The organism is Enterovirga sp. GCM10030262 (assembly GCF_042666435.1).
Lineage (GTDB): Bacteria > Pseudomonadota > Alphaproteobacteria > Sphingomonadales > Sphingomonadaceae > Allosphingosinicella.
On the sequence record NZ_JBHTDC010000001.1, the window covers coordinates 55,436 to 112,704 of the forward strand.

The 57,269-nt window shown below is 66.8% G+C and carries 51 protein-coding genes (2 of these 51 running past the window's edge); 30 read left to right on the forward strand and 21 right to left on the reverse strand.

All coding sequences use genetic code 11. The features are described from left to right. Together fabF and mltG are read left to right on the forward strand one after the other, a co-directional pair. Positions 1–604: the 3' end of a beta-ketoacyl-ACP synthase II gene (gene fabF, locus ACFQRC_RS00280; protein ID WP_379956562.1), read on the forward strand. Its footprint begins 656 nt before the window's first position; only the last 604 of its 1,260 coding nucleotides appear in the window; its start codon lies off the left edge, out of view; it ends in the stop codon at positions 602–604. An 11-nt stretch (positions 605–615) separates the two neighbouring features. Beyond that, complete coding sequence (gene mltG, locus ACFQRC_RS00285; RefSeq protein WP_379956564.1) at positions 616–1,581, forward strand: endolytic transglycosylase MltG; 966 nt, start codon at positions 616–618, stop codon at positions 1,579–1,581. A gap of 142 nt (positions 1,582–1,723) precedes the next feature. Here the strand turns inward: mltG and ACFQRC_RS00290 are convergent, their stop codons facing one another. The 7 genes from ACFQRC_RS00290 to surE form a co-directional block, all read right to left on the reverse strand. Then, positions 1,724–2,161: a hypothetical protein gene (locus ACFQRC_RS00290; protein ID WP_379956566.1), complete on the reverse strand. Its 438-nt coding sequence runs from the start codon at positions 2,159–2,161 to the stop codon at positions 1,724–1,726. 63 nt (positions 2,162–2,224) lie between these two features. Then, positions 2,225–3,019: a C40 family peptidase gene (locus tag ACFQRC_RS00295; protein WP_379956568.1), complete on the reverse strand. Its 795-nt coding sequence runs from the start codon at positions 3,017–3,019 to the stop codon at positions 2,225–2,227. 43 nt (positions 3,020–3,062) lie between these two features. Beyond that, positions 3,063–3,404 carry a MarR family winged helix-turn-helix transcriptional regulator gene (locus ACFQRC_RS00300; protein ID WP_379960361.1) on the reverse strand — a complete coding sequence of 114 codons (342 nt, stop codon included), beginning with the start codon at positions 3,402–3,404 and terminating at the stop codon, positions 3,063–3,065. A gap of 136 nt (positions 3,405–3,540) precedes the next feature. After that, the gene (locus tag ACFQRC_RS00305; protein WP_379956570.1) at positions 3,541–4,932 is read right to left on the reverse strand and encodes a leucyl aminopeptidase family protein; all 1,392 of its coding nucleotides are present in this window, start codon (positions 4,930–4,932) and stop codon (positions 3,541–3,543) included. Beyond that, positions 4,929–6,257 carry a 30S ribosomal protein S12 methylthiotransferase RimO gene (gene rimO, locus ACFQRC_RS00310; protein WP_379960363.1) on the reverse strand — a complete coding sequence of 443 codons (1,329 nt, stop codon included), beginning with the start codon at positions 6,255–6,257 and terminating at the stop codon, positions 4,929–4,931. The genes ACFQRC_RS00305 and rimO overlap by 4 nt, the downstream gene beginning before the upstream one ends. 103 nt (positions 6,258–6,360) lie before the next feature. Next, entirely contained in the window at positions 6,361–7,407 is a 1,047-nt protein-coding gene (locus ACFQRC_RS00315; RefSeq protein ID WP_379956572.1) for a potassium channel family protein, read from the reverse strand. Continuing rightward, a complete protein-coding gene (surE, locus tag ACFQRC_RS00320; RefSeq protein ID WP_379956574.1) occupies positions 7,407–8,171 on the reverse strand; it encodes a 5'/3'-nucleotidase SurE in 765 nt (254 codons plus the stop codon). Before surE ends, ACFQRC_RS00315 begins: the two co-directional genes overlap by 1 nt. 103 nt (positions 8,172–8,274) lie before the next feature. On the opposite strand from surE, the gene ACFQRC_RS00325 reads away from it, so the two are divergent. From ACFQRC_RS00325 to ACFQRC_RS00350, 6 genes are all read left to right on the forward strand, one after another. Beyond that, the gene (locus ACFQRC_RS00325; protein ID WP_379956576.1) at positions 8,275–8,715 is read left to right on the forward strand and encodes a host attachment family protein; all 441 of its coding nucleotides are present in this window, start codon (positions 8,275–8,277) and stop codon (positions 8,713–8,715) included. Positions 8,716–8,825: 110 nt separating this feature from the next. Beyond that, the gene (locus ACFQRC_RS00330; protein ID WP_379956578.1) at positions 8,826–9,404 is read left to right on the forward strand and encodes a hypothetical protein; all 579 of its coding nucleotides are present in this window, start codon (positions 8,826–8,828) and stop codon (positions 9,402–9,404) included. 144 nt (positions 9,405–9,548) lie between these two features. Further along, positions 9,549–9,926, forward strand: a complete 378-nt coding sequence (locus ACFQRC_RS00335) for a hypothetical protein (protein ID WP_379956580.1) — start codon at positions 9,549–9,551, stop codon at positions 9,924–9,926. Between the two features lie 111 nt (positions 9,927–10,037). Further along, entirely contained in the window at positions 10,038–10,307 is a 270-nt protein-coding gene (locus ACFQRC_RS00340) for a hypothetical protein (protein ID WP_379956582.1), read from the forward strand. Positions 10,308–10,732: 425 nt separating this feature from the next. Then, complete coding sequence (gene dksA, locus ACFQRC_RS00345) at positions 10,733–11,143, forward strand: RNA polymerase-binding protein DksA (protein ID WP_379960365.1); 411 nt, start codon at positions 10,733–10,735, stop codon at positions 11,141–11,143. An 87-nt stretch (positions 11,144–11,230) separates the two neighbouring features. After that, entirely contained in the window at positions 11,231–11,593 is a 363-nt protein-coding gene (locus ACFQRC_RS00350) for a hypothetical protein (protein ID WP_379956584.1), read from the forward strand. Positions 11,594–11,695: 102 nt separating this feature from the next. Here the strand turns inward: ACFQRC_RS00350 and ACFQRC_RS00355 are convergent, their stop codons facing one another. After that, positions 11,696–11,851: a YdcH family protein gene (locus tag ACFQRC_RS00355; RefSeq protein ID WP_379956586.1), complete on the reverse strand. Its 156-nt coding sequence runs from the start codon at positions 11,849–11,851 to the stop codon at positions 11,696–11,698. A 158-nt stretch (positions 11,852–12,009) separates the two neighbouring features. Between ACFQRC_RS00355 and ACFQRC_RS00360 the strand changes: the two genes are divergently transcribed. From ACFQRC_RS00360 to ACFQRC_RS00380, 5 genes are all read left to right on the forward strand, one after another. Further along, on the forward strand, positions 12,010–12,222 hold the full coding sequence (locus ACFQRC_RS00360) for a YdcH family protein (protein WP_379956588.1): 213 nt from the start codon (positions 12,010–12,012) through the stop codon (positions 12,220–12,222). Positions 12,223–12,334: 112 nt separating this feature from the next. Next, on the forward strand, positions 12,335–12,898 hold the full coding sequence (locus ACFQRC_RS00365; protein WP_379956590.1) for a tetratricopeptide repeat protein: 564 nt from the start codon (positions 12,335–12,337) through the stop codon (positions 12,896–12,898). 84 nt (positions 12,899–12,982) lie between these two features. After that, entirely contained in the window at positions 12,983–13,417 is a 435-nt protein-coding gene (locus tag ACFQRC_RS00370) for a DUF1465 family protein (protein WP_379956592.1), read from the forward strand. Between the two features lie 40 nt (positions 13,418–13,457). Continuing rightward, positions 13,458–14,603, forward strand: coding sequence for an iron-containing alcohol dehydrogenase (locus ACFQRC_RS00375; protein ID WP_379956594.1), 1,146 nt, complete (start codon positions 13,458–13,460; stop codon positions 14,601–14,603). Continuing rightward, positions 14,600–15,034, forward strand: a complete 435-nt coding sequence (locus tag ACFQRC_RS00380; RefSeq protein WP_379956596.1) for an acyl-CoA thioesterase — start codon at positions 14,600–14,602, stop codon at positions 15,032–15,034. The genes ACFQRC_RS00375 and ACFQRC_RS00380 overlap by 4 nt, the downstream gene beginning before the upstream one ends. On the opposite strand, the gene ACFQRC_RS00385 is transcribed toward ACFQRC_RS00380, so the two are convergent. After that, positions 15,031–15,987: an NAD(P)H-dependent flavin oxidoreductase gene (locus ACFQRC_RS00385; protein WP_379956598.1), complete on the reverse strand. Its 957-nt coding sequence runs from the start codon at positions 15,985–15,987 to the stop codon at positions 15,031–15,033. The two genes, ACFQRC_RS00380 and ACFQRC_RS00385, sit on opposite strands and share 4 nt — an antisense overlap. A 47-nt stretch (positions 15,988–16,034) precedes the next feature. Next, positions 16,035–17,693 (reverse strand): ShlB/FhaC/HecB family hemolysin secretion/activation protein, encoded by a 1,659-nt coding sequence (locus ACFQRC_RS00390; protein ID WP_379956600.1) that lies wholly within the window; start codon positions 17,691–17,693, stop codon positions 16,035–16,037. Between the two features lie 189 nt (positions 17,694–17,882). Between ACFQRC_RS00390 and ACFQRC_RS00395 the strand changes: the two genes are divergently transcribed. Together ACFQRC_RS00395 and ACFQRC_RS00400 are read left to right on the forward strand one after the other, a co-directional pair. Next, entirely contained in the window at positions 17,883–19,250 is a 1,368-nt protein-coding gene (locus ACFQRC_RS00395; RefSeq protein ID WP_379956602.1) for a FecR domain-containing protein, read from the forward strand. A gap of 51 nt (positions 19,251–19,301) precedes the next feature. Beyond that, positions 19,302–21,626, forward strand: a complete 2,325-nt coding sequence (locus ACFQRC_RS00400; protein ID WP_379956604.1) for an EAL domain-containing protein — start codon at positions 19,302–19,304, stop codon at positions 21,624–21,626. A 10-nt stretch (positions 21,627–21,636) separates the two neighbouring features. On the opposite strand, the gene pgmG is transcribed toward ACFQRC_RS00400, so the two are convergent. From pgmG to ACFQRC_RS00415, 3 genes are read right to left on the reverse strand one after another with little or no spacing between them, the layout of a single operon-like run. Further along, on the reverse strand, positions 21,637–23,019 hold the full coding sequence (gene pgmG / locus ACFQRC_RS00405) for a phosphoglucomutase/phosphomannomutase PgmG (protein WP_379956606.1): 1,383 nt from the start codon (positions 23,017–23,019) through the stop codon (positions 21,637–21,639). A 24-nt stretch (positions 23,020–23,043) separates the two neighbouring features. Beyond that, a complete protein-coding gene (locus tag ACFQRC_RS00410) occupies positions 23,044–23,460 on the reverse strand; it encodes a J domain-containing protein (RefSeq protein ID WP_379956608.1) in 417 nt (138 codons plus the stop codon). A 2-nt stretch (positions 23,461–23,462) separates the two neighbouring features. Next, a complete protein-coding gene (locus tag ACFQRC_RS00415; protein WP_379956611.1) occupies positions 23,463–24,272 on the reverse strand; it encodes a division plane positioning ATPase MipZ in 810 nt (269 codons plus the stop codon). Between the two features lie 77 nt (positions 24,273–24,349). Here ACFQRC_RS00415 and panC point away from each other — a divergent pair, with 77 nt between their 5' ends. Further along, the gene (panC, locus tag ACFQRC_RS00420; protein WP_379960367.1) at positions 24,350–25,216 is read left to right on the forward strand and encodes a pantoate--beta-alanine ligase; all 867 of its coding nucleotides are present in this window, start codon (positions 24,350–24,352) and stop codon (positions 25,214–25,216) included. A gap of 81 nt (positions 25,217–25,297) precedes the next feature. After that, positions 25,298–25,594: a hypothetical protein gene (locus tag ACFQRC_RS00425; RefSeq protein ID WP_379956613.1), complete on the forward strand. Its 297-nt coding sequence runs from the start codon at positions 25,298–25,300 to the stop codon at positions 25,592–25,594. Position 25,595: 1 nt separating this feature from the next. Here ACFQRC_RS00425 and ACFQRC_RS00430 read toward each other — a convergent pair whose 3' ends face one another. From ACFQRC_RS00430 to ACFQRC_RS00455, 6 genes are all read right to left on the reverse strand, one after another. Further along, positions 25,596–27,668, reverse strand: coding sequence for a S9 family peptidase (locus ACFQRC_RS00430; protein WP_379956615.1), 2,073 nt, complete (start codon positions 27,666–27,668; stop codon positions 25,596–25,598). A 62-nt stretch (positions 27,669–27,730) separates the two neighbouring features. Beyond that, a complete protein-coding gene (locus ACFQRC_RS00435) occupies positions 27,731–28,867 on the reverse strand; it encodes a GNAT family N-acetyltransferase (protein WP_379956617.1) in 1,137 nt (378 codons plus the stop codon). Beyond that, positions 28,864–29,607 carry a glycerophosphodiester phosphodiesterase family protein gene (locus ACFQRC_RS00440; protein ID WP_379956619.1) on the reverse strand — a complete coding sequence of 248 codons (744 nt, stop codon included), beginning with the start codon at positions 29,605–29,607 and terminating at the stop codon, positions 28,864–28,866. Before ACFQRC_RS00440 ends, ACFQRC_RS00435 begins: the two co-directional genes overlap by 4 nt. Next, positions 29,579–30,046 carry a RidA family protein gene (locus tag ACFQRC_RS00445; protein WP_379956621.1) on the reverse strand — a complete coding sequence of 156 codons (468 nt, stop codon included), beginning with the start codon at positions 30,044–30,046 and terminating at the stop codon, positions 29,579–29,581. The genes ACFQRC_RS00440 and ACFQRC_RS00445 overlap by 29 nt, the downstream gene beginning before the upstream one ends. A gap of 32 nt (positions 30,047–30,078) precedes the next feature. Further along, positions 30,079–30,705, reverse strand: coding sequence for a hypothetical protein (locus tag ACFQRC_RS00450; protein ID WP_379956623.1), 627 nt, complete (start codon positions 30,703–30,705; stop codon positions 30,079–30,081). Beyond that, entirely contained in the window at positions 30,702–30,953 is a 252-nt protein-coding gene (locus tag ACFQRC_RS00455) for a DUF3572 family protein (protein ID WP_379956625.1), read from the reverse strand. The genes ACFQRC_RS00450 and ACFQRC_RS00455 overlap by 4 nt, the downstream gene beginning before the upstream one ends. Positions 30,954–31,013: 60 nt before the next feature. On the opposite strand from ACFQRC_RS00455, the gene ACFQRC_RS00460 reads away from it, so the two are divergent. Next, positions 31,014–31,556, forward strand: a complete 543-nt coding sequence (locus ACFQRC_RS00460; RefSeq protein ID WP_379956627.1) for a response regulator — start codon at positions 31,014–31,016, stop codon at positions 31,554–31,556. A 24-nt stretch (positions 31,557–31,580) separates the two neighbouring features. On the opposite strand, the gene rpmG is transcribed toward ACFQRC_RS00460, so the two are convergent. Then, positions 31,581–31,748 (reverse strand): 50S ribosomal protein L33, encoded by a 168-nt coding sequence (gene rpmG / locus ACFQRC_RS00465; RefSeq protein ID WP_322830194.1) that lies wholly within the window; start codon positions 31,746–31,748, stop codon positions 31,581–31,583. Positions 31,749–31,924: 176 nt separating this feature from the next. Between rpmG and ACFQRC_RS00470 the strand changes: the two genes are divergently transcribed. The 3 genes from ACFQRC_RS00470 to ACFQRC_RS00480 all read left to right on the forward strand — a co-directional run bounded on the left by ACFQRC_RS00470 (position 31,925) and on the right by ACFQRC_RS00480 (position 34,696). Next, entirely contained in the window at positions 31,925–32,251 is a 327-nt protein-coding gene (locus ACFQRC_RS00470) for a hypothetical protein (RefSeq protein ID WP_379956629.1), read from the forward strand. A gap of 7 nt (positions 32,252–32,258) precedes the next feature. Continuing rightward, positions 32,259–32,825: a TMEM165/GDT1 family protein gene (locus ACFQRC_RS00475; protein WP_379956631.1), complete on the forward strand. Its 567-nt coding sequence runs from the start codon at positions 32,259–32,261 to the stop codon at positions 32,823–32,825. Positions 32,826–33,088: 263 nt separating this feature from the next. Further along, positions 33,089–34,696: a cisplatin damage response ATP-dependent DNA ligase gene (locus ACFQRC_RS00480; RefSeq protein WP_379956633.1), complete on the forward strand. Its 1,608-nt coding sequence runs from the start codon at positions 33,089–33,091 to the stop codon at positions 34,694–34,696. A 104-nt stretch (positions 34,697–34,800) separates the two neighbouring features. On the opposite strand, the gene ACFQRC_RS00485 is transcribed toward ACFQRC_RS00480, so the two are convergent. Beyond that, positions 34,801–43,152 (reverse strand): Ig-like domain-containing protein, encoded by an 8,352-nt coding sequence (locus ACFQRC_RS00485; RefSeq protein WP_379956635.1) that lies wholly within the window; start codon positions 43,150–43,152, stop codon positions 34,801–34,803. A 446-nt stretch (positions 43,153–43,598) separates the two neighbouring features. Here ACFQRC_RS00485 and ACFQRC_RS00490 point away from each other — a divergent pair, with 446 nt between their 5' ends. From ACFQRC_RS00490 to ACFQRC_RS00530, 9 genes are all read left to right on the forward strand, one after another. Then, complete coding sequence (locus ACFQRC_RS00490) at positions 43,599–44,126, forward strand: phage tail protein (protein WP_379956637.1); 528 nt, start codon at positions 43,599–43,601, stop codon at positions 44,124–44,126. A 39-nt stretch (positions 44,127–44,165) separates the two neighbouring features. Further along, entirely contained in the window at positions 44,166–44,705 is a 540-nt protein-coding gene (locus ACFQRC_RS00495; RefSeq protein WP_379956639.1) for a phage tail protein, read from the forward strand. 42 nt (positions 44,706–44,747) lie between these two features. After that, positions 44,748–45,284 carry a phage tail protein gene (locus ACFQRC_RS00500; protein ID WP_379956641.1) on the forward strand — a complete coding sequence of 179 codons (537 nt, stop codon included), beginning with the start codon at positions 44,748–44,750 and terminating at the stop codon, positions 45,282–45,284. A gap of 127 nt (positions 45,285–45,411) precedes the next feature. Further along, entirely contained in the window at positions 45,412–47,169 is a 1,758-nt protein-coding gene (locus tag ACFQRC_RS00505) for an HAD-IA family hydrolase (RefSeq protein ID WP_379956643.1), read from the forward strand. Continuing rightward, positions 47,169–47,681: a gluconate 2-dehydrogenase subunit 3 family protein gene (locus ACFQRC_RS00510; protein ID WP_379956645.1), complete on the forward strand. Its 513-nt coding sequence runs from the start codon at positions 47,169–47,171 to the stop codon at positions 47,679–47,681. The genes ACFQRC_RS00505 and ACFQRC_RS00510 overlap by 1 nt, the downstream gene beginning before the upstream one ends. A gap of 12 nt (positions 47,682–47,693) precedes the next feature. After that, positions 47,694–49,472, forward strand: a complete 1,779-nt coding sequence (locus ACFQRC_RS00515) for a GMC oxidoreductase (protein WP_379956647.1) — start codon at positions 47,694–47,696, stop codon at positions 49,470–49,472. Beyond that, entirely contained in the window at positions 49,469–50,953 is a 1,485-nt protein-coding gene (locus ACFQRC_RS00520) for a Dabb family protein (protein ID WP_379956649.1), read from the forward strand. The genes ACFQRC_RS00515 and ACFQRC_RS00520 overlap by 4 nt, the downstream gene beginning before the upstream one ends. A 1-nt stretch (position 50,954) precedes the next feature. Next, the gene (locus tag ACFQRC_RS00525) at positions 50,955–51,902 is read left to right on the forward strand and encodes a hypothetical protein (RefSeq protein WP_379956651.1); all 948 of its coding nucleotides are present in this window, start codon (positions 50,955–50,957) and stop codon (positions 51,900–51,902) included. A gap of 558 nt (positions 51,903–52,460) precedes the next feature. After that, positions 52,461–57,269, forward strand: the 5' portion of a protein-coding gene (locus ACFQRC_RS00530; protein WP_379956653.1) for a putative Ig domain-containing protein. Its footprint extends 189 nt past the window's final position; only the first 4,809 of its 4,998 coding nucleotides appear in the window; it begins with the start codon at positions 52,461–52,463; its stop codon lies off the right edge, out of view.

A 57,269-nucleotide genomic window follows, 5' to 3' on the forward strand; every position in this document is an offset into this window, starting at 1 on the left:
CGACCAGCCCGAAAAGGCGTCGCGCCCCTATGACAAGGGCCGTGACGGCTTCGTCATGGGCGAGGGCGCCGGCGTCGTCGTGCTCGAGGAATATGAGCGGGCGAAGGCGCGCGGCGCGACCATCTATGCCGAGCTGGTCGGCTACGGCATGTCGGGCGACGCCTATCACGTCACCGCGCCCCATCCGGAAGGCGCCGGCGGCTTCCGCGCGATGGAAGTGGCGATGAAGCGCTCCGGCCTCGATCTCGCCGATATCGATTATATCAACGCCCACGGCACCTCGACCCCGCTTGGGGACGAGCTCGAGCTCGGCGCGGTCCGCCGCCTGTTCGGCAATCATGTCGGCGACCTGTCGATGAGTTCGACCAAGTCGGCGATCGGCCATTTGCTCGGCGGCGCCGGCGCGGTGGAGGCGATCTTCTGCATATTGGCCCTGAGGGACCAGATCGTGCCGCCGACGCTCAACCTCGACGATCCAAGCGAGGGCACGGCCGGCGTCGACCTCGTTCCGCACGTCGCCAAGGAGCGTAGGGTCAAGGCGGTGCTCAACAACAGCTTCGGCTTTGGCGGCACCAACGCCAGCCTCGTCATGCGATCGGTCTGAAGCTCCGTGCGATGAAGCGATGGCTGCTGATCCTGGTCGGAGCGGCCGCCTTGCTCGCCCTCGGCAGCTATTGGGCGCTCTGGGCCAGCGCCGGCCCGGCGGAAGGCCCGCACACCGTGATCGTCGAGGAGGGTGCCAGCCTCGCCGACGTGGCCGATGAGCTCGATACGATGGGCGTGATACCGGGCAACGCCAGGACGTTCCTGGGCATGGCGCGGCTGTTCGCGTCGGACGATCCGATCCAGGCCGGCGAGTTCCTGATCCCCGAGGGGACGAGCGCCGCCGCCGTGCTCGACCTCCTTCAGCATGGCCGGCCCGTGCAGCGGCTGGTGACGATACCGGAAGGTATGCCGTCGATCCTCGTCCATGAACGGCTGATGGCGGTGCCGCTGCTGACCGGGACGATATCCGTTCCGGAAGAAGGCTCCATCCTTCCCGACAGCTACAGCTATCGGCGGGGCGAGAGCCGCGCCGCGGTGGTGAAGCGCATGCAGCAAGCGATGACGAGGGAGCTGGACGCCCTGTGGGCGAAGCGGCAGCCGCATTCTGCCGTTTCCAGCAAGCGCGACGCGATCATCCTCGCCTCGATCGTCGAGAAGGAGACCGGCAAGCCTTCCGAGCGCCGCATGGTCGCCGGCGTCTATTCCAACCGGCTGAGGCAGGGCATGAAGCTCGATGCCGATCCCACCGTCATCTATCCGATCACCCGGGGCAAGCCGCTCGGCCGCCGCATCCTGCGATCGGAGCTGCAAGCCGACAATGGCTACAACACTTATGCGCGGGCGGGCCTTCCCGACGGACCGATCGCCAATCCAGGACGACAATCGATCGCCGCCGTGCTGAACCCGGAGCGGACGGATGCGCTCTACTTCGTGGCCGACGGCACCGGCGGGCATATCTTCGCGACCACGCTGGCCGAACACAATGCCAACGTCCGCAAATGGTATTCCATCCGCCGCGCCCGCGGCGAGATGTAGGGCCTAGTGCGGGATGCGGTTACATGGAATCGTCACCCTGAACTTGTTTCAGGGTCCACCTACCGACCCGTCATGTGCCTCGGATATGGATGCTGAAACAAGTTCAGCATGACGAGATGGTGCAATCCAAACTCATCATGCCCTAGCCGAGCCAGCCGCGCCTGACGCCGATATTGGCGAGCCAGACGAGCGCGGCCCCGACGAGGATGACGATGATCGGCATGATCGCGGCCGAACCGCCGATCGCGTCCATCGCTCCGCTGAGCAGCAGCCACCAGGTGAATTGAACGACGATTCCGATCAGCGAGAGGATTAGCAGCGGCCGGGCCCAGGCCTTGCCCAGCAGCAGGCCCAGCGCGCCGACGGCCCCGGCGAAAACCGCGACCGCGTAGGCCGCCGTCGCCCAGATCGGCATGCTGCCCGAGAGACTGCGCTCGACTTCGCTCATCCCGCCAGGGTCGCTTGGCAGGATGCCGACATGCATCAGATAGGTGGAAACTCCGAACAGCTCCCAGAGCAAAGCGAGGATGGCCAGGATACGGAACCAGACCGGCGGCCGTGCGATTGCAGCTTCGTTCATGTTCGATCTCCCCACGTCAACCTCGGGAGGATGCTCGTTTCGGAGCCGATATGCAATCCGTGCTCAGCGCAGGCGCCGTCGCTCCGCTACGGGGCTGCGGATCGCGACCGCGGAGAGTGGCTCCACCGTTACATTGCCGGAAAAAGCGGTGGCGTGGATCAGGTCGGCCTCGTTGGCCATCATCCCGACATGGCCCTCGAAGAAGATGAGGTCGCCGCGCACGAGGCCGGCCTGGTCGGGGAGCCTTTCGCCGAGCGCGCGCTGCTGGTCGCTGTCGCGCGGCGCATGGACACCGCACAGGCCGAGCGAGAGCTGGACGAGGCCGGAGCAATCGATGCCGTGAACGCTGCGGCCGCCGAGGAGATAGGGTGCGCCGAGGAGCCGCTCGGCGACATGGACCGGATCATGCTCCCAGGCATCGAGCTCGCGGACCTGGGTGTAGGGGAGGAAGCCGCTGTCGGTGGCGACGAAGCCGTGGTTTTCGTGACCGGAAAGACGGGAGCCCATCGGCAGATGGGCGATAGCCGGCGCGTGGATGTCGGCTTCGGGCAGGATCGGCGCGGTGGCCGCGGCGACGATATGGGTGGGCGCCAGCGGTTCGACGAGGGCGATCGCCTCGACATAGCCGACATAATGATCGGCGCGGCAATAGCCCCAGGCCCAGTGGCCCGAGATTTCGAGGACGGCGAAGCCTTCGCCGGGCAGAAGCTCGGATGAGGGCTGTCCGTCCGCGGAGGGAACCGGATAGACAAAGGCAGCGCGCGACCCGCAGCAGCGCAAGAACGGCCGTGCATAATGGGGAGCGAAAAGCTGGCCGGCCAAAGCGATGTCGGCGATGTCGCGGCGATAGGCATGCACCCGCTCGTCGAGGATGATCGAGGGGCCGCTTAAGGTGAAGCGCTCAGCTGTGCTGGAGGATGAAGCCTCGTTCCTTGCCGGAACGGCGGGACCCGCCGTCCTGCTCGATATTTCGTTCGAACCCGTCAAGGAAATCCTGTCCTGTGCTGGTCTTGGCGACGAAGACGTTCCGTCGATCCGCCTCGTCGCGGACCCGCCGCAGATAGCCGAGCGAGCCCAAAGTATTCAAGGCGCGCGTGATGACCGGTTTCGAGACGCCCAATATGTGCGCCAGGCCACGGACAGTATGCGGCCCGGGAGTGAGATAAACCAGCAACATCAGCGCCATCTGGCGGTTGGTCAGGTCGGGCTGTCCTGACCGCACATAGGCGATCAATGTCTGCATCCAGTTCTTGAGCGCGCGTTCTGACACGATGTTTCTCCGATTTCGCGCGGGTCACGTTACGGAGCTATAACCAGTCAGACGGCAAATCGTTTCGTTAACCACCCGGAATTTCGACGCAAAGACAGGTGAACCCGTCTCAGCGCCGATAGCGTTCGCCGAGCATATGCCAGGCCGCTCGCAGACCCAAAGCGTCGCCGCCCTTGGGCCGGCCGGGCTTGGCGGCGGGCCGCCAGGCGAAGGTGTCGAAATGCGCCCAGGCGATATTTTCGGGCACGAACTTCTGGAGGAACAGGGCCGCCGTCACCGCCCCTGCCATCGGGCTGTCGGCGGCATTGCCAAGATCGGCGACGTCGGACGAGAACATCTCCTCATAATGCTTCCACAGCGGCATCCGCCAGACCGGGTCGGAGACCGTTGTCCCGGCATCCAGAAGCGCGTCGGCCAGTTCGTCGCGGTTGGCGAACAAGGCAGGGAGATCCGGGCCGAGCGCTACCCGCGCGGCGCCGGTCAGGGTCGCGAAGTCCAGGATCAGCTCGGGCGTCGCTTCCGCCGCCTTGGTAAGGGCATCGCCGAGGATGAGCCGGCCTTCGGCGTCGGTATTGCCGATCTCCACGCTGAGGCCCTTGCGGCTCTTCAATATGTCGCCGGGGCGGAAGGCCGCGCCGGAGATGGCGTTCTCGACGGCGGGGATGAGGAGATGCAGCCGGACAGGGAGGCGGCTCCTCATGACCAGCCGCGCGAGCGCGAGCGCGTGGGCCGCGCCGCCCATATCCTTCTTCATCAGGCGCATGCCGGCGGCGGGTTTGATGTCGAGGCCGCCCGAATCGAACACCACACCCTTCCCGACGATGGCGAGGCGCGGGTTCTTGGGGTCTCCCCATTCGAGCTCGATCAGCCGCGGCGCGCGGTCGGCGGTCGCGGCGGCGCCGACGGCGTGGATCATCGGATATCCCGACGAAAGCGCGGCGCCCGATGTGACCGTGACGGTCGCGCCGCATTCGGATGCGACATCTTCCGCCGCCTTCTGGAGCTCGGCGGGGCCGAGATCGCCCGCGGGCAGGTTGACGAGGTCGCGAACCAGGTACGTCGCTTCCGCCAGCAGCACCGCCTCCTCGATCCGCGCCGGATCGTCGGTGAGGAGGGTTCGTGGTCCCTTCCTCGACGGCTCCCTTTTGTACCGGTCGAACCGGTACTGGCCGAGCAGCCAGCCCAGCACGGCCGGACCGGGGCCGCCGCCGGCGACGCGGTAGGTGCCCTCCGGCAACAGGTCGGCGGCCTTGGAGAGACACCAGACGCTGGGATCGGCGACATTGGCGACGCCGAGCACGGCGGACCATTCGCCCGGCTTCTCGCCGGGAAGCGTGGCGAATTGATAACCGTCCGCCTTGAACCCCTGCGCGCCGACAGCCTGGCGGGCCCGCTCCGGCTGGCCATTCAGCCATTCGTCGAAGATGGTCTTGTCGACGAGGTGGAGAGGAGTGGCGGGCTGGCCCTGGTCGGGTTTCAGGAGCGCGTTCAGGTCGGTCATGCGGCGATGGGGACTCCGAAGAGGTCGTGTTCGTCCGCATCTTCGACGAGGACGGAGACGATGTCACCCTGCTTGAGGTGCGTCGCATCGCGAAGGTGGACTTCGCCGTCGATCTCGGGTGCGTCGGCCTTGGAGCGGCCCGTCGCGCCGCCTTCGCCGTCGGCGAGGTCGATGATGACGTCCAAAGTCCGGCCGATCTTGGCCCGCAGCTTGGCGGCGGAGATGGCGGCCGTCCTTTCCATCAGACGCGCATAGCGCTCTTCCTTGACTTCCTCCGGCACCGCCCCGGGAAGATCGTTGGCGGCGGCTCCCTCGACCGGCTCAAAGCGGAACGCCCCGACGCGATCGAGTTGGGCCTCGTCGAGCCAGTCGAGCAGATACTGGAAGTCCGCCTCGGTCTCGCCCGGGAAGCCGACTACGAAGGAGGAGCGGATGGTGATGTCGGGCGCGATCTGGCGCCAGCCTTTGATGCGCTCCAGCACCTTGGCTTCGTTCGCGGGCCGCTTCATCGCCTTCAGCACCGACGGCGCCGCGTGCTGAAAGGGAATGTCGAGATAGGGGAGGACCAAGCCCTCCGCCATCAGCGGGATCACCTTGTCGACGTGCGGATAGGGATAGACGTAATGGAGGCGCACCCAGGCGCCCAATTTGCCCAACTCGCGGGCGAGGTCGGTCATGTGGGCGCGAACTTCTCCGCCCTTCCAGGGCCAGCTCGCATGGCGGAGGTCGACGCCGTAGGCCGACGTGTCCTGGCTGATGACCAGCAATTCCTGCGTCCCCGCCGCGACCAATTTCTCGGCCTCGCGCAGGATCGCGTCCGGGCGACGGCTGACGAGGTCGCCGCGCAGGCTGGGGATGATGCAGAAGGCGCAGCGATGGTTGCAGCCCTCGGAGATCTTCAGATAGGAATAATGGCGCGGCGTGAGCTTCAGGCCACCTTCCGGCACCAGGTTGAGGAAAGCGTTGGGCGGCATCGGCGCGGCGTCGTGGACGGCGCCGACGACGCTTTCATATTGATGCGGCCCGGTCACGGCGAGCACCTCCGGGAAGCGGGCGCGGATCACCTCCGCTTCCTTGCCCATGCAGCCGGTGACGATGACGCGCCCGTTCTCGGCGATTGCCTCGCCGATCGCGGCCAGGCTCTCCTCCTTGGCCGAATCGAGGAAGCCGCAGGTATTGACCAGCACCACGTCGGCCTGATCGTAATCGGGCGACAGCGCATAGCCGTCGCTCCTCAGCTTGGTGAGAATGCGTTCGGAATCGACCAGCGCCTTGGGGCAGCCGAGCGAAACCATGCCGACCTTGGGCGGGGAGGGGAGCTGAATGGCCATGAGTGGCGCACAGATAGGGGCAAGAGCGGCTTTTTCCTAGAGCACCCGTCAATTTCACCAGGCGGATTGGCAGGTTGTCTGAGCTTCGGCGCGGCGCTCAGCCGGCCTGGCGTTCCACCGCCGATGTCGGCAATATCTCGACGATGACGTCGCCGGGGATGAGCAAGTCCACTTCGGGCTCCCAGAAGCCGTAGGGCTTGCCGGCGCGGTAGACGCGGACGCCTATGCCCTCCGACACCTCCTTCAGCGACTTGCCGTGCTGATCGGGCCCGACCATCCGCTCGGCCAGCTTGACCCGGCCGTGGGTGGTCGCGAGGTCGGCGAGATAGTCGGCGATGTGCGCGCCGTGGGTGGAGCCGGCGAGCAGCAGGCCGGCGAAGCTCACCGGGTTGATGACCGTCGTCGCCCCCGCCTGCCGCGCCAGCAGCTCGTTGTCGGCGTTGCGCACCGCGACACTGATCGGGATCGATGGAGCGAGGTGCCGCGCGGTGAGCGTCACCAGGATCGAGGTATCGTCGCTTCCGGCCGAGACGATCATCGCGCGTGCGCTTTCGATGCGCACCGCCTGGAGCGTCTTGTCCCGGGTGGCGTCTGCCTCCATCACCGCGCAGCCCAGCGACTCGGCCCGTTCGAGCGCTTCGGAGTCCCCGTCTATGACGACGAGGTCCGACGGCGGGGTGCCGCGGGCGATGATCTCGTCGACGGCTTCCGAGCCGCTGGTGCCGAAGCCGGCGACGACGATGTGATCGCTGAGCTTTCCCTGAATGCGTGCCATGATCCATTTGTCCCATGTTCGGCGGAAGATGAACTGATAAGCGGTGCCGATGAAGATCAGCACGAAGAAGACGCGGATCGGCGTGACGATCAGCGCGTCGAACATGCGCGTGCGGTCGGTGACCGGCGCGATGTCGCCATAGCCGGTCGTGGTGATGCTGATCATCGTGAAATAAACGACGTCGCTGAAGCTCACATGGCCGTCGAAATTGTCCCTGAGGCCGGCGCGATCGAACCAGTGGACCGCGATGGCGAAGGCGATCAGACCGAGGATGAGGAGCACCCGCCAGCCGATCTGCGCCCAGACCGGAATACGACTCCTGCGCCGCAGGGAAACCCGGTCGGGGCCTCTGGGCCGCCGCCGCCGCATCAGGGATAGAGTTCCGCCAGCCGGCCCAGCGATGGACCATGAGTGAGATCCAGATGCAACGGCGTCACCGCCACATAGCCGTCGGCTATGGCCTCCAGATCCGTGGAATGGCTGGGCGTCGAGATCATCGGGCCGAGGCCGAACCAGAAATAATCATAGCCGCGCGTGTCGGTCCGCTGGACGAGCTTCAGCCGGCCATAGTCGCGCAGCCCCTGCTGGACGACCCGAACGCCTTTCACGTCGCCCGGGGGCAAAGCGGGGAAGTTGACGTTGACCAGGGTGCGCGGCGCCATCGGCGTCGAAATCAGCGGGCGCAGCACCTGTTCGGCCCACGCCTCGGCGGCGGCGAACGGCACGGTGTCGCCCATGCCCTCCCTGGCATAGCTCTGGCTGAGCGCGATCGAAGGGATGCCGGCAAGAGCGCCCTCCATCGCCGCCGACACGGTGCCCGAATAGGTGACGTCCTCGCCCAGATTGGCGCCGCGGTTGACGCCGGAGAGGACCAGATCGGGCGGATCGTCCTTCATGATGTGGGCGATCGCCATCATCACCGAATCCGTCGGCGTGCCGGTGACGCAGAAGCGGCGCTCGCCGAGACGGCGAAGCCGCACCGGCAGGGTAAGGGTCAGCGAATGGCCGGCGCCCGATTGCTCCTCGGTCGGCGCGACGATCCAGATATCGTCGGAAAAGGTCCGCGCGATCTTCTCCAGCACCTTGAGGCCGGTCGCGTTCACGCCGTCATCGTTGGTGAGCAGGATCCGCATCGGCCCAAGGCTATGGCCCTCGCCTTGGCCTGAAGCAAGCCTTTGGCCGGGCAACTATCGGCGCGTTTCCGGCGTTGTCCGGCAAAGTCAGAAGGAGATTGAAATGCAGGTTCCGCACAACAGCTTCGTGGTCGTCGCCGATGGCGAGAAGATGCTTTTCTTCCGCAACGAGGGAGACACGGACTATCCGAAGCTGGAGGTGGAGAGGAAGCGCGAGCAGGATAATCCCCCCGACCGCGACCAGAAGAGCGACGGCCCGGGCCGGGCCTTTTCGAGCGTCGGAAGCGCCAGAAGCGCCTTCGAGGAAGCCGATTTCCACCAGCTCGAGGAGAACCGCTTCGCCGCCGAGACCGCGGAGATGCTCAAGCAGCGCGCGCTGCGCAACGATTTCGATTCGCTGATCGTGGTGGCGCCGCCGCGCACATTGGGCGAGCTTCGCAAACATTATCACAAGGAGGTCGAGAAAAGGCTCGCCGGCGAGATCGCCAAGGATCTGACCGGCCATCCGGTCGAGGAGATTGAAAAAATCATCCGGGCGGAATAGCCTGCGGGCGTGGCCGGCTGAAGGCGGCGACGCTCCCCACCATAAAGCGAGACAGTTTCTGTTCAGTCTCACTGCTTTATAGTGGGTCAGGCAACCATTCAGGAGAGATCATGACCATCCGCAATATTTTTCTCGTTTCCGCGGCCATGCTGGCTTCGGCCGCGCTGGCGCAGCCGGCTTTGGCCCAGACGGCTCCCGCGGCCGCCCAGGCGGCGATGACCGTCGGCGCCAAAGTGGCCGACACCGCCGGCGGCGAAGTCGGCACGATCACCTCGGTCGACGGCGAGTTCGTCATCCTCAAGACCGACCGCCACGAGGTTCGCCTGCCGGTCGCTTCCTTCACCGCCGTCGAGGACGGCTACATCATGGCGATGACTCGCGCCGAGGTGAATGCCGCCGTCGAGCAGACATTGGCCTCCGCCGACAATCTGCTGACGGTCGGCGCGATGGTCCACGACACGAGTGGGGGTGTCGTCGGCTCGGTCGAGAAGGTCGACGCCCAGTTCGCCACGGTGAAGCTCGCCAGCAGCACCCTCGTGCAGCTGCCGGTCTCGGCGTTCGGCCCGGGCCAGAGCGGCCCGGTGATCGCGATGACGGCCGCCGAGCTCGAGGCCCAGGCCGGGGCCGCCACTCCGGCCGATGTCACGGCCGACACCGCCGCCGGCGCCGCCACTGAGGCCGCCGAATAAGCGACGTCCTGCCGGAAACAAGCGAAGGCCGCGCCTGAAGGGTCGGGCGCGGCCTTCTTCCTGTCCGGACTTCCGGGTGCTTATCCCGCCGAGCGGGCCAGCCTCCTCCGCGCGACCAGGGCAGCCGCGGCGGCGCCGAACAGGATGATGATGGGCGGTGCCGGCACCGGCACGCCGCCGGTCGAGGTGGTGGTCGAACCACCGCTCGAAGTCGAAGAGCTGGTGCTGCTCGACGTGGAGGAGCTCGTGCTGCTCGAAGTCGACGAACTGGTGCTGGTGCTCGTCCCGCCGCCGAAGCTGCTCGAGCTCGTGCTTGTCGAACTGCCGCCGGTGGATGTGCTCGTCGACGCCGTGAAGATGACGTTGCCGCTGCTGCTGCCTCCGAAGAAGCCGCCGCTGAAGAAGCCGCTGCCGAAGCCGCCGCTCGGACCGCCGCCGGTTACCACCGCCGCGCCACCGCCGCCGCCACCGCCCGGCATCACGACCGGCGGGAGCATTGGAAGCTGGGGCGCGGGCGCGTAGCTCACCGTGCGGGTGGTGACGGTGCTGCCGGGCGTCACCCTGCATTCGGTCTTCGCGACCTTCGCGATCTTCCGCGGGATCCGCTTGGTGTTGTAGGAACGCTTGACCGTCTTGGCGTTCGCCTTCTTGACGAGCGCGGGACGGGTCGGCGGATTGTCGACCGCGTGGACGGCGCCGCCGCCGATGATTGCCCCGCCGCAAGCGCAGGCCGCCAATTTCGCCAAGGCCATCTTTACCGACATGACATCTACCCTGTTCCGCGCTCCTGCCGCCGCCGGTAAGTTGACCCTGATCAACCGGAAGCCGCGTCGAGCTATGGAAACAGAGATGCCAAAGAAGCGCGGAAGAGCAAGCGCGTTAACCACGATGTACCGCCGATGACGGGACAAAACGGGCTTTCGGGCTTGTTCCGTCCCAACTGGGGACAGACTGTCATCAGGGGTGAACGCGCTTTTGTCCCAAGCTCTTTCATCGTCGTGGTTAATCGGCCGATTTCGACTCGGGGAGGGATGCGAGTCGCGGATGTTTCGTTCGGCGCGGATGGACCCCAATCGCCACGCGGGCGACAAAAATGTCACGCTTCCCTGGCAAATCCCATGCCTTTTTCAACCGCATTATGAGTGACTTGTGCTTCCCCTGTCGCGAAGCTATAGGCGCGCTGGGGCAGGTGCCGACGAAGTCGCAACATAGCGAACGGGGCATCGGGTTTGCGGGCGGCGCAAAGGCCGCGCGCCGAACGAGTGGAGGGGTTTATGGCTACGGCTCTCAGCGAAGTTTACGATCCGCGACGCAATCCGGCTCTGGCGATGGAGCCCGACGCAGGCTACCGGCCGAACGCCGGCGAAACGTTCATGAATTCCGTGCAGCTCGCTTATTTCCGCAGGAAGCTGCTCGACTGGAAAGAGGCGATCGTGCGGGAATCCCGCGATACGATGGCCCAGCTGAAAAGCGGTCCGATCCGCGAGGCGGACGTCACCGACCGCGCCTCCAGCGAGACCGACTGGGGCATCGAGCTGCGCACCCGCGACCGCCAGCGCAAGCTCATCGCCAAGATCGACGCGGCGCTGCGCCGGATCGAGCAGGGCGAATATGGCTATTGCGAAGTGACCGGCGAGCCGATCTCGCTGGCCCGGCTGGAAGCGCGGCCGATCGCGACGATGACGGTCGAGGCTCAGGAGCGGCACGAGCGACAGGAGCGCGTTTCGCGCGACGACTGACGTCGCGCGCCGACGTTAACGCGATCGCGACCTTTGATCGCTAAGGCGGGCTTTGGCCGCGCGCAGGCGGCCATGAAGGTGCCTGTCATGATCGAGACCAAGATTAGCAGGGGTAAGAGCGCGGACGCGGCCAGCCGCCGCGCATCCAGCCGCGACAGCCTGTTCCTTTCCGCCACCATCCGCCGCGTCCAGGATCCGGCGGTCGATCTGACGCCGGTGCGGGTCCGCAATCTGTCGGCGATCGGCCTGATGGCGGATTATCTGGACGTTGCCATCGCCGGCGACCCGGTCGTCGTCACGTTACGGGGCATCGGCGCGGTGTCCGGCAAGGTGGCCTGGGTCAAATCCGGGCGCATCGGCATCAACTTCGATGTCGAAGTCGATCCGCTCAAGGCCCGCAAGCCGGTGGTCCGGCCGGCGGCGCCGCCGATCAGGCGGCGCCCCCTCTAAGGCCAGTTCGACAAGGGTCGAATCGCTCTGGGTATTCCAGCTGCGATTTCCGAGCGGCTGGCTGATCCAGCCGGCTCGAAAACGCTCCAGGCGGCTCGGGCGCTAAAGGCCTTGGAGCGCCTCTTTCACTCTCAGCTTCTCTTTCTTCAATCGGGAGATCGTGGCCATGTCCGGATGGGGTCGCTGATTCTCTTCGGTGATGCGCGCGTCGAGACCAGCATGCTTGGTTTCCAGTGCGGACATATGCGCGTTCTGCATTCCCATCTCCTCTGCATGGCTGTCGGTATGAACGATTAGAACGTCGATTCCGGCGTTTGTCTCCTCCGATAAGACGGTCGCCCATGCCTGTACGACGACCCGTTCATGGCCTATCTATACCCCAGAATATGAAGCTTGAGTAGCGGGGAGCGAGAGGCATGACGGCACTCGAGGGCGGCGATCCGGCCGCGGCGTCCAGGCTGGCGCAGCTGAAGATGGAGCATCGCGATCTTGACGCCGCGATCGAAGCGCTTCGCGCCACGCTTTCCTCCGACCAGCTCCAGCTCGCCCGCCTCAAGCGACGCAAGCTCCGGCTGAGGGACGAGATCAGCGAGCTCGAGGACCAGCTCGTCCCCGACATCATCGCCTGAGACCCGTGTCGTTCGCAGAAGCGGACGTGTCGTTCGTCGAAAATCGCCCCGAACGACTTCGAGGGACGGCAATTTCGTGATACATTGTAACTCTCTCTCAAAGGAGGTCGCAATGTACGTCAAGGCTATGATCCTCTTGGGCGCTTCGCTGGCGTTGCCCGCCGCCGCTTTCGCCGCGTCGACCACGATCATGGGCAGCAATCCCCAGGCGCGAGCCTGCTATCTGGCCGCCGAAGCCACCGAATATTCGGATCCGCAGGCGGACGCTCTGGCTATCTGCAACAAGGCGCTCGGAAACCAGGCGCTCAGCTATCAGGACCAGCTCGCGACTCACGTCAATCGCGGCATCGTCGAATTCCGGCTGGGCATGTTCGACCGCGCCCTTCAGGATTTCGACGCGGCGCTGGCGATCGAGCCGAACCAGCCGGACGCTCTCATCAACAAGGGCATCACCATGCTGGCCAGCGGCGCCGGCATCGAGGAGTCGCTGCGGCTGCTCGACGCGGGCCTCGCCGGCGATCCGCACCGGCCCTGGGTCGGCTATTACGGCCGCGCGGTCGCGCATGAGCTCGCCGGACGCGACGCGGCGGCTTACGAGGATTACAAGCAGGCGCAGGAACTGAAGCCCGGCTGGGCGCTCGCCCGCCAGGCGCTCGCCCGCTTCTCGGTCAGCTGAGGCAATTTACCTTCTTTCGCCGTTCACCGCGGCCTCGCCTTGTGGCACAGTCGGTGAATGGCGATTGAGGAAGCCCGCAGCCGGATGACGCCCAGGCTGATAGATTCGCTTTATGTCGAGGCGATGGTGCTCGCCGACGAGGCGCGCGCTTATTTCGACCGCAACGGCCGCGACGACCGGATGGCGCTCGATCCGTTGGTGCGAGTCGGTTTTTCGTGCGAGTCGCTCAAGGTGACGACCCGGCTCATGCACATCATCGCCTGGCTGCTCACCCAGCGCGCGGTCGAAGCCGGCGAACTGACCCCGGTCCAGGCGCGCAAGCCCGCGCGGCGCCTGGGCGACGCGACCGACAGCGACCCCCTTTTGCTGGAGCAGCTTCCCGGCGCCGCCCTCCAGCTCGTCCAGGCGAGCAGCGAGCTTTACGCCCGGGTCCGGCGCCTCGACGAGGGAAGCGGCGGCATCGAGCCGCAGCCGAGCCCCGCGCGAAGCCTGCTCAGCCGCCTCGAGCGCTCGCTCTGATATTGCTTGCCGGTCCCCGGCGGCGCTAGCATCCTCCACCATGAAGCGGTTCGAATTCAGCTACGGCCCCAGACTGATCGCCGGCGCCGGGTCCGCCGCGCGACTGGGGGAGCTGCTTCCCGCCGGTCCCTGCCTGTTCGTCACCGACTCTCGGATCCTGGAACTCGGCCTTGCCGATGGGGCGCTCGGCTCGCTCGAAGAGGCGGGCGTGGTTCCAGCCATATTCGATGGCGTCGAACAGGATCCTTCCCGCGATACCGTGATGGCGGCGGTGGTGGCCGGGATAAGGCGGGGATGCGCTTCCGTCGTCGGATTCGGAGGCGGCAGCCCGATGGATGTCGCCAAGCTCGCCGCCTATCTGATCGGTAGCGGCGACGATCTGGACACGCTTTGGGGCGTCGGCAAGGCGGCGGGCGCGCGCCTGCCGCTCGCGCTCGTGCCGACCACCGCCGGCACCGGGTCGGAAGCGACACCGGTCGCGATCGTCACGGTCGGGGGCGCCGAGAAGAAGGGGGTGAGCAGCGCCGCCTTGGTCGCCGACTGGGCAATACTCGATCCCGACCTCACCCTCGGCCTGCCGCGCGCCGTCACGGCGGCGACCGGAATCGACGCCATGGTGCATGCGATCGAGGCCTATACGTCTGCGCACAGGAAGAATCCGGTGTCGGACATGCTGGCGCGCGAGGCGCTGCGGCTGCTCGCGGCCAATCTGGGCAAGGCTTGCGACGCGCCGCAGGATGTTGCCGCGCGCGAGGCCATGCTGCTCGGGGCCCATTTCGCCGGAATCGCCTTCGCCAACGCGCCGGTGGCCGGCGTCCACGCGCTCGCTTATCCGTTGGGCGGACATTTCCACGTGCCGCACGGCCTCTCCAATGCGCTCATGCTGCCCCATGTCCTCGGCCACAACATGCATGAAGCCATGACGTCATATGCCGAACTCGGCGCCTTGCTCGACCCGAAGCTGGCCGATCTGGGGACGCAGGCGCGGGCGCGCGCATTCGTCGAGAGGCTGCGGCAATTGTCGCTCGACGCCGGCCTGCCGCAGCGCCTCCGCGATGTCGGCGTGTCGCCGCACCATCTCGATCTGCTGGCGCGCGAAGCGATGAAACAGGAAAGATTGCTGGTGAACAATCCCTGCCCGATCACCGAGGCGGACGCCCGCCGGCTCTACGAGGCGGCGCTGTGAACCGCGAGGCGCTGAACGGTCGCGCTCATTACCGCGCCTGGCGGGAGATTGGCACGCGCTGGTCGGACAACGACATTTACGGCCACATCAACAATATCGTCTATTATGGCTGGTTCGACACGGCGGTGAACGCCTGGCTGATCGAGGCGGGGCTGCTCGACATCGATCGGGGGGACCTGATCGGCCTCGTCGTCGAGACCGGCTGCCGCTACGCCAGCCCGCTTTCATTTCCCCAGCGCGTGGATATCGGACTGGCCGTGGAGAGGATAGGAAAGACAAGCGTTTCCTATGCCTTGGGCGCATTCTCAAAGAATGCGGATGAAGCGTCGGCGGCGGGGCGGTTCGTCCATGTCTACGTCGACCGCCAGAGCCGGAGACCCACGCCCCTGCCCGAAGCCTGGCGGAAAGCCCTGGAATCGATCGCCGTCTAGCTCGAAAGGAGGCGCGACCTCGCCTCGGCATATTGCGAGATGAGGAGGGCGACATAGTCGGCGGCGGGCCGGACCCGGTCGATCGCGCCGATGCCTTGCCCCGAGCCCCAGATGTCCCGCCAGGCCTTGCTCCCGCCGGCGGAGCCGAAATCCATCGTCTTGAGATCGCCCTCCGGCAGATTGTCGGGGTCGAGCCCGGCGCTCACGATCGATCCGCGCAGATAATTGCCGTGGACGCCGGTGAAGAGGCTCGAATAGACGATATCGGAGGCACGCCCGTCTGTAATTCCAGACTTATATTCGATACTTGCATTGGCTTCTTCAGTCGCGATGAAAGGCGAGCCGATATAAGCGAGATCGGCGCCCATCGCCTGTGCGGAGAGGATGGCGGCGCCCGTCGCGATGGCGCCGGAGAGGATAAGCGGCCCGTCGAACCAGTCTCGTATCTCCTGGACGAGCGCGAAGGGCGACAACCGCCCGGCATGGCCGCCGGCTCCGGCCGCGACCGCGATCAGCCCATCCGCGCCTTTCTCCACCGCCTTGCGGGCGAAGCGGTCGTTGATGATGTCGTGCAGGGTGATCCCGCCCCAGCCGTGAACGCCGGCATTGACCTCCTCGACCGCGCCGAGCGAGGTGATGACGATCGGCACCTTCCATTTGGCGCAGGTCGCCATGTCTTCGTGCAGCCGGTTGTTGGAGCGGTGGACGATCTGGTTGACCGCGAACGGCGCGGCGGGGGTCTCGGGATGATCCCTGTCCCAGGCGGCGAGCTCCTCGGTGATGCGGTGAAGCCATTCGTCGAGCAGCGATTGCGGCCGGGCGTTGAGCGCCGGGAACGAGCCGACGATGCCGGCCTTGCACTGGGCGATCACCAGGTCGGGGGAAGAGACGATGAACAGCGGCGCGCCGATGACCGGCAGGCGCAGGCGACTGAGAAGCGGGGGGAGGGCCATTGCCTTCCCTTAACGTAAAGCCGGGCCGCGTCAACGCGGCGCGGTCTTCAGAAGCGCGCGCCGAGGGTGAAGGAGACGCGCGGGTCGCGGCTGCCGCGCGAGAAGGGGCTGTCGCCGAGCGGGAAGCCGATTTCCAGGCCGGCCTGGAACGTGCCGAGCGAGAGTCTCGCGCCGCCACCGGCCGAGGCGAGGGTGGCTCCACCGCGGCCGTCGCGATAATTTCCCACCGAGCCGGCGTCGGCATAGCCGTAAAGCTGGGCGGCCTTGACCGGCCGCGGCAGCTTGGCGAGGTCGAACCGAATTTCCGCGGAGGCGGCGACGCCCTTGTCGCCGGAGGCCTCGCGATAATCGTAGTTGCGCAGGAAGTTGCGGCCGCCCAGGCCCATTTCCTCGCTCGACAGCAACGGCCGCGACGCAATCTGGCCCTCGCCTTCGAGCTGGAGGCTGAAACGGCCGCCGAGCGGGCGGACATATCGCGCCCGGGCTTCGAGCTTGGTGAAGATCGCGCTGCCGTCGGCGCGGGACGCCCGAAGGTCGCCGGCGCGGGTCGCATCGAAGGCGCCCGTCCCCTGAACCAGCGCCACGCGCCCGTGCAGATATCCATCGCCGGCCCTGGCATTGGCAAGCAGGCTGGCCGTGAGGGTCGCGAGCCGGTCCTCGCGCAGGGTGAGCTCCCGTCGGGTCTGCTGCGAGTCGCGAACGGTGAATTCGATGCCCGTCCAGACGCTCACCGCGCGAGAGCGGAGCAGAGGATGGCTGACGCCAAGGCTTCCCTCGACGCTGTCGCCGACGATATCCCGATCCGACAGCACTCCGCCCGGCCGCGAGTGGGCGACATAGGCCTGGACGCCGATCATCGTGCCGTTCGTGCCGAGCCCCTTTTGATAACCCGCCCGCACCAGCTGGAACTCGCGCGGCTGCAATGGCGTCAAGACGCCGCTGATGGTCAGCCGGTCATCGTCCGCGGCGACGCCGTTTATATCTGCAACCAGCATGAGGTTCACCGGCCCGACGGTCGAGGATCCCCAATTGTCGAGATAGGCCCGGCCGCTCACATGGTCACGCTGGGTCTTCACATGCAGGATGTTGCGGCCGTCGCGTCTTTCGAGCCGCGCTTTGCCGACCCAGACGCCGGCGACGTCTCCCGCCAGCAGCAATCGCCTTTCGAGCTCCGCCGTGCGAACTGGCCGCCCGTGGACGAGAGGCGCCAGCAGGCGTCGGGCGACCCTGTCGGCGCTTCCCTCCGCCTCGATCGCATCGATCCGCCCTTCGTCGATCACCACCCGGAGCACGCCGTTCGACACGCGCTGCGGGGGAATCCAGGCCGTCGCCAACCCGTAGCCCGCGCCGCGCGCGACGTTGGCGACATCCGAGGCGAGCGTGCGCATGTCCGAGGGCGACAGCAGGCGGCCCGCATAAGCCGATATGACGGCGGCGAAGGCCGCGGGGGGCAACGCCTCCGCGCCTTCAATGCGGATCGCGCCGACGACGACGGAAGAGGATACCGCCACCTCGGATCGCGCCTCGCTGCGGACGACCGGACGCTCCCTGGACGGGCGTTCCAGTAGTTCCTCCGGCCGCAATTCGTCCTCGACGACCGAGGGATCGGCGCGGTCGGCGGGCGTCTGGGACGCGAAGGCGGGCGCCTGCCCGAATGAGAGCAACGCCAGCGCGGCCAGTCCTGATCGGATGCCTTTAAGCGTCATTGCGGAGGCCCGTTCTGTTCCTCCGCCGCCCATAAAGCCGCCACTTATAATTTTTCGTTATGATGCAGCGGATTACCTGTCGGTTAACTGCTCCTCTTAGACTACTGGCAAGCGCTCCAGGCTTATGCCGCACCGTGAGAACGTCTCTCAACCGCCGCTTCCGAGCGGCTCGTCTGAGGAAGCAACGTTATGCGGAGAATCGTTTGGGGCATGGCGCCGGTCCTGCTCGCCATGCATGGCGGCGCGCTTGCTGCCGAGGCCGATTGGAAAATCAGCGAGATCGCCGGTGACGTTCGCGTAACCCAGAATGGGCATTCCCGAGCGGCCGTCAGGGGCGCGCTTCTGTCTTCGGGCGCGACCATCGTCACGGGCGCGAAAGCCCGCGCCGTCATCGTTCGCGGCGAGGAGTTCGTCGTGATCTCGCCGCGCACCCAGATCCGCGTTCCGGCCGCCGACGCTCCCAGCAAGATCATGCAGATCATCGAGGATTTCGGCACGGCGATCTTCAACATCAAGAAGAAGAGCACGCCGCATTTCGGTGTCCAGACGCCCTATCTCGCGGCGGTCGTGAAGGGGACGACGTTCACCGTCACGGTCGGCGAGGAGGGGGCTTCCGTCCAGGTCACCGAGGGCGCGGTCGAAGTCGCCACGCTCGATGGCGGCGCCAGCGATCTCATCACTCCCGGCGAGATCGCCCAGATCGGCGCCCGCGATCTTTACCAGCTCACCGTGCAAGGCGAGGAAACCAAGACGATCCGCTCGGAAAGCGGCCCCGCCGCGGGCGGTGTCACGGCCAGGCCGAGGCCCGCCGAAGCCGGTTATTCCGGACCCTCGAGCACAAGCGTGCGGATATCCGCCCCGGTCTCGGAAAATCCCCAATCCCTGTCCGAAATCACCGACGGCCTGCTCAGCGGCGACGCCACCTTGCAGCTGGCCGCGGCCGACATCGTCACCCAGGCGCGCGACATCGCCGGCGAGCCCGACCGTCCGCAGCCCGAACCCGAACCGGAGCCAGAGCCGCAACCGCTCCCGCCGCCTGAACCTGAGCCCGAGCCGGAACCCGAGCCGGAACCTGAGCCAGAACCTGAGCCTGAGCCGGAACCCGAGCCCGAGCCCGAGCCGGAGCCGGAACCGGAACCTCAGCCTGAGCCGGAGCCGGAGCCGGAACCCGAGCCCGAGCCCGAGCCAGAACCCGAGCCGGAACCAGAGCCGGAGCCTGAGCCTGAGCCCGAGCCAGAACCCGAGCCCGAGCCTGAGCCTGAGCCTGAGCCTGAACCCGAGCCCGGTGATGACGACGATCACGATGATGATGGCGGCGACGACGATGCTGGCCACGGGAATGATGACGACGGAGATGACGAGGACAATCCCGGTGGGAATGATGTGCCCCATGGGGGTGTCGGCAGTGACGATCCGGGTGCTCCGGTTGGACCGAGGCCGGAATCGCTGCCCGGGCTCGATGCGCTCGTCGGCGAGGAGGGTTTGCTCGACGGCGCCGGCCGGATGGTGGACGCCGCCACCGACCGCTTGCCCCTACTCGACCGCAGTCCGCGATAAGGAGATCAAAGCCGCCCGCCGGGTCGTCCCGCGCGGGTGGACCACGGCCCCATGCAAACCCACCTGACCCGCATTGGCCCCGCCTTCCGGCGCTGGCGCAAGAGGCTCATCTTCTGGGTGCCCAGCTTGCTGGGCGTGCTGCTTCTCGTCAGTGGTAGCGCAGCGGGGTTCGATCAGTTTTTGAAGAACTTGCGGGACGAAGTTCGATCGCATTCCGCGAGCGGCGACATCCATATCGTGGAGATCGACGCCCGCAGCCTGGCGGCGCTGGACCGGTGGCCGTGGCCACGCTCCATCCACGCGGCGACGATCGACCGACTCCACCAGGCGGGGGCGCGCTCGATCAGCTTCGACGTGGATTTTTCCGCGACATCCGATCCCGCGCAGGACGCGCTGCTCGCCGCCGCCCTCGGCCGTGCGGGCGGCAGTGTGGTCCTGCCGACATTTCGCCAGCAGGCCGGCGCCGGTTCATCAGACTATATCGACAATGTGCCCGCCAAGCCGTTTGAAGGAAAGGCATTCCTCGCCGCCGTGAACGTCGTCCCCGACGCCGATGGTTATGTACGGCATATGCCGCTCGGCGTCGCCACCGCCGGGACGCCGCGCCCTTCGCTCGCCAGCATGGTGGCGGAACGGCAGGCCGAGGTCGGGCGGCAATTCGCCATCGACTTCGCCATCGAGCCGGCGACCATCCCCCGCCACAGCGTCGTCGACCTGATCCGGGGCGAGGTATCGGCGGCGGCGCTCGCCGGAAAGCGGATCGTGGTGGGCGCGACCGCGGTCGAGATGGGCGACCGCTACGCCATCCCCCGCCACGGCGTCATCCCCGGGGTGGTCATCCAGGCGCTCGCGGCGGAAACCCTGCTCGCCGGGCCGGTGCCGGAGCGCTGGAGCCCTTCATGGACGCTGGCATTCGCCATCTTGCTCCTGGCCCTGGTCGCGCGGATGAATTCGCGTCCGGCCCGGATCATCCTGTTGTTGGGCGGCGGCCTCACCATGCTGCTGCTCCCGCTGGTCACGGAGGCGGCGTTCGCCATAACGCTGCCGGTCGCGCCGGCGCTGGCCGCGCTGGGCGCCGCCGCTCTGCTCGGCGCCGCCGGCTTCCTCGGCGAGCAATATCTGCGGCGCGCGCTGACCGACGAGGCAACGGGACTGCCCAATCTGGCCGCGCTCGAGATCGCGGCCGCCCGCGGACCCGCCAATATCGTCGTCGCGCGGATCGAGCGGTTCGCGGCGATCGCGTCCGGGATCGGCGCCGACGCCGCGGCGCGGCTCGTTCTGCGGGTGGCCGAGCGCCTGGCGTTCGCCCATGGCGGATCGGACATCTACCGCACCGACGATGCCAGCCTGGCCTGGATCGAGCGCCCCGGCGACGAGGAGAGCCTCGAGGACCGCATCGACGCTTTGGCGGCGGTGATGCGCTCGCCGGTCGAGTGCGGGCGCCTGATCGACGTGGCGCTCGCCTTCGGGCTGGCGACGGGCGAGGAGGTCGATGCCAAGCAATTGGTGGCGAACGCGTCACTGGCCGCCCTCCATGCGTCGCAGAGGGGGGTGCGCTGGGAACGCTTCCTCGATGCGGACAGCGACGAGATAAACTGGCATTTGTCGCTGCTCGGCGAGCTCGACGCCGCCATGGCTTCGGGTCAGCTATGGAACGCCTATCAGCCCAAGCTGGATATCCGCTCCGGCGAGGTCGTCGGCGCCGAGGCGCTGGTGCGCTGGCTCCATCCGCAGCGCGGCCCGATCCCGCCGGACAGCTTCATCCCTTTGGTCGAGCAGCATGGCCGCGCGCGGGATCTCACCGCCCATGTCCTGCATCAGGCGCTGGAGGATGCCCTCCACTGGGAGCGCGCCGGCCATCCCCTGGGGGTTGCGGTGAACGTTTCGGCGACCCTGCTCGCCGACCACGAATTCATCGAATATGTCGGCCAGATGCTGCGGGGCAGCGGCGTTCCCACCCATCGCGTGACCATCGAAGTGACGGAATCGGCCGCCATGAACAGCCCAGAAAAGGCGATCGCCGCGCTGGAGAGCTGGCGCGCGCTCGGCGTCAGCATCTCGATCGACGATTACGGCACGGGCCAGTCCTCGCTTGGCTATCTGCAGACGCTCCCCGCCACCGAGCTCAAGATCGACAAGAGCTTCGTCCAGACGATCGGCACCGATACGCGCAACGCCATCATGGTGCGCTCGACCGTGGCCCTCGCCCACGAGCTCGGCATGAAGGTCGTCGCCGAAGGGGTGGAGGACGCCGCCTGCCTCCAGCTATTAAGCGAGATGGGCTGCGACACGGCGCAGGGCTACCACATCTCACGGCCGATGTCCGGCGATTCCCTGGTCGATTTTCTCGCCGAGCGGACGCGCGCCGCGGCCTGATCCGCGCGCTTCAGTGACCCGCTTGCGGACCCCGTTCCAGCCCCGACAGGGCGAGCTGCTCGTCGATCTGGCCGACGAGGCGGTCGAGGCCCTCGCGGTCCTTCGCCTCGGCGCGGGCGACCAGCACGTCCTGCGTGTTGGAGGCGCGCAGCAGCCACCAGCCGTCGTCGGTGTTGACCCGGGCGCCGTCGGTGCGGTCGACGGTCGCGCCGCTCGCTTCGAGCCGTCCGAGCACCTCCTCGATCACCGGGAATTTGCGGCTCTCGTCGACCTGGAAACGCATCTCGGGCGTGTTGACCATGTCCGGCATGGCGGAGCGAAGCGCGGTCAGCGACCCGCCGAGTTGGGTGACCGCGCGGATCAGGCGGACGGCGGCGTAGAGCCCGTCGTCGAATCCGTAATAATCATGGGCGAAGAAGATGTGCCCGCTCATCTCGCCGGCGAGCGGTGCCCCGGTCTCCTTCATCTTCGACTTGATGAGGCTGTGGCCGGTCTTCCACATCAAGGGCTTGCCGCCCAGTTCTGAGACCCGGTCGTAAAGCGCCTGGCTGGCCTTGACGTCGGCGATGATGGTCGCGCCGGGCACGTCCGCGAGCACCGGCTCGGCGAGGACGGCCAGCAGCTGGTCGCCCCAGACGACCCGGCCTTCGCCATCGACGGCGCCGATCCGGTCGCCGTCGCCGTCGAAGGCGATGCCGAAATCGAGATTGTTCGCGGCGACGAGCGCCTTCAGATCGGCGAGGTTCTTTTCCTCGGTCGGATCGGGATGATGGTTGGGGAAGCGGGCATCGACGTCGGTGAACAAAAGATGGTGCTCGCCGGGCAGGAGGGCGGTGAGCTTCTCCACGACCGGGCCGGCCGCGCCATTGCCGGCGTCCCAGCCGATGCGGAACGCGCCGCCGTCGAAATTGCGGAGCAGGCGGTCGACATAAAGGTCCATGATGTCGGCCTCGCCGACGGTGCCGCTCCCGGCCTCCCAATCGCCCTCCGACGCCATGACGCCAAGCGTCTGGATGTCCTCGCCGAAGAAGGCATTGCCGAACATCACCATCTTGAAGCCGTTATAATCGGCGGGATTGTGGCTGCCGGTGATCATGATGCCGCCGTCCACCTCGAGCTCGGCCTCGGCATAATAGAGCATCGGCGTTGGCCCGAGCCCGATGCGGGTGACGTCGACGCCGCTCTCGTTCAGCCCGCGGATCAGCGCCTTTTCGAGGATGGGCGAGCTCTCGCGCCCGTCATAGCCGACCGCCACTCTCGTGCCGCCGCCGCGCCGCACCAAGGTCGCGAAGCCGCGCCCGATCGCATAGGCGTCCGGTTCTCCCAATGTCTGCCCGACGATGCCGCGTATGTCATATTCGCGAAGCGAGGTCGGGTGGAAATGATGGCTCATGGTGACTCCGTCTGGGTGGGGGCTTCAGGACGCGCGGGGCGTCCGGCGGTGCAGTTCGGCGACCAACGTGTCGCGGGCGGCGTTGACGCGGTTGGCGAGATCGGCGGAGCCGCCTTTGTCCGGATGCACTTTCGCGATCAGCCGGCGGTGGGCGTCGCGTATCTCGGCGAGGTCGGCGCCTTCGTCGATGCCGAGCAGCTGGCGGGCCTCGGCGACGCCGATGGCGGGCCGGCCGGTGCGTTTCCTCCGGTAGAAAGCCCACAGCGCCGCGCCTGTCATCAGCGGCAGGCCCAGGACCGGCTTCCCCGTCGTCGCGAAACGCAGGCCGAGCAGGAAGGCCGCGCCGGCGACGCCGTCCTCGAACGTCAGCCCCTTCAGCCGGTTCGTCCACCAGGCCCAGCCGATCCCGGCCGCGATCAGCAGGAGCAGGGCGATCGGCACGGTCAGCCGGCCGCGGCGGCGCGCAGAGGCGCGGGCGCGTTCTGCTCGTCAGGAAGGCCGAAGCCGGCGATCATCTCGCGCAGTTCCTGGCGGGCGGCGATATGGCTGATGCCGACATTGCCGAGCTGGGCCAGGTCGAGCAGGGTCAGGCCTTTGGGAAAGAGCTCGCGATAGACGACGCGCTCGCCGAGGCCGGGTATGACCCGGAAGCCGACGCGGCGCGACAATTCGTCGAGCGCGGCGCCGACCCGGCGCATGTTCTTCGCCTCGACATATTGGAGGCGGTTCCTGAGCAGCACCCAGTCGACGCTGGCGCCGGTCGTCTTGGCCTTCTGGGTGCGGCTGTTCCAGACCAGCTCGGCATAGAAGCTCGGCCGGCGGATCCTGTACGTCTCGGGGTCGACCTCGCCGATGAGGTCCAAATCGACGAAACTGTCGTTGATCGGGGTGACCAGGGTATCGGCGCGCAGCATCGCCTCGCGGGCGTGGGGATCGTCGCGGCCGGGCGTGTCGATGACGACGACGTCCGCATCCTCCGACAGCCGCTCGAGCTGGGCGTCGAGCGCTTCGCCCTTGGCCGGATCGAAGGTGTCGTAGGCCGGCATCGGCAGCGCGATGCCGAGCCGCGCGATCGAGGCGGCGCGGTTGTCGAGATAGCGGCCCAGCGTCCTCTGCCTCGTGTCGAGATCGATCGCCGCCACCCGGCGTCCGGCGGCGGCGAGCGCGACCGCGCTGTGCACCGCCGTGGTCGATTTGCCGGTCCCGCCCTTTTCATTGGCGAACACGATGAAATGCGGCCTCGCGCCAGCCATGTCCCTTTTCTTCCCCCTCTTGATCTCGCCGCGGCGCGCCCGCAAAGACGGCGCCTGGATGAATAGGCTCAGCCTGTATCGGAGGCCATCGGGCCGTGCAATTAATCCGTGAAATAGATGCCCTTAGAAGCGCGGTCGCAACAGTCCGCGCGGATGGCGGGACGGTCGCCCTGGTGCCGACCATGGGCGCGCTCCATGCCGGCCATATGGCGCTGGTCGCGGAGGCGAAGCGGCGCGGGGCGCATGTTGTGGCCTCCATCTTCGTCAATCCGACCCAGTTCGGGCCGAACGAGGATTTGTCGCTCTATCCACGCCGCGAGGCGAGCGACGCGCGGATGCTGGAGGAGGGCGGTTGCGCGATCCTGTGGGCGCCGGACGTGGCGGTCATGTACCCGGATGGGCACGCCACCAGCGTCCGCGTCTCGGGCGTCAGCGACGATCTCGACGGCGCCGCCCGACCCGGCCATTTCGACGGCGTCGCGACGGTGGTCGCCAAGCTTTTCAATCAGGTTCGCCCCGATATCGCCTTGTTCGGCGAGAAGGATTATCAGCAGCTCGCGGTCATCCGCCGCATGGCCCGCGACCTCGACTGGCCGGTGGAAATTATCGGCGTTCCCACGCAGCGCGACGCCGACGGTCTCGCCCTTTCCTCGCGCAACCTCTATCTGTCGGACGAGGAGCGGGTCGCCGCCCGGATGCTGCCGCGCGCTTTGGGGGAGGCGGCGCAGGCGATCCGGGACGGCAAAGCGGTCGCCGAGGCGCTCGGCGCCGCGCGCGAGAGGCTTGCCGCCGCCGGCTTCGATCCGATCGACTATGTCGAGCTCCGCGATGCGGGGACGCTGGCGCCGCTCGCCACGCTGGATCGCCCCGCGCGGCTGCTGGCGGCCGCCCGGCTCGGCAGGACGCGGCTCATCGACAATCTTCCCGTCCTCCCGGCCGATTGAAATCGTCACCCGGCCGTTAACCATTTCTTTGGACCCTGTGGCCGACACTCGACCCTGACAGCAAACCAATGGGGGCATGTCATGGGGAACAGCCTGAAGACCGCGACTTTCCTGATGGAGAGCCGGCTCGCCGAAGCGGCCCGCGGCAACGCGGACGCGCTCTACGAATTGGGCGTCGCTTATTCCACCGGATCGAGCGGCATCGATGTCGACCTCGTCGAGGCGCATAAATGGTTCAACCTCGCGGCCTTGAACGGCAGCGGCCGGGGCCAGGAGAGCCGCGCCGAGATCGCCGAGGAAATGACCGCGCGCGAGATCGCCGAGGCCCAGCGCCAGGCCCGCGCCTGGCTCGCCGACACCGTTCGCCGCGCCGCCTGATCTATTGCGCCGCCGCCTCGGACGAGGCGGGGGCTCCGTCCTTATATCTGTCGAACCAGGCGAGGATCGCGCTCGCCTTGGCGCCGCTCTGCGAAGGCCGCGCGGCGATGCCGCCATGGCTGGCGCCGGGCACCTTGACCAGGGCCGTCGGCACGCCGACCAGATGGAGCGCGGTATAATATTGCTCGGCCTCGCTCACCGGAGTGCGATAATCCTCGCTGCCGACGACGACCAGAGTCGGCGTCTTGACGTTGCCGACCAGCGACAGCGGCGACCGGTTCCAATAAGCCTGCGGGTCCTCCCACGGTAGCTTGGCGAACCAGTAAGGCGAGTAATAATTGGATCCGTCCGAAGTCAGAATGAAGCTCGCCCAGTCGATCACCGGCTTCTGCGTCGCCGCGGCCTTGAAGCGGTCGGTCTGGCCGATGATCCAGGCGGTCAGCACGCCGCCGCCCGAACCGCCGGTGACGAACAGCCGGTCGGGATCGGCATAGCCCTGGGCGATGGCGGCATCGACGGCGGCCATCAGATCGTCATAGTCGCGGCCGGGATAGGCATGGTGGATCTGGTTGGCGAAATCGGCGCCATAGGAGGTCGAGCCGCGCGGGTTGACCGAGAGCACCGCGTAGCCGGCCGCCGCGTAGAGCTGGTTGTCGGTGGCGAAATGCGGGCCGTAGGCGGCGAACGGGCCGCCATGGATTTCCAGGATCAGCGGATGGCGCTGGCCGTCCGAATGACCCGGCGGCAGAGTGAGCCAAGCGTCGATCGGGCGATTGTCGAAGGCGGTGGTCGGGATCTCGATGACCTCGCCCAACCTCTTGTGATCGAGGAGGGCGGCGTTGAGCCGCGTCAGCTGCCTTTTCTCGCCGCCGCTCACCAGGGCGATATCGGCCGGGCGGGTCGCGCTGCCGCTGGTGACCGCTAGGGCGCCATTGTCGGCGACGCTGAACGCGCCCCCGGTATAGGGGCGATCGAGCGACCCGCCGCTGAGGCCGTCCGCGACGGTGCGGAGGGAGCCGTCGAGCGACACGCGCGCAATCTTGGTCGTGCCTTCGTCGTCATAGCTCACGTAGACCGAGCGGCCGTCATCGGCCCAGACCGGAGAATCGACTCTTCGGTCGAGGTCGGCGGTCAGCGCGCGGCGGCCCGAGCCGTCGCGGTTCATGACGTAAAGGATGCTGTTCTGGTAGCCGAGCTTCTCGTCGTCGAAACCGACATAGGCGATCTGCCGTCCGTCCGGCGACGCGGCCGGGCTGGCGTCCGGCCCGTCCCTGTCGGTAAGGGCGGTCACGGCGCCGCTGGCGATGTCGAGGGCGTGGACCTCGGTGTCGACCGGCTCGCGCTCCCACTCCGGCGATCGGTTGCCGCTGAAATAGAGGGTTCGGCCGTCGGCGCTCCAGGATAGCGGCCCCTGATCGTTGACCGCGCCGAACGTGAGCTGCCGCGGCGCGCCGCCCTCGGCCGGGACCAGGAAGATGTGGCTGTAGCCGGGCTTCAGATAGCCTTCGCCATCGGCGCGGTAGGTGACGGCGGTGTGGATTTCGAGCGGCTCTCCCCAGGTCGCGCCCTCGGGCTTGGCGGCGGGCTTGCCCAGCTTCATCCCTTCGTCGGGGACGAACATCGAATAAGCGATCCACCGTCCGTCCGGCGACCAGGCGAGGCTCGAAGGCGAATCGGGCAGGCCGGTGATGCGAACCGCTTCGCCGCTCTCCATCCAGCGGACATAGAGCTGCGGCGCGCCGCCCTCGGCCGTCGAGATATAAGCGAGGCGCGTGCCGTCCGGCGACCAGAGCGGCTGGCTATGGGCACCTGGCCCGGCCGCGATCGGAAGCTGCCGGCCGGTGCGCGTGTCGATCAGCCACAGGCTCGGCCGCATCCGATCGGTCATGATGTCGCCGGACCTGCGGACATACACGATCCGGCTGCCGTCGGGGCTGATCCGGGGGTCGGCCGCGACCTGGAGCGAGAAGAGGTCGCGCGGCTCCAGCAACGGCGATGCCCTCTGCTCCGGAGCGGCGAGGGCCTGTCCATTCGCCGCCACCGCCAACGCCGCGGCGCAAACCCATTTCAGCATCGCCCATCCCCTTGTTCGCTGTCGCCGCGGTCATAGGGGTCCGAAAGCGGCCTGTGCAAGCCTCAAGCCTTGCGGAACGGCGTCAGCTCTTCCAGCGCGCGCATCTCGTGCGTCACCGCCTCGCGCTCGTGCCGGAGATACTCCGCCACCGCCTCGCGCAGCCCAGGATCGGCGAGATAATGGGCGGAGAAGGTCGGCACGGGACGGTAGCCGCGGCTCAATTTGTGGCCGCCCTGCGCGCCCGCCTCGACTCGGCTAAGTCCGCGCGCAATGGCGGCGTCTATCGCCTGATAATAGCAGAGTTCGAAATGCAGGCCCGGCACTTCCTCGGTCGCGCCCCAATAGCGGCCGTAGAGCGTGTCCGTGCCGACGAGGTTGAGCGCGCCCGCGATCGGCTCGCCGTCGCGGAGCGCGAGGATGAGCAGCAGCCGGTCGGCCATCCGTTCGCCCAGCAGCGAGAAGAAGGCGCGGGTGAGGTAAGGTCGGCCCCATTTGCGGGCGCCGGTATCCTGGTAGAAGATCCAGAACGCGTCCCAATGCCGCTCGGTGATCGCCTCGCCGGTGAGATGCTCGACGGTCAGCCCCTCGACAGCCGCCGCCCGCTCCTTGCGGATCGCCTTGCGCTTGCGCGACGAGAGCGTGGCGAGGAAATCCTCGAAATCCGCATAATCCTCATTATGCCAATGGAACTGGCTGTCGATCCGGATCAGCCAGCCGGCGCGCTCGAACAAAGGCACCTCTTCTTCCGTGATGAAGGTGGCGTGAGCGGAGGAGAGGCCGTTGCCGCTCACGATCTGCTCCGCCGCTCCGATCAGAGCAGGCGCGAGCGCCGCATTCCGCGTCAGCAATCGCCGCCCAGGCACCGGCGTGAAGGGCACCGCGATCTGCAGCTTCGGATAATAGCTTCCGCCCGCCCGCTCGAACGCATCCGCCCAGCCATGGTCGAACACATATTCGCCCTGGCTGTGGCTCTTGGCATAAGCCGGCATCACCGCCGCCGGCTTGCCGTCCGGCCCGTCGATCGCGATCGGTACGGGCTGCCAGCCGGTACGCACGGTGGCGCTCCCCGATTCCTCCAGCGCCGAGAGGAAGGCGTGGGTCGTGAATGGATTGTCGGCGCCCGCGCAGGCGTCCCAGCCGTCGGCATCGAAGGCCGCCACGCCGTCGCGGATGCGGGCGGTGACGTCGCCGTCGCTCATCGCGGCGCCGACAGCTCGTGGATGATCTGGTCGGCGTGGCGACGCGCCGTGTCCAGATGGCCCTCCGTGCGAACGGTCCAGGTCATGACGGGCATTCCGCCGGCGCGGGCGCGGGCGGCGAAGCGGGAAGGGAGGTCGCGTATGTCACAGGCCAGGAAATGGGGCCGCGCCCGCCAAAGGGCAAAAAGCCGCTCGATCCGGCCGCGAACGCCCTCTTTGTCCTGCTCGGTGACGACGAGGCCGCGCGTGACTCGCGGCGCGTGGCTGGCGAACCATCCGCCAACCTCTGGATTGAACGACATCACGCCCACCGCGCCCTCATAGCCGTCGAGCGCGCGGAGCACCGAGCGGCAGAGGCGCGCGACCGCCCGGTCGGGGGTCTTCACCTCGATCAGCAGCGGCACGCGCGCGGCGATCAGAGACAGGATTTCGAGCAGATCGGGGATCGTCTCGCCTGTCGCGCCGAGATTGATGACCTTCAGTTCCGCCGTCGCCCGATCGGCCACCTTTCCCGCGGCGGCGGTCAGCCGATCCAGCTCGTAATCGTGAAAGACGATGGCGTCGCCGTCGCGGCTCGCCTGGACGTCGAGCTCGATACCCTGACCCGCGGCGATGGCAGCCTCGAAGGCGGCGCGGCTATTCTCTATCCGCCCATCGCCATGGAGGCCGCGATGGGCGAAGGGGCGGGCGATCAGCTCCGCCAGCGCCTCGTCAATCGGCCTTGATGGCGACGATCGCATCAATCTCGACCGCGGCGCCGAGCGGCAGCGCCGGCACGCCGACCGCGCTGCGGGCATGGCGGCCGGATTCGCCGAAAATCTGCTCCATCAGCTCCGATGCGCCGTTGGCGACCTTGGGCTGGTCGGTGAAGCGGGCGTCGCTGCTGACGAACACGCCGAGCTTCACGATCCGCTCGACCCGGTCGAGGCCGCCCAGCGCCTTGTTGATCTGGGCGAGCAGCATGATGCCGCAGGCGCGCGCGGCCCTGTAGCCATAATCGATGTCCCGGTCCTCGCCGAGGCGGCCGGTCATCAACTCGCCTCCGTCGAACGGAAGCTGGCCCGAAATATGGAGAAGCCCGGCGGCCTCCACGGCAGGCACGTACGCCGCAACGGGCGCGGCGGGGGCGGGCAGGGCGATGCCAAGGGCGGCGAGGCGGTCTGAGATGCTGTCGGTCATGTGCGTTCGTAAGCACCCCGACCCGGTCGGGGTCAAGCCTCGGCGCGTCCTTCGCCAAAGCGCGCCATGATCCAGTCTTGTGCTTCACTCCATTCGTCGATGCGGGCGTGGGCGTGCGGGGCGGGGGGCATGTGGATGGCGGCGTCGGGTTCGGCGATCATGTGGAGGCGCCAGACGTCGGGCGCGTGCTTCGCCACCGATTCATGGTGGATGGCGAGATCGTCGACGAAGACGGTGGCGCTGGGCTGCATCTCCTCGACCAGCTCCAGCACCGGCCGCCCCTTGCCGCCGCGGTTGCACAAGACTCGGTGGCGGATGTCGAAGGCTTCGAGCTGGGCGACGCGGCTGCCATGATATTCGTCGCCGATATTGGTGAGGATGACGATGTCGGCGACCTCGCCGATCGTCGCCAGCGCCTCGATTGCGCCGGGGACGACATTCTGCCGGTGCATCTCGCTGTCGAAGAAGCCGTCGAGCAGGGGCCAGATGCGCTCCTCGGCCACCGGCGCGCCGGTCGCCTTGTCGCGGACGGCGTCGCGAAAGCTGGTCGCGTCGAGCGCGAGGGAGAATCCGTGCGCGTCGCCGATCCAGTCCGCGAAATGGCGGAGCATGTGGAGCAGCACCTCGTCGCAATCGCTGATCAGGAGGGGACGGCTCAACGCTCCAGCCCCCGCCGAGCATCGACCAGATCGGCCGGCGCGATGCCCAGATGGTCGGCGCAGGCAACAAGGTCGGGTTCGTGCGCCTCCAGGAAGCGCAGGGTGGCGGCGAGCAGCCCCGGTTCGCCGATCCGGGCGCGCAGATCGTCGGGCGCGAGGCCGGTGAGGGCGAGCAGCCGCTCGGCGCGGGCGTCGTCGCTCAATGTCCAGCCGAGGGCGCCGAGCGCCAGCGCCGCCGCATTATCCATGTTTGTTTCCTGAATCTTCATCGCCTAAGGTGCCTGAAGGGAGCTTCCAGAGGCTAGCGCGTGCCGAAAAAGATACTCGTTGTCGAGGACAACGAACTCAATCTGAAGCTCTTCTGCGATCTGCTCCGGGCCCATGGCTATGAAGCGGAACCCGTGAGGGACGGCCGCGAGGCGATGGCGACCGCGCGGGAATTCGTGCCCGACCTCATCGTCATGGACATCCAGATGCCCCATATCAGCGGGCTGGAGCTGATCGAATTGCTGAAAGCCGACGAGGCGCTGAAGGCGATTCCAATCATGGCGGTCACCGCTTATGCCGCGAAGGGCGACGAAGAACGCATCCGCGACGCGGGCGCCGAAGGCTATGTGTCCAAGCCGATCTCGGTCATCCGCTTCGTCGAGGCGGTGGCGGCTTTGCTGGCGGCGGCGGAGCACCGGGAAGGTGACGGCGCCGCCGAAGAAGCGCAAGTCCATCATCCCGGCGACGTTGCCGAAAACGGGGGAGCCCGTCATTCCGGCGCAGGCCGGAATCCAGACGACACTGGAGGGGAAGAGGGAGAGAAAGAGGATCCCGGCCGTTCGCCGGATAACGCGGGAACCTGAAGGCCGGGGCCGACAGGTTGCGCGTCACTTGATCTTGGCTTCCTTGAACTCGACATGCTTGCGCACGCGCGGGTCGTATTTGCGGAAGGTCATCTTCTCGGTGATGTTCCGCGGGTTCTTCTTGGTCACGTAGAAAAAGCCGGTGTCGGCGGTGCTGACGAGCTTGATCTTGACGGTTGCTGGCTTGGCCATGGCAGCCTCTTGAAAAGGGGGGTCTGTCGAAAAATAAAAGCGGCGTCGCCGCCGCTCATATGCGCGGCCGGCCTCTGCCCCGATCCGCGCCTTCTGTCAAGGGCAAGGCGTCCTTAACCGGCCTGTAACTCAATAGGTGCATCCTCGCCCCATCGACGATGGCAAGGACGCGGAACATGCGGGCCGAACATGATGCGATGATGGTGGTGAGGGCCGAATTGTGCGAGCGGCTCGAGAGCGTGCAGCGCCTGTCGCGCCGACGCTCGGGACAGGATTTCACCGAATCCATGATGTCCATCCGCAGGCTCGCCGCCGCTTATGGCCTGACCCCCGTGGTGCGGCTGGCCGAAGCGATGGAGCGCGCCGCGGCCGAAGGCGGTCGCAATGGCTGCCCGACCGCCCTCTATCTCGACCGCTTCCACGACGCCATCGGCTGCGACAGCGACGACGACCAGGCGAGCCAGGCGATGATCGCGTCGGTATCGGTGCGCCTCGGCGGCTGACTTTCCAATGGATGCGCTGCTCACCACCTTCGTGGCCGCCGCGCTGGCCGAATTCGGCGACAAGACCCAGCTTCTCGTCGCCGCCTTCGCGATCCGCTACCGCCGCGCCGGCCTTATCCTGCTGGGCGTCGCGGTCGCGGCGCTCGCCAACAGCCTGATCGCGGCGACCGGCGGAATCCTGCTCGCCGATTTCATCACGTCCCAGGCCGTTTCGCTGCTCGTGGCGCTGGCCTTGGTCTATGCCGGATTCAGCGGTCTTATTGGCTCGAAGCAGCCCCGGATGGGCGCGGGCTGGAAGACCGGCGCCTTCATCACCACCACCATCTGCTTCTTCCTGCTGGAATTCGGCGACAAAACGCAGGTCCTGACCCTCGCGCTCGCCGCCCGGTTCGACGCCTTCGCGCTCGCCGCGCTCGGGGCTGCGGCGGGAGTCGTGGCGGCCAACGCGCCCGCCGCCTTGCTCGCGGACAAATTGCCGGCAATTCTGCCGATGCGGGGGCTGCGGATCGGCATCGGAGCCGTCCTGTTGCTCGCCGGCTTCATGGTCGCGATCAGCGCCCTCGGACTGGTCTGAGAGGTCCCAAGCGCCCGCAGCACCCGGATCAGAAAACCAGGTTGATGAGCCCGCTGATGACGAGCAGTCCCAGGATGGCGAGGATGATGATGATACAGCCGATTGCCCGCAGCATGTGAGCTCTCCTTTCCCCCGTTCCGCGTTCAACCCCCGCAGAGGCCACGCCGTTCCGAATGACATTGTTCGCTCGGCGGCCGTAGCGTCGGCGCAAACATGATCGGAGGCGCTGCATCCGCGGAGGCGTTCCGTTCGTTACGCCGCCGATGCGTGAATTCTCCCAGCTCCTCGATGGTCTCGTCTACACCCGCTCGCGCAACGCGAAGCTGAAGCTGATCGGCGACTATCTGAAGCGCATGCCCGATCCCGATCGCGGCTATGCGCTGGCGGCGCTCACCGGCGAGCTCGACCTGCCGGCGGTAAAGCCCGCCGCCGTGCGGGCGATCGCCGAGGAACGGGTCGATCCGGTGCTGCTCCATATGAGCCGCGACTATGTCGGCGACATGGCCGAGACGGTGTCCCTGCTCTGGCCGAAGGCGATCGACCAGCCGGCGGACGTGGACGACGGCACGCTCCGCCTGTCCAATGTCGTCGAGAGATTGTCGAGCCTCGGACGGTCGGAGGCGCCGGCCGCGCTCGCCCACATGCTCGACCATCTCGACGCCAGCGGACGCTATGCGCTGCTCAAGCTCGCCACCGGGGCGTTGCGCATCGGCGTGTCGGCGCGGCTTGCCAAGCTGGCGCTCGCCCAGGCCTTCGGTCTCGATGTCGACGCGGTCGAGGAGGTCTGGCACGGCATCGGTCCGCCTTATGCGCCGCTCTTCGCCTGGGCGGAGGGGAGGGGGGAGCAGCCGACCGCCCGCGACGTGCCGGTCTTCCGCCCCTTCATGCTCGCCCATCCGCTGGAGGATCTGCGGGTGTCGATGGAGGAATATGCCGCCGAATGGAAATGGGACGGCATCCGCGTCCAGATCGTCCGGGTGGCGGGCGAGACGCGGCTCTATAGCCGGGCCGGGGACGATGTCAGCCGGAGCTTTCCCGACGTCGCCGACGCGTTCGATGCCGACGGCGCGGTCGATGGCGAGCTGCTCGTCAAGGGCGCGTCGCAGGGCGCGGATGCCCATGGCGGCGCGGCGGCGAGCTTCAATGCGCTGCAACAGCGGCTGGGGCGCAAGACCGTCTCGGCGCGGATGCTCGGCGATTATCCGGCCTTCGTTCGGCTTTACGACCTATTGTTCGACGGCGACGTGGATATCCGCCCGCTGGGCTGGGAGCAGCGCCGGGCGAGGCTGGAGGCCTTCGTCGCCCGTCTCGATCCCGGTCGCTTCGATCTGTCCGCCCTCATCCCCGCCGAGAATTTCGAGCGGCTGGAGGAGATACGCGGGGGCGCCCGCGACGCGGCGATCGAGGGGGTGATGCTGAAGCGGCGGGACAGCCCTTATGTGGCGGGGCGCAAGGCGGGCCACTGGTACAAATGGAAGCGCGAGCCGCTCGTCGCCGACTGCGTGCTGATGTACGCGCAGCGCGGGAGCGGCAAAAGGTCTTCCTTCTATTCCGATTTCACCTTCGGCTGCTGGACGGAGGAGGGGGAGCTGCTGCCCGTCGGCAAGGCCTATTTCGGCTTTACCGACGAGGAGCTGGCATGGCTCGACCGCTTCGTCCGCAACAATACGACGCAGCGCTTCGGGCCGGTGCGCGAAGTGGCGAAGATTCTTGTGCTGGAAGTCGCCTTCGATTCCATCCATTCGAGCAAGCGCCACAAATCCGGGCTCGCGATGCGTTTCCCGCGCATCTCCCGGATCAGGCGCGACAAGCCGGCTTCCGAAGCGGACCATGTCGAGACCTTGCGGCGAATGGCCGCGTCACCGGCCTGAGCCGCCGCGCAAATGGTCTCGCGCCAGCCCCTCGCGGCGCTTGCCGTGGCCAGCATGTGGACGCTGGCGGGGAGAGCAGCCGGCAGTGCGGACGGCACTCCCGCCTAAAGCCCGAAATCTCCCACGAACAACTGCGTGACGCCCTCGACCCGGATGTAGAAATCGGCGATCTGGTCTCCATTGACGTCGCCCTGGAGGAGAGAGTCGCCCTGGACGACCTGGAAGCGCAGCTCCCCGGCCGCGCCAGAGAAGGCGGCGGTGCCGACGAAGGCGAATCCCTCGTCCGCCGGCGTTCCGGTGTCGGCGTCGATCTGCTTCAGGTGAATCGTATCGCCTTCCGCCCGGTTGAAGTCGGTGATCCGGTCGGCCTGACCGGCGATCGTGCTGGCATCGCCGTCGGCGAACAGGAACAGGTCCGCGCCCGCGCCGCCGGTCATCGTATCGCGCTGCCCGCCGCCGACGAGGCGGTCGTCGCCGTCGCCGCCGAGCAGGATATCGGCCGCATCGCCGCCAAAGAGAAGATCCGCGCCGATCCCGCCCTCCAGCGTGTCGGCTCCCCGTCCGCCGGTGAGCCAGTCGTTGCCGTCGCCGCCGCGCAGGGTGTCGGTGCCGATTTCGCCGAGCAGCCGGTCGTCGTCGGCGCCGCCCTCCAGCGTGTCCGCGCCGTTGCCGCCGATCAGGAGATCCTCTCCCGCCAGACCTTCGAGCACATCGTCGCCGCCAGTCCCGATGACGAGGTTATCCAGATCATTGCCAATTCCGCTCCGCGCCGAGCCGAACAGCCGCAGCTCTTCGACATGGTCCGCGAGAGCATGATCGACATAGGCCTTGGCCTGGTCATAGCCTTCGTTCTCGAACTCCAGAACCGCGTCGCCGGCGTTGCGGACGTAATAGATGTCGTTGCCCAGGCCGCCCTGGAGGAGGTTGAAACCGGCCTGGCCGTTGATGACGTCATCGCCCTGGCCGCCGATCAGCCAATCGTCGCAGCCGCCGCCGGTGAGCCGGAACGATCCGTCGGTCTCGGCCGAGCCGTCGAACCATAATTCTTCCAGCGGGCTCAGCCGGATGGCTGTCACGATCAGCGTTTCGCCTGCCGCGACCGTCTCGTCGGCCGTGGTCAGCGTGTAGCTGTTGCCGGTCATCAGCGAGATGACCTCGATTCCCCGCATGGTGCCGGAATTGAAGACGACCTCGTTGAAATAGTCACCGTCCAGCCGGACGATGTCGCGGCCGTCGCCGCCGTCCACGCCGTCGAATTCGGTGAAGTGGCCGTTGAACTTGAAGATGTCGTCGCCGCCCAGGCCCTGGACAGTGTCGTTGCCGCCTCTTCCGAGCAGGAAATGATCGGCGCCGGTCGTGCCGGTGATCACGTCGTCGCCGGCGCTGCCGAACAGGCGATTGGGATCGGTGGCGAGGCCGGTCACGATGATCTTCACGGTCGCGGTGGCGCCGTCCGCCAGCGTATATTCGAACGTGTCGACCTTGCGGTCGTTGAGCGCGCCCGATCCGAACTCGGTGAGATTGTCGAAGGCTCCGTTGGGATCGTAATCGAACGTGCCGTCGGCGTTGAGCGTGAGCAAGGCGCCGGAGGCGAGATTGATCGTCTGGCCGACATTGACGCCGGCGCCCTCGACCGTGGCGACTTCGAGCGTGTCGTCGGCGTCGCTGTCATTGGCGAAGACGTCGCCGCCGATAATGGCGCTGGCTTCGTCGGTGGTGAAGCTGTCGTCGCCGGCATTGCCCGGATCGTCGACGGCGGCAAGGTTGACGATCGCGGTCGCGGTGCCGGTCTGGGCGCCGCCATCGCCGTCCACTATTGTATAGGTAATGGTCCGCGCCGCAGCCGAGGGGTCGTCGGAGACGTTGCTGTAGGAGATCTGGCGGAGCAGCGCCTCGACCGCGACTGGCGTCGCGGAGGCGTTGAAGTCGATCTCCAGCGGGTCGGAACCGCTCGTCCCGCCGCTGAAGGTACCGATGACGATGCCCTCATAGCTGACGTCCGCGCCGGACACGCCGATCTGGCCCGCGCCGCCGCCCACAGGATTGATCGTCAGCCGGTCGTCGCCGTCGCCGTTGGCGGTGATCCCGACCGTCATCGAGCCGCCGTCGAAATCGGCGGAATCGGGATCGGCGAGTGTTGCATCGGGCGCGACCGGGGTGGCCGGATCATTCTCGGTATAGGCGAGAACCGCCTCGCTGCCGGCCGCGACGCCGTTGAGGTCCAGAACCGGCGTGTCATTGGCCGCCGCGACGCTCACGTCCCGGGTGACGGCAATGCTGGTGTCGTCACCGTCGTCGATCGAGAAGCTGACCGTCCGCGTCGCGGTGTTCGGCGTGTCCGAGCTGTTGGTATAGGTGACCGCTTGCAGCGCCGCCTGCCATTGCGCCGCCGTCGCCGCGCCGGCCGAGGTGAGCGTGAGGATTCCGCCGGCATAGCTGCTGACGATGATGTCGCCGAATGTGACGCTGGACGTGTTGTCGAACGCGAGGACGTCCTCGCCCGCCTGGAAATTGCCGGTGATCGAGACGGTGGCGCTCTCGAACGCGGTGTCGTCGATATCCGTCAGCGTCAATGCGGCGTCGATCGCGACGGGCGTCGAGACGGCATTGGCGCCTTCCGTGAAGGCGGTGGTGCCGGCGGTGGCGGCGAGCTCCGGCGCGTCGTTGACCGCGGCCAGGTCGATGGCGACCGTGTCGGTGACCAGCTCGGAGAGCGTCAGCGACAGATTGTCGGCATAGCCGTCCGTATAGATGCCTTCATCATGGGCCGCCGACAGCAAAACCTCGATCGAGCGGGTGCCGGGGGGCAGCAGTGCCAAGGTGGCGTCGAGGAGGAGCTGGGTTTCGTCCGCGCGGTCCGTCGGCCCCGTGCCGCCGATCTCGGCCGTGCTCAGCTCGTCGCCGTTCACGTCGAGGAACCGCACCGTCAGCGTCATCGCGTCGGCCTGCGTCCCGAGGCCGCCGAAATAGCCGCTGACATTGGCGAGCATCGCGCCGCCGTCGATGGTCGCGGCATGGCCGCTGACGTCGATCGTCTGGGTGATGGCCGAGGAGGCCCCGCCTGGACCGCCGGCGAAGAAGTCGCTGCCGCCACTGATGGGCGCGCTGTCGTCGCCCGCGTTGATCAGGTTGGGATCGACCCCGCCGCTGGCATATTGAATCGCGGTGAGGCCGCCATTGCCCACTCGGGCCCAGCCGTCCGGCAGGACCGACCCGGTATAATCGGCGGCGCCGGTGCCGGTCTCCGCGCCCGGGTTGACGATCAGATTGGGACCGGTGAAGCCGTTGTCGTTGACGCTGATATTGAGATCGCGGCTGCCGTTCGAATCGGGCGCGCCGAGATAGGTCAGGCCTTCGAGCGCGGCGTTGACCGCCGCGGCGCCGCCGGTAATCGCCACCTGTCCGGTGCCGTCGCCGATCACGGCGAACAGGCCGGCGGTGGAGCCGAGCGTGAGGGTGCCGTCGGCAACCCCGAGGACGACCGAGATGAAGCCGCCGTCGAGATCGATGTCGGACACGGTGATGGCGTTGCCGTTGCCGCTGCTGAAGACGACGGCCACGTCTTCCGAGCCGCCTTGCGTCTCGGGCGCGACAAGCGCCGGCGCGTCGTTGATCGCGCCGACATCGAACGTGATGGTGTTGGCGCTCTGATCGGTGTCGACGCCGCCATTGGCGGTGCCGCCATCGTCCTTCACCTGGAAGGTGAAGCTGGCGTAATCGTCGCCATACCCGTTCGCGGCCGGCTGGTAGAACAGGTTCCCGGCGTCGATATCGGCGACCGATACCGCCTGGCCCGCGGAGACGGGGATGTTCAAGAACCCGATAGGCGGACCGAAATCGAAGCGAAGGAGGATCGTCCCCTCGGCCGGCAAGGTGGTGATGACCACCGACTGCAAGGCGTCGCCTTCGACGGGATCGGAGAAGCCGAAATCGCCCTGCTCGAACGTGTGGATCGCATCCTCGTCGATCCCGATCGTGTTGTCCGTGCCCTCGGGCTCGTCGTTGATCGGAGTGACGTTCACGTTGAGCAGGTTCGGCGTCGTGTCGGCATTCTGGCCGGCGCCGGTGGTGCCGCCGTCGTCGACCACGGTGAAGGTGATCGAGCCCGAGCCGTCACCGCTGACGTCGGCGTCGGGCACGAAGGTGAGCTTGCCCAGATCGATGTCGGTGACGAGATAGTCGCCGGTCGGGAAGCTGGTGATCGCGACCGGATCGTTCCCGCCCGCCCCGTCGGCGTCCCAGTAGAGGGTGCCGCCGGTCGGCGCGGCGCCGAAGCGGACCGCGCGGAAGGCATCGCCGTCCACGTCGCTGAATCCGAAATGGGCCGAGGTGAGCGTGTGAACGCTATCCTCGTTGATCGTGATCGTGCTGCTCATCCCGCTCGGTGAATCATTCTGCGCGACGACCTGGAGGTTGAATGAGAGGACATTGCTGTCGTCGTCGCCGTCATTGGCGCGGATCTGAATGGTCCGATTGTTCTCTGTCGGTTCCTCGGAGAGATTGTCGTAGGTCACCGCCCGTGCCGCCGCCTGGAACTGGGCGAGCGTCGCCGCGCCGCCTGCCGAAGTCAGCGTCAATGCGCCCGTCAGGCTGTCATAGCTGCCGGTGATGTCGCCGAACGTCACCGCATTGTCGTTGACGAAGGCGAGCACGTCTTCGGCCGACGCATGGTTGGCGGTGATCGCGACGGTGACGCTGCTCAGCGTCGTATCGTCGACGTCCGAAAGCGTGACCGTGTTGTTGACGAATATATGGTCGGCCGCGCCGTTGACGCCTTCGGCGAACACCCGCAGCGCCGTCGATCCGCCGACCACGCTGGGGTCGTTGACCGGATCGACGTCCACCGTGGTGGTGATGGGAAGCGTGTCCTGCCCGGTATTGGCGGTGCCATCGCCGTCGACCAGGGTCCAGGTGATCGTGCGGTCGCCGTCGGTCGGGTTGTCGCCGCCTATATTGTTGTAGGCGATCGCGCGTGCCAGCTCCGCGACCGCGGCCGGAGTCGCGTCGGCATCGAAAGTGACGGCGAGCGGGCCGCTGCTGTTGTGGCCCGTATAAGTGCCGATCTGTATGCCGTTCACGAACACGGCGGTCGCGTTGAACGAGACCGTGCCCGTCAGGCGGATCACCAGCCGGTCCTCGCCGGAAACAAGGCCGTCGGTGATCGCGACGGTCAGGCTGCCGCCGTCGAAATTGGCGCTGTCGACATCGGCGAAGGACGCGTTCGACCCCGCGTCGAGCAGGGCCGCCAAGGCCTGGCCCTCTGTCCAGGTGGCGGAATCACCCTGCAGCAGCGCCGAGGTCGGCGCGTCGTTGACGGGGGTGATGTCCTGGCTGAGCACGACGGTGCCGACCGAATAGACGGAGCCCGTGCCGGTAATCGGCGGCGCCGGGTTGAGATCGACCGTGCCGCCGTTAGTAATCGCCGGGCCGCCGGATTCGATCAGGTGGGCGGTCAGGGTTGGCGCGGCTCCGTTATAATTCAACGCCGGGTTGAAGCGGATGAGGGTCGCGGCGGTGAAGGTCTTGGCCGCGTCTGCCGAGGCCGCGCCGATATTCTCCCAGCTGTCGCCGTCCCAATATTGCCAATTGCCGTTCGCGTTCGAGCCGTTGGCGACGATGGCGATGCCGGCGAGCGTGTCTCCGGGCGTCCCGGTCGGGTTTGCCCCGCCTTGGTCCTGGTCGTCGAGCGCGTCGGAGAAGCTGGCGCCGAACAGGGTCGAGACCGAGGGAGCGGTCAAGTTGGTGAGCGGCTGGTCCTCCAATATGGTCGGCGCGTCCTGGGTCGTATCGATCACCGTCGGCGCGTCGTTGACGTCGGCGACGTTGAGCGACTTGACGTCGATATCGGCCTCGGAGGTGCCGTCTCCGGTGTCGCCCGGATCGTTGCCGTTGAGGCCGTTATCGTTGGTGGTGATGGTCAGCGGATCGGTGCCGTTGAAATTGGCGTTGGGCGTGTAGATGAGGGCGTTGGCCTGGTTGGAGCCGTTCACCGCCTCCAGCGTCTTGTTGATCTGGTTCTGGGTGCCGGTGAGGACCAAAGTCCCGGTGCCGTTGCCGGTCACCTCGCCCGCCGCCAGTCCGCCGGCGACGTCGGTACGGATGGTGAGCGTGCCGTTGGCGACGCTCAAAGTCACCGAAATGTCCTGGGTCGACGGATTGGCGTCGGGATCCGAGACCGAGATGCCGGTGACGGCGTTCGACGGCGCGACGACTGGCGGGCCTGCGCTCCCGGCCGTGCCGGTCGTGTCCTCGGTGAAGTTCATCGCCGCGCCGGCGACGTTGACCGGGGCGTCGTTGATGCCGACGACGTTGACGGTGACCCCCGCCGGATCGCTGTAGGCGAGGCCGTCGGTCACCTGGAAGGTGATGGTGCGGGTCGGGCTGAGGCCGAAGTCGGTCGGGTTGTCGCCCGAATTGGTGAAGGTGATGGTGTCGAGCACCGTCGCATATTGGGCATAGCTGGCGCTGCCGGTCAGCGTCAGGACGCCCGTGCTAGCATTGTAGCTGCCGGTGATGCCGCCGCTCAGGGTGAAGCCGAGCACGTCGCCGGGCTGGAAGCCGGTGATCGCGACCACCGCGCCCTTCAAATTGGTGGTGTCGAAATCGTTGATGGTCGGCGCGCCGCCGATGTTGAGCGGAGTTCCGGCCGCCGAATTGACGCCGGCCGTCTCGGTATAGGTGACGTTGTTGCTCGAAAGCGCGGTGATGACCGGCGCGTAATTGATCTCCATGCCCTTGACGGCGCCGTTGGCGGTCGGCTCGAAAATGTCGGCGAAATGGGTTGGCGCGCCGGTTCCGATCAGCGAGCCGGTCCAGATGTTGCCGCCATTCTCGTCGGTGAGGGGCGTCCCGTCGAACGCATGGTCGGTGCTCGACTGGTCGGTGAGATAATAGCGGTCGCCGATCGAATCGACCTCGATGTCGTGGAGCAGAGTGGTCGGGAAGCCCTGCGGCGTGTTGTGCGAACTGTTCCCCGGCTGCTGCCAGACCTCGGTCATCACCAGGGTCGTCATGTCGAGCTTGAACACGCCGCCGGTGCCGGCGGCGCCGAGCCGTCCGGTGACGAACCACACGGTGTTCGTATCGGGATCATAATCGATGCCGCGCACCGATCCTTCCACGTCGTCGATCCGGCCCGGCTGGTATCCCGCGTCCGGCGCTCCGGCATTGGCGATCGGGACGATCGCGTAATTCTCGACCAGGGGGTTCGGCGCGGCGGCGTTGAGCGGCGCCGTCAGCCGGACGATGTAATTGTGCAGCACCTGCCCGGCGCCGGCGTCGACGGTGACATAGGTGAAGTAAGCGGTGTTGTTCACCGTATCGATGACGAAATCCTCGATGCCGCCGGCGAAGCCGATCACCGGATCGGGGGCGAGGTCGATCGGGCCCCAGTCGCGAACGCTCCCGCCATTATAGTCGATCGACTTGAAATTGTGGCCGACAAGCAGGTCGCCTTCGGTGAAGAAGATGCGGTTGGTGTTCTTGTCGAGCTCGATGCCCTGGATGAACTTGTCGTCGTTCGAATCCGCGCTGTCGTTGTTATATTCGTAGACCGTCGTGAAGGTGGGCGTGCCGCCGGTGTTGGTGAGATCGGCGATATTGCCCTTCACGATGCGGGTGATGTCGGTGCCCTCGTTCATCACCGCGAACCAGACGCCGTCCTCGAGATCGAAGGCGATGTCCTCCATCGAGATGAAGGCCGGGTTGTCGCGCAGCAAGCGGGTCAGGTTGGCGCCGACGTTCGAGGCCTCGTCATTGTCGACGCGCACGATCGCGTCCGACTGGCCGCCGCCGGTCATCGCCCCGAACAATTGCATGTCGGGCGCGGTGAGCGGCCCGCTCAGGTTCACGTTGGCGCGGTCGTCGTAGAGCGTGCCGCCATTCTCGCCGATGTCGCTGCCGTGCCAGTTATTGGCCTCGTCGGCTATCTCCTGGAGCTGGTGCTGCGGGCTGCCGGTCGGATGGCCCCCGAACGAGGCATTGTCGTGGACCACGGTGATCGCCGTGCCGGCCGCTTCCGAAAGGCCGGTGTTGACGAGCGAGCCGTTGAACGTCGAATTCCCGTCGGCGATCTCGGCCGCGAACAGGAATTCGGTCGGCGTGTTGGCGTCGGTGCCCTGATAGGCGTAAATCGTCTCGCCCGTGGTGTCGCTAAGGTTGATGCCGGCGGCGGCGAGCTGGGCGGATGTGATGGTGATCACCGTCCCGACGGGAATGTCCGCTCCCGCCGTGTAGGTGAAGGTTCCCTCATTGGCGGCGTTGGTGAAGCTGCCGTCGTTGAGCATGGTGCTGCCGGCACGCGGCGTCCAGGTCCGGTCGGTGAAGTGGATGACGGTGCCGCTGCCGATCGGCGCCAGCACGACGAAGCGCAGAATGTCGTCGTCGGCCGTGTTGGTGTCGTCCGTGGCATAGGAAACCAGTGCCAAAGCGCCGGCGCGAAGCGTAGAAGCGACCATTTCCAGAACCCCTTATCGGCAGACCGCCCGCGCCCCCCGGCGCGAGCTCGATCTCGCGCCCCTCCCTTCGCACAGATTGGGGGGGCTTTCCACCGGAATCCCATGGTCATTCTTCGTTTCGGACCAGAAAACGCACGGCCAGGAGTCAATCATGTCAGCGACTTATCTGGAAAAGCGCCAATACAGGCCTCCGCCGCCCGCGGCCCTTTATTTGGCCCGTATCCGGGCAAAGCCGGTTTGACAGGCCAGCGGGTTGCGCCCACACTGCGCACACGATCCGAAGGAGGGGGAGTCGCACATGCCAATGTCGGCACGGCGTCGTCGCCAAATCGGCCGTAAACTGTCTCGCGACAGGGGGTTGCGGGGCAGGCGCGCGGGCGGTCACGGCTTTGCCGCGGCACCCGTCCGAGTCGAGCTTGAGCGGATTTAGGGAGAGGGAATAGTCGATGGGACAACCCTATGTCGGCGAGATACGCATGTTCGCGGGCAGTTTCGCGCCCAACGGATGGATGTTCTGCGAAGGACAGACGCTGCCCATCTCCGAGAACGATGTCCTGTTCGAGCTGATCGGCACCACTTATGGCGGCGACGGGGAGGAGACGTTCAACCTGCCCAATCTCGCCAGCCGCGTTCCCATACACATGGGCACCGGCCCCGACGGCACGACTTACCAGCTCGGCGAGATGGCGGGGACGGAGCAGGAAACGCTGACGATCCAGCAGATCCCCAGCCACACCCATCCGGGCCTCGCTTCAGCCACGGGCCAGGTTCAATCGCCCGCCAACGCCGTCCTCGCCACAGCCACCAGCGCGCAGACCGGCATTCGTATCTACAACACGACGACGCCCGACGTGCCGCTCCACCCTTCTGCCATCTCTCCGACCGGTGGAAGCCAGCCGCACGAGAACACCCAGCCGTTCCTGTGCATCAACTTCATCATCTCGCTGTTCGGGGTGTTTCCCAGCCAGACCTGAGAAGCGGCCGCGCTTCTTCTTTCTCTTCGGAGACCGTCAATGTCAGACCAGTTCCTCGCCGAAATCCGCATCTTCCCGTTCAACTTCGCGCCGACCGGCTGGGCGTTCTGCAACGGACAGCTGTTGCCGCTCTCGCAGAATACGGCGCTCTTCGCCTTGCTCGGCACCTTTTACGGCGGCGACGGCAAATCGACCTTCGCCTTGCCCAACATGCAGGACAATGCGCCGATGCAGCCGGGCCAGGGCCAGGGGCTCAGCGAGCGTTTCCTGGGCGAGATGTCGGGCGTGGAGTCGATCACCCTGCTCCAGAGCGAGATTCCGGCCCACACCCATTCGATGATGGCGCGCGGCGCGGCCGGGACGACTACCGACCCGCAAGGAGCGGCGCCCGCCAATATGAGCTGGCTCGCCGGCGCCTCGTTCGGTGCTGTCCGCGGCTATTCGACCCAGGCGGCCAACACCCCGATGAGCTTTACGCTCGCGGTCGCGGGCGGGGGGCTGCCTCACAACAATATGCAGCCTTATCTCACGCTCAATTACTGCATCGCCCTCCAGGGCATCTTCCCGCAACGGCCCTAGCCGCGCGGACCCGCTGCCGGTTGCATTTGAAGGAATCGTACGATGTCGGAACCCTTCCTCTCGGAGATCAAGATCGTCTCCTTCAACTTTCCGCCGAAGGGGTGGGCATTGGCCAATGGCCAGTTCCTGCCGATCAACCAGAACCAGGCGCTCTTCTCGCTGCTCGGCACGACCTATGGCGGCAACGGCCAGACGACCTTCGCGCTTCCGAATTTGAGAGGCAGGGTGCCGATCCATTTCGGCGGCGCTCATGATCTCGGCGAAGCGGCGGGCTCGACCTCGGTCACGATCACCCAGCAGAACATGGCGGCGCACACCCATTTCCCGAGCGCAAGGAACGATATCGGCGACACCAACATCCCAACGTCGAACACGGTTCTGGCGCAGGCGGTTGCGGTGCAGCAGGATCAGAGCACCCTGCCGGTCAGCATGTACAGCAACAGCAATGTACTGGACAAGGTCCTCCACCCGGCCTCGGTCAGCAATGTCGGCGGCAGTCAGCCGCACAACAATATGATGCCTTATCTGACGCTGAACTTCATCATCGCGCTCCAGGGCATCTTTCCCTCGAGGAACTGATCTCCGCCGGCCCTTGCGCCGGTCGGTCATTGCTCCGAAATGAAGCTATCTCCCATGTCCGCTCCGGGCCTCGCTCTGCTATGCCAAGTGCAGCAGAGCAAAGGCAAAATCGGGGTAGGGGCACGCCATGGCAGGTCCGTCGATCAAGGCCGTCTTCTTCGACATAAAGGACACTCTGGGCTACGTTGACAGCCCCGGCCATCTGGTCACCTACAAGCCCTCGACTCGCGACCTTCTTGAAACGACCCGGGACATACTCGGACTCCGGATCGGACTTATTACGAACCTGCCGGCCAACGTCAGCGCCGACATGGGCCGCAAGATGGTCGAGGAGGCGGGGCTGCTCGACTTCATCGGCCGCGACGACATCGTCATCAACCACGACGCCGGCGCCGACAAGCCCGCTCCGGAGATATTCGCCTATGCCGCCGACAGGCTGGGGCTGAAGCCGGAGGAATGCCTCTTCATCGGCGAGAACTTCGCCGAGGTAATGGGTGCCCAGGCCGCCGGGATGCGCGCCCAGCTCAAGCCCTGCCCGCCGGGCCGCGAGTTCATGCTGAAGGCAGTGGCGGCCCGGCCTTCCACCGACAAGGATAGCGGCCGCCTCTCCGAATTGCTCATGGAGGAGGAGCATCTGATCGGCCGCCGGCTGGTCATCGCCGCCGCCGACATCGCCAGGAAGATCGGCGCCGGCGACCCGCCTCCGCTCCGCGCCATGGGCCTGCTCGTCTATCTGCTCGACGAATATATCGACCGCTACCACCATGCGGTGGAGGAGAGGGTGCTGCTGCCGCTCGCCTTCGCGATGGGCTTCCCGCCGGCCGAAGCCGCCTATGTGTTCGACGACCATGAGATGTGCCGCGGCTATTTCCGCGCATTGGGCGCGGCGCTCGATCGCCTGCGTGCCGGCGAGGCCGGCGCCGCCGCCGATTTCAAGGCCGCGCTCGACGGCTTCGTCGTCCTCTACCGCGAGCATGCCAGGCGCGAGAATGACGAGACGCTGCCGCAACTCGGCGCCTGTCTCGGCGCCTATGACGACGCCGTCATCGTCGAGCTGATGGCCCGCTTCGGCCCCGGAGACCTCGGGCCCTGGCTGATGCTGATCGCCGACATCGAACGCGAACTGGACCTGAGCGTGGGAGGAACGGCAATGACCGAGATCAAGACCCTGGGCGTGGTCGCTTATCATCGCTGCGGCGAGCAGGACACGCTCGTCCCCTATGAGATATTGAAGCACACCGCGATGGTGCTCGCCGACAAGGGTAGGGCGCTGTCGGTCAAGCTCCTCCGCGTCGGCGAGGGTGACGGCCCGGTCGAGATGCAGATGGGGACGCGGGTGCTGCCGGACGGCGACCTGGAGCCGGAGGACATGTTCGACCTCCTCTTCGTTCCCGGCGGCCTCGGCAGCGGCGAGGCGAGCAAGGACGAGCGGATCATCGCCGCCGTCCGGCGCCACCACGAGGCGGGCAAGGTCGTGGCGACCAATTGCTCGGGCATCTCGATCCTGCACCGCGCCGGCATATTGGGCGACACGCCGGTGACCGCCGCTTCCACCGTCGCCCGACGGCTCAAGGAGGAAGGCGTCAAGCTGATCGAGCCGCGCACCATGTGGGCCGGCAGCAAGGGCGGCACGATCTGGACGTCCGCGGGGGGCAGCGGCGTCCATGGCAGCACGGTGGCGATGATCGCCCATTATTTCGGGCGCGAGGTCGGCCTCTATATCGGCATGGGCTGGGATACCTATCCCGCGCTCGGCGACCGCATCTTCGAGGAGCGCGGCCCCCAATATTACAGCTTCCCGGAGCTGGAGGCCGGCATCCAGGATGCCTTGGAGGATATGCTCCTGCCGAGGAAGGTGGCGCTCGCCGTCGAGGGCGCCGCCTGATGGCCTGGGATGCGGCCTTCCGCCTGCCCCAAGGCGAATTCTTCTCGCCGGTGCAGATGAAGCAGATCGAGGCCCTTTTCCGCGCCATCCAGCCGCGCGACCGGAGCCGCGGCATCCCCGGCTCCGACGATTGCGGCGCCGCCCGCTTTCTCGACCTGCTCCTCCAACGCCCCGCGGTCGGCGGAGACGTGAAGATCCACGACGATCTCGGCGCCTGGCAGGAGAGCTATCCGGTCTGGCTGGAGAAGCTCGACCAGGCGGCGATGACGCTGTTCGGCGCCGCGCTGGAGGCGCTGCCCGAGGAGAATGTCACCGCTTTGCTGCGGCAATTGGAGCAGCGCCAGATCGCTTCGTTCGGAACGGCCGCGGAGCAGCAGGCCGCGTTCGACACCATTTGGCGCCACTGTCTTCAGGGCTGCTGGTCCGACCCCCGCTGGGGCGGCAACCGCGACCGGATCATGTGGCGCTGGCTCGGCTATCTGCAGGAAGCGGAGCCGGTCCAGCTCGCTTGAGGAGGGGGAGGCATGACGGAGTTCGACCGACCGGACGCGATCATCGTCGGCAGCGGCGCCGGCGGCGCCACCGCCGCGCGGGCGCTCACCCAGCGCGGCTTTACCGTGGTCGTGCTGGAGAAAGGCGGCCCCAGCAACGCCGAGGACTTCATCCCGTTGGACGAGCTCCACTTCCTCGACCACAAGGCGCTGGTCCCGTCGAAGCGCGACGATCCGATGCTCTATGTCGACCTGTCCAAGGGCTCCGACGCGGCGCCCGAGGCGTCGGAACGGTGGTGGATCACCCACATGGTCGGCGGCTCGACCAACCAGTGGGAGGCCAATCTCCCGCGCTATACCGAGCCGGATTTCGCCGTCACCCGCTACCTGCGCGACGTGCCTTCGGACGTCAGCATGGTCGACTGGCCCTGGACCTATCAGGAGTTCCAGCCCTGGTTCGAGCGCGCGGAATGGGATTGGGGCGTCTCGGGCGCCGCCCGTCAGTCGCCGGCGCAGGAGCCGATGCGGGCCGGCTATGATTATCCGATGCCGCCGATCCGCGAGCATGGCTCGTCGCCCTTCCTGCGCTTCGTCTTCAACAAGGCGGGCATGTACCCCTATCGCAGCCCGCGCGGCATCAATTCACGGACGAATGACGGCCGGCCCGGCTGCCCCTTCTGCGGCTATTGCCAGGGGTTCGGCTGCGCTTCCAATTGCCGGTCGGGCGCGGCCGATACGGTGCTGCGCAAGGCGCTTTCGAGCGGCCGCTGCGAGCTGCGCACCGGCCACAACGTCCTGCGCATCCTCCACGAGCCGGCGCCGGGCAGCGAGCGCGGCCACCGCGCGGTCGGCGTCGAATATGTGACTCACCCCGGCGGCGAGCCGCAGACGTTGCGCGCGCCGATCGTGATCGTGTCCATCCAGGCGATCGAATCCGCGCGATTGTTCCTGCTGTCGGAAATCCCCAACGAGAACGGCCTCGTCGGCCGCTATCTGACCTACCACACCAAAGGCGACCTGGAATTCACCTTTCCCGACCAGCCGGTCTGGGGGTCGATGGATCCGACCTACCCCTATCAGCCGGCCACCTCGCTCGGCAGCCTGCAGCTGCGCGACCTCTACGTCATCAATGATCCCGCGGCGCCGGTGACCAAGGGCGGCAAATTCTCGATCTACGATCCGATCACGATCAACCCGCCCTTGAAAGCGCTCTACCGGACCGGAATGGCGCACGGCCCCAACCCGAAGTCCAGCCGCCTGTGGGGCCGACACCTTCAGGACAGGCTCGTGGAACTGCGGGAGAATGGCGGCGTCTCCTTCTCCTTCACCGGGGAGACCATGTCCTCCCACGACAACCGGGTCGAGCTGGCCGACGGCGCGGACGGACGGCCCGAAAGGCGCGACCCTTATGGGCAGCCGGCCGCGCTCACTTATTACAAGCATCACGATTACGACGTCGCGCTCAGCAAGTATGCGCTCGACCGGGTCGCCGACATCGTCGGCAACGCCGGCGGGATATTGCGCAGTCACCGGCCCCAGGGCCTGTCGAACCCCGGATACGGACACAATCACGGCACCTTGCGAGCGGGCCGGGACCGGGCGGCCTCGGTGCTCGACGCGGATTGCCAGTCGCATCAGGTGGCCGGGCTCTACGTCGTCGACGCCGCCTTCATGCCGACGGCCGGCGCGAGCAATCCGTCGCTGACCATGATCGCCAACGCTTACCGCGTCTGCGACACCATTCCGAGGCCCGACGCGCCAGCGGCGAGGAAGATCGAGCCGGTCGTCGAATTCACCCGGATAAGCGCGTGACGGAAGCAAGCGACACTCTCTTCCACGTCGTCCTCTACCGGCTCTCGGAGCAGACGAGCGACGCGCAGCTCGACCGGGTCGAGCGCGCCTTTCGCGATCTTCCGGGCACGGTCGAGGGCGTGGGCCAGGTCTGGACGGGGCGAAACGGCAGCAGCTCGCGCTTCGCCGCCGCCTGGGGGTTCGGCGTGGTCATGACATTGTCGGACGCGGAGGCGCGCGACCGCTTCCTCGTCCACGAGGCGCATCGCGCGATCTCGGAAGAAGCGGCGGACGGTTTCTACGACGACGTGGCGGTGTTCGATCTGGAAATCCGACGAGGGGGAGACAATCCGATGGCCGATCGCAGGAAGCTCTTGGTGAGCCTGTTCAATCCCGAAGAGGTCCGGGCGGCGGTGGCGGGCGGCGCCGACATCATCGATTGCGAGGACGCGACCGCCAAGGTCGGCATGTTCAAGCCGCGCACCATCGGCGACATTGCGTTCGCCGTCAGCCAGAACGACCCACAGCGGCGACTCCGGATCAGCGCCAATATCGGCTTCGATCTGCGCCTCTACCAGAATGGTCCGAGCGGCCGCGCGGTGGCGCGCTCGCTGGAGGAAGTGCAGGCCAAGGCGGCGCAGGAGGCGCTCGGCATCGCCGCCGCGATGGACACCGGCGAAGGGCGACCCAACATCGTCAAGTGCGGCATAGACGGCCTGCCCAGGGACTGGATCACGCCGGTGGTCGAGGCCGTGAAATCGGCCCTGTCGCAAAGCTCGCGCTTCCAGAACCATCAGGTGATCTGCGGCATCTTGGAAACGCATCGCCCCGCCTGGGAGGCGCGCAGGGGCGACGCGACGGTGATCAAGAACCTGATCGCGGTGGGGCAATTCCATTTCGATCCGGAGGGGACGATCGACATCAGGGACCACCTGACGCCGGAGCAGGCGGAAGCTCTCATGCGCGGCGTCACCGACAATCTTCGGGCCACCCTGGTCGAGCCTTACGATCCGGAGAGGCTCGACCTGCCGGCCGATGCCAAGGAACGGCTCAGGATGATGGTCGACCTCATCCGCGCGGGCGGCGCGGACGGCGTCATGATCGACACGCCGGTCCCCGCCAAGATGGCCAATATCTCGCTGGTCCGCCTGGCCGACAATCCCGGCGACCCGGAGCGGCTCGCCGATACCGGGACGAAGATCGGTGTGTTCGACGTTTCGACGCTGCGCTGGTTCTCGGAATATTGCGCCTATCGCTTCATGGAGACCTGGCTTGCCGGCTCCATCAATGCCGAGCATGCCGCCGCGCTCTCGAAGATCGAGCATGTCGATGTCGTGCTGAACCGCGGCTCTTCGTCGGAGGCGCTCCAGAAGCTTTACCCAGCACTAGATTCGGAGGGCGCATTCGAGGACATGGCCGACGCCCGCTTCAGCCGCCGCATCCGCGCGTCCAACGTCGCCGCGATGGCGGCCACTCTCGTACCCCGGCAGCAGGGAGGTTGAAATGGCTCGAGGCTCCAACGCGCGCGGCCGCCCCGTCGCCGATCTGGACATCCGGTTCGAATGGCATGGCGGCGACTGGGAGAGGCTGTTCGACGCCCAGATCGAACTGGTGAAGAGCGATGTCGCACGCGCCAAGGCCGAGGATCGGCTGGTCGTCTATCTGAGCTGCCCGATCAGCGCGCGCGGCGGCGGCTATAGCGGCACCAACGTCGATGTCGCCCAGGCCATTCAGCGCCGGCTGCTGGAGCGTTGGGGGGAGGGGGTGTGGATCCTCAATCCCGCCCAATATCAGATGGAATCGCGCGCCGGCACCGGCCTCATGAACATGCATGCCAGGCGCCTCGGCATCGACATCGAGGCGCTGGTCCGCGACCACGGCCCGCCCGGCGGCGGCGATTACATGCGGATGTGGACCAAGGTGCTGGCCGAGAATGGCGAGCAGGTCGGCCGCCACGCCGTCGATCCGCGGCTCGCCGACACCGGACAGTATTTCGACGCTTATTATTTCATCGGCCCCACCGACGTGCAGAAAATGTTTCTCGGCGAAGGCGAGACGCTCACCGCCGGGATCAGCGAATATTTCGCCCGCAAGACCGCCGTCGATCCCGATTTCTGCGACTATTACAGCGTCAGCGGCATCGCTTGGGAGCCCCTCGTTCCGGGCGCCGTCATGGACGCGGGCCAGGCGCGGCTGCGCAATGAATGGCAGCGGCGGCGCAACGACTTCCTCCGCTTCTACCTGTTCCGCGCCGGCGCCAATTACAGCCTCGGCTGCCACGACGAATGGAACATCTTCCTGGGGCTCAACGCGAAGCGCCGGGCGATCCTGGAGAAATCGGATGGGCGCGAGCTGGGCGGCATCGGCGAGCAGATCGCCGGATTCTTCGACGGCCGCCAGATCGATCCGGCCTCGACCGAGATCGGCGTCTCCGGCGGCTATGCGATCTGAAGGGGAGTCATCCGATACGCCTGGCCTCCTGCAATCTCCAGAACCTGTTCGACCGTTCGAAGGTGCCCAACAACGACTGCTGGCTCGACGATCCCGGCGCGGAGGGCACGGAGGAGGATCGGTTCGCCGCCGGGCGGAAGGCGTTGCAGACCTGGGCTCGTGCAAACGGAGTGACCGAGTTGATGATCCCGCGAGATATCAGGCGCCTGGACGCTCTACCCGTATTGGGGACCGGAAAGCTTGATTACGTGAGCATGGAGAAAGCTGCGGCGGTCACTCCGACGCAACCGGCGCCCGAGGCTTGCACTACCTAGCTCTGCCGCGGCCGGTTGAGCAAACGCAAGGGCTTTTCTCCATTGGTTGCGCACGGAGCGCCGATTTGCCGAGCCGCTTCAAGTTTAAGTTTTGGAGGCAGGTACCCTACCGCGCTGGGGCGGGGACAATAATCATGTCTGCGCTGGCTTTTTCCGAAAATGAGAGGATAATCCCTTGTGATTCCGTGGGGAAGCGGTCGCCGCATTCGCTTCGGACTCCAGGCCGGCGCGAGGGGGCTGCTTCATGGCGATCTATGAAGGCACCGAAGGCAACGATATCCTCCGCGGCGCTGTCGGCGCAGACACGCTGATCGGGCGCGGTGGCAACGATATCTATGTCGTCAATCACGCCCGCGACGTTATCGTCGAGCGCGCTGGCGGCGGCATCGATCTCGTCCGCAGCGCGGTCGGCTACGCGCTCGCCGCCGATGTCGAGAATCTGGTCCTCACCGGCACCCTCGCCATCAACGGCACCGGCAATGCGCTCGCCAACAATCTTGCCGGCAACAATGCCGCCAATCGGCTCGACGGCGGCGGGGGCGCCGACCGGATGGAAGGCGGCCGCGGCAACGACATCTATATCATCGATCATGCCGGCGACCGCGTCGTCGAAAGCAGCGGGCAGGGCGCCGACACCGTCAGGGCGTCGATCGACCATGTCCTCGGCGCCAATGTCGAAAACCTCAGCCTGACCGGCGGCGCCGCGATCGACGGCACCGGCAATGGCGGCCGCAACACGATCGTCGGCAATGGCGCCGCCAACGTCCTCAACGGCGGCGCCGGAATCGATCGGCTGGTTGGCGGCGCCGGCGCCGACCGCTTCGTCTTCGATTCCAGGCCAGACGCCGGCAATCTCGACACGATCGCGGATTTCGCCAGCAACGACATCATCGCGCTCAACCGCAAGATATTCGACGGCCTCGACGCCAACGGCCCGCTCGGCGCCGGTGCCTTCCGTCTTGGCGGACGCGCTTTGGATGCGGACGACCGGATCGTCTACGATCGCGCCGCCGGCAAGCTGTTCTACGATGCCGACGGCAACGGCGCCGGGGCGGCGGTGCAACTGGCTCAGCTGCGGCCCGGCACCGCGCTCGGCCGCGGCGACATCGCGGTCTATTTCGAGGATCGCGCGCCCGAGTTGCGCAAGCCGATCGCCGACCAGACCACGAACGCCGGCGAGTTGTGGACCTTCAGGGTGCCGGTCGGAGCGTTCGGCGACCTCGATGGCGACGCGCTGACCTTTCGCGCCGCGCGCGCCGACGGAAGCGCCTTGCCGGGATGGCTTTCCTTCGACGCGGCCACGCGGACCTTCACGGGTACGCCGCCCGCGGGCTGGCCCGGATCGATCGACCTCAAGGTGATCGCCTCGGACGGCAATCGCGCCGTCGCCGACACCTTCACGCTCGAGGAAGTTTCCGAATTTCACTTCAGCCTGGCCGGCAAGAGCTGGGGCGTGGACAGTATCGGCTATACCTTCGACGATTATTATTGGGAGTTCGAAGAAACTTTCGATGAATCGCTGAGCGAGACGGTGATCGTCGCCGGCTTCAACGGCTACATACGCGGCGCGGCGGGGATCAAGCTCGACTTCAGGATGCAGTCGAGCGATTTCGCGGGCGAGATCGACTATGACGTGACGGAACGGGTGTCGCGGCTCGAAGAGGTGATCAACACGAAGCCGTTCGTGACGATCGGCAGCGAGATCGTGGGGGCGGCCGATTTCGGGATCATCGGTGCCGATCCGGCAGGCAATTACGCCCAGCTCTTCATCGGCGCCGAGATCGACATGGGCCTGGGCGGCTATCTCGGCGTCGACATCGACGTCATCGATGAAAGCTTCGACTGGGGGTTCGGCACCGGGCCATTGGGTTTCGGCATTCGCGAGCGAGTCACCGCCGAGGACAGCTACACGCTCGATACGCCTTACGGCAGCCTCACCGTCGCCATTCCGGGACCCGTCAACAGCTCGGGAGGCTATAGCATGAGCGTGGGCGCCTATGGCGGCACGGCGATCACCGCCACGGCGCTCAGCGACCCCTTCCTCAGCGGCACCATCGACCTCAGTGCCATCCTGGCCGAGCTTATCGGCTTGCTGCCGCCGCCGGCCAGTGCCGCGCAATACCTGTTCGAGGAGCATGAGGTGACGCTGATCAGCGTCGCCGAGATCGTGAAGGCCGGCGTTACCTTCCAGGCGATCGATCTTGCCCTCAACGGCAACGTGTCGCTGAAGGAGACCGTCACCGTCGATCCCCGGATGATGGTCACCGCGCGGTCGAGCTTCGGCGAGACATTGACCGGGGTCTCGGGCGAGACGCTCCAATTCACCACGCCCGAGGGCGAGGGCTTTTTCACCGCCGACATGACCTATCGCTCGCAGGCGGTGGTAACGACGGTGATCGCCGCTCATTTCCAAGCCACGTTCGACGCGGCCTTCATGGAGCTCACGATCTGGCAGAGGAACCCGATCCCGGGCATTCCCAATACGGACGACCGGTTCGTGGCATATGACTACGGCACCGAATTGTTCGGAGTCGATATTCCGATCCGAACGGTCACCCAGGTCTTCGACATGCCCGGCGTCGAGAGGGACACGGTGCGGATCGCTTATGAGAAGTTCCGCACCGTCGCCGGATCGGGCGACAATTTCACCTTCACCACCCATCAGACCTTCGCGATCGGCAACAACCGGGCCAACGCCCTGACCGGCAACCGAATCGACAACCGCATCGTCGGCAATGGCGGCGACGACCGGCTGATCGGCCTGCAGGGCGACGACCTCCTGACCGGCGGCCTCGGACTAGACATGTTGTCAGGGGGCGACGGCAACGACGTGATCGACGGCGGCGCCGGCATAGACATTCTCACCGGCGGCGCGGGCAGCGACATCATTCGCTTCGGCGACGGCAACGAACGGATCGGCGACGACCGCGGCAGCGACTCGATCGACGGCGGCGGCGGCGACGACATTCTCACCGACCGGATCGGCGACAACGATCTCTTCGGCGGCGAGGGCGACGACCGCCTGACTTCGGGCGCGGGCGGCGATCTCATCGAAGGCGGCGCCGGCGACGATGTGATGATTGCCGGCGAGGGCCTGAACATCCTTCACGGCGGCAGCGGCGACGACCGCATCGACAGCGGTGACGGCGCCGATTTCGTCACGGGAGGCGACGACGACGATCTGATCGTCGTCGGCAGCGGCGACAACGACGTCCAGGGCGGCGATGGCCATGACAGGATCACTGCCTTGGCCGGCGACGATGACATTGGCGGCGGCGCCGGCGACGACATCATCGCGGCCGGCGCCGGCACCAACTTCGTCACGGGCGGCGCCGGTAATGACGAGATCACCACGGGCGGCGGCAATGACGAGATTGGCGGCGGCGGAGGCGATGATCTCGTCGTCGCCGGGGGCGGGCGCAACAGGATCACCGGCGATGCCGGCGCCGACGTCATTCGCGCCGGCAACGAGGCGAACGACGTCGATGGCGGCGCCGGCGACGACCGCATCGCCGTCGGCAGCGCCGGTGACAGACTGACGGGAGGACTCGGCAACGACGTCATCATCGCCGGCGCCGGCGCCAACCGGATCGATGCCGGCAGCGGCAATGACTCGGTCGTCGCCGGCGACGGCGCCGACCGGGTGACGGGCGGTGACGGCGACGATTCGATCGTCGCGGCCAATGGCGCCAACATTCTCGACGGCGGCGAGGGCGACGACCGGATCAGCGCCGGCGGAGGCATCGATATCGTCACGGGCGGGGAAGGCGACGATCGCATCGAGACCTTCGCGGGAAGCGATCGTATCACCGGCGGCGCCGGCCGCGACTATATCGACGCAGGCGCCGGCAACGAAATCCTGGTCGGCGACGTCGACCCCGCCGATGCCGGATTCTTCGACCTCTTCCGCGATCTAGCCGGCGCCCATGCCGACATCTTCGTGTTCGGCCGCGGCTCGGGCCGCGACACCATCCTCGACTTCAACCTTCGTCAGTTCGAGGTCGGCGGCGTGACGCAGGTCGTGGAAGACAGGATCGACCTGTCCGATTTCACCCAATATCGCAGCTTCGCCGACCTCGGGGTCGAGGAGATACTGGTCGACGGCAAACGCGCCTATCGCATCGCGCCCACCGCCACCGACATACTCATCCTCTACACCAACGTCCTCAACGTCTTCGACGACAGATCCTTCATCTTCGCCACCAGCGGCCGCGACGTCTTCCGCGGCACGTCCGGCCGCGACCTGCTCGACGGCGGCGCCGACGCCGACCGGCTGATCGGGCTTGGCGGCAACGACACCTACCGGGTGGACAATGTCGGCGACGTGATCGTCGAAGCCGAGGGCGAGGGCAACGATACCGCGCTCGTCTATGGCGACTTCGTGCTCAGTGCCGGCGCCCATGTCGAGACCATCAGGGCCTTGTACCAGGAGCAGGCGGTCAACATCACCGGCAACGAGCTCGGCAACGACATCACCGGCAACGAGGCGACCAACATATTGTCGGGCGCGGGCGGCGACGACATCATCCACGGCGGCAATGTCATCTACCTGCAGCTGGCGCGCGGCGACACGCTCAACGGCGGCGGCGGCGACGACCAGCTGCACGGCGGCAGGGCAGGCGACAGGTTCAACGGCGGCGCCGGCCTCGACACGGTGGTCTATTCCGAGACCGCCCGCGTCGACCTCGTCGACCCCGGCGCCAATTCCGGCCAGGCGATCGGCGACAGCTTCACCGGGATCGAGCGCTTCGTCTTCGGCGGCGGCCACGACCAGGCGATCGGCGACGGCACCGCCAACCGGTTCGAGGGCAATAATGGCCAGGACGTGCTCAACGGCGGCGGCGGCAGCGACGTGCTGATTGGCGGCGACGATTATGACCGGCTGATCGGCGGCGACGGCAACGACGTCATGACCGGCGACGGCGGCGACGGCGCCGGCTTCCAGGGCGACGATTTCGAGTTCGCCGTCCCCGGACGTCTCGGCACTATCGACCGGATTCTCGATTTCACCTCGGGCAGCGACCGCATCGTGCTGCGCGGCCCCGATGCGCTT

Coding starts and splice junctions, on each gene's coding strand:
- mltG (WP_379956564.1), top strand. CDS start 616: ATGAAGCGATGGCTGCTGATCCTGGTCGGAGCGGCCGCCTTGCTCGCC.
- ACFQRC_RS00290 (WP_379956566.1), bottom strand. CDS start 2,161: ATGAACGAAGCTGCAATCGCACGGCCGCCGGTCTGGTTCCGTATCCTG.
- ACFQRC_RS00300 (WP_379960361.1), bottom strand. CDS start 3,404: ATGCAGACATTGATCGCCTATGTGCGGTCAGGACAGCCCGACCTGACC.
- ACFQRC_RS00305 (WP_379956570.1), bottom strand. CDS start 4,932: ATGACCGACCTGAACGCGCTCCTGAAACCCGACCAGGGCCAGCCCGCC.
- ACFQRC_RS00315 (WP_379956572.1), bottom strand. CDS start 7,407: ATGCGGCGGCGGCGGCCCAGAGGCCCCGACCGGGTTTCCCTGCGGCGC.
- surE (WP_379956574.1), bottom strand. CDS start 8,171: ATGCGGATCCTGCTCACCAACGATGACGGCGTGAACGCGACCGGCCTC.
- ACFQRC_RS00325 (WP_379956576.1), top strand. CDS start 8,275: ATGCAGGTTCCGCACAACAGCTTCGTGGTCGTCGCCGATGGCGAGAAG.
- ACFQRC_RS00330 (WP_379956578.1), top strand. CDS start 8,826: ATGACCATCCGCAATATTTTTCTCGTTTCCGCGGCCATGCTGGCTTCG.
- ACFQRC_RS00335 (WP_379956580.1), top strand. CDS start 9,549: ATGATGATGGGCGGTGCCGGCACCGGCACGCCGCCGGTCGAGGTGGTG.
- dksA (WP_379960365.1), top strand. CDS start 10,733: ATGGAGCCCGACGCAGGCTACCGGCCGAACGCCGGCGAAACGTTCATG.
- ACFQRC_RS00350 (WP_379956584.1), top strand. CDS start 11,231: ATGATCGAGACCAAGATTAGCAGGGGTAAGAGCGCGGACGCGGCCAGC.
- ACFQRC_RS00355 (WP_379956586.1), bottom strand. CDS start 11,851: ATGCAGAACGCGCATATGTCCGCACTGGAAACCAAGCATGCTGGTCTC.
- ACFQRC_RS00360 (WP_379956588.1), top strand. CDS start 12,010: ATGACGGCACTCGAGGGCGGCGATCCGGCCGCGGCGTCCAGGCTGGCG.
- ACFQRC_RS00365 (WP_379956590.1), top strand. CDS start 12,335: ATGTACGTCAAGGCTATGATCCTCTTGGGCGCTTCGCTGGCGTTGCCC.
- ACFQRC_RS00370 (WP_379956592.1), top strand. CDS start 12,983: ATGACGCCCAGGCTGATAGATTCGCTTTATGTCGAGGCGATGGTGCTC.
- ACFQRC_RS00375 (WP_379956594.1), top strand. CDS start 13,458: ATGAAGCGGTTCGAATTCAGCTACGGCCCCAGACTGATCGCCGGCGCC.
- ACFQRC_RS00385 (WP_379956598.1), bottom strand. CDS start 15,987: ATGGCCCTCCCCCCGCTTCTCAGTCGCCTGCGCCTGCCGGTCATCGGC.
- ACFQRC_RS00390 (WP_379956600.1), bottom strand. CDS start 17,693: ATGACGCTTAAAGGCATCCGATCAGGACTGGCCGCGCTGGCGTTGCTC.
- ACFQRC_RS00395 (WP_379956602.1), top strand. CDS start 17,883: ATGCGGAGAATCGTTTGGGGCATGGCGCCGGTCCTGCTCGCCATGCAT.
- ACFQRC_RS00400 (WP_379956604.1), top strand. CDS start 19,302: ATGCAAACCCACCTGACCCGCATTGGCCCCGCCTTCCGGCGCTGGCGC.
- pgmG (WP_379956606.1), bottom strand. CDS start 23,019: ATGAGCCATCATTTCCACCCGACCTCGCTTCGCGAATATGACATACGC.
- ACFQRC_RS00415 (WP_379956611.1), bottom strand. CDS start 24,272: ATGGCTGGCGCGAGGCCGCATTTCATCGTGTTCGCCAATGAAAAGGGC.
- ACFQRC_RS00425 (WP_379956613.1), top strand. CDS start 25,298: ATGGGGAACAGCCTGAAGACCGCGACTTTCCTGATGGAGAGCCGGCTC.
- ACFQRC_RS00430 (WP_379956615.1), bottom strand. CDS start 27,668: ATGCTGAAATGGGTTTGCGCCGCGGCGTTGGCGGTGGCGGCGAATGGA.
- ACFQRC_RS00435 (WP_379956617.1), bottom strand. CDS start 28,867: ATGAGCGACGGCGACGTCACCGCCCGCATCCGCGACGGCGTGGCGGCC.
- ACFQRC_RS00440 (WP_379956619.1), bottom strand. CDS start 29,607: ATGCGATCGTCGCCATCAAGGCCGATTGACGAGGCGCTGGCGGAGCTG.
- ACFQRC_RS00445 (WP_379956621.1), bottom strand. CDS start 30,046: ATGACCGACAGCATCTCAGACCGCCTCGCCGCCCTTGGCATCGCCCTG.
- ACFQRC_RS00455 (WP_379956625.1), bottom strand. CDS start 30,953: ATGGATAATGCGGCGGCGCTGGCGCTCGGCGCCCTCGGCTGGACATTG.
- rpmG (WP_322830194.1), bottom strand. CDS start 31,748: ATGGCCAAGCCAGCAACCGTCAAGATCAAGCTCGTCAGCACCGCCGAC.
- ACFQRC_RS00470 (WP_379956629.1), top strand. CDS start 31,925: ATGCGGGCCGAACATGATGCGATGATGGTGGTGAGGGCCGAATTGTGC.
- ACFQRC_RS00475 (WP_379956631.1), top strand. CDS start 32,259: ATGGATGCGCTGCTCACCACCTTCGTGGCCGCCGCGCTGGCCGAATTC.
- ACFQRC_RS00480 (WP_379956633.1), top strand. CDS start 33,089: ATGCGTGAATTCTCCCAGCTCCTCGATGGTCTCGTCTACACCCGCTCG.
- ACFQRC_RS00485 (WP_379956635.1), bottom strand. CDS start 43,152: ATGGTCGCTTCTACGCTTCGCGCCGGCGCTTTGGCACTGGTTTCCTAT.
- ACFQRC_RS00490 (WP_379956637.1), top strand. CDS start 43,599: ATGGGACAACCCTATGTCGGCGAGATACGCATGTTCGCGGGCAGTTTC.
- ACFQRC_RS00495 (WP_379956639.1), top strand. CDS start 44,166: ATGTCAGACCAGTTCCTCGCCGAAATCCGCATCTTCCCGTTCAACTTC.
- ACFQRC_RS00500 (WP_379956641.1), top strand. CDS start 44,748: ATGTCGGAACCCTTCCTCTCGGAGATCAAGATCGTCTCCTTCAACTTT.
- ACFQRC_RS00505 (WP_379956643.1), top strand. CDS start 45,412: ATGGCAGGTCCGTCGATCAAGGCCGTCTTCTTCGACATAAAGGACACT.
- ACFQRC_RS00510 (WP_379956645.1), top strand. CDS start 47,169: ATGGCCTGGGATGCGGCCTTCCGCCTGCCCCAAGGCGAATTCTTCTCG.
- ACFQRC_RS00515 (WP_379956647.1), top strand. CDS start 47,694: ATGACGGAGTTCGACCGACCGGACGCGATCATCGTCGGCAGCGGCGCC.
- ACFQRC_RS00525 (WP_379956651.1), top strand. CDS start 50,955: ATGGCTCGAGGCTCCAACGCGCGCGGCCGCCCCGTCGCCGATCTGGAC.